At 69.9% G+C, this 56,151-nt stretch carries 46 protein-coding genes (1 of these 46 only partly in view); 16 read left to right on the top strand and 30 right to left on the bottom strand.

Annotated elements, in window-relative coordinates:
• On the bottom strand, positions 1 to 2,293 hold the 5' portion of the coding sequence (locus ACY0MJ_RS04725; protein WP_462637145.1) for a Tex family protein. 26 nt of this gene lie to the left of the window's left edge; only the first 2,293 of its 2,319 coding nucleotides appear in the window; the start codon lies at positions 2,291 to 2,293; its stop codon lies off the left edge, out of view.
• Between the two features lie 130 nt (positions 2,294 to 2,423).
• On the opposite strand from ACY0MJ_RS04725, the gene ACY0MJ_RS04720 reads away from it, so the two are divergent.
• Positions 2,424 to 3,062 carry a hypothetical protein gene (locus ACY0MJ_RS04720; protein WP_462637143.1) on the top strand — a complete coding sequence of 213 codons (639 nt, stop codon included), beginning with the start codon at positions 2,424 to 2,426 and terminating at the stop codon, positions 3,060 to 3,062.
• Positions 3,063 to 3,166: 104 nt separating this feature from the next.
• Here ACY0MJ_RS04720 and ACY0MJ_RS04715 read toward each other — a convergent pair whose 3' ends face one another.
• The 21 genes from ACY0MJ_RS04715 to ACY0MJ_RS04615 form a co-directional block, all read right to left on the bottom strand.
• Positions 3,167 to 3,709 (bottom strand): methylated-DNA--[protein]-cysteine S-methyltransferase, encoded by a 543-nt coding sequence (locus ACY0MJ_RS04715; RefSeq protein WP_462637142.1) that lies wholly within the window; start codon positions 3,707 to 3,709, stop codon positions 3,167 to 3,169.
• Positions 3,710 to 3,717: 8 nt separating this feature from the next.
• Entirely contained in the window at positions 3,718 to 4,662 is a 945-nt protein-coding gene (locus ACY0MJ_RS04710) for a glutathione S-transferase family protein (protein WP_462637141.1), read from the bottom strand.
• Between the two features lie 10 nt (positions 4,663 to 4,672).
• Positions 4,673 to 6,313 carry an isovaleryl-CoA dehydrogenase gene (locus tag ACY0MJ_RS04705; RefSeq protein ID WP_462637140.1) on the bottom strand — a complete coding sequence of 547 codons (1,641 nt, stop codon included), beginning with the start codon at positions 6,311 to 6,313 and terminating at the stop codon, positions 4,673 to 4,675.
• A complete protein-coding gene (locus ACY0MJ_RS04700; protein ID WP_462637139.1) occupies positions 6,310 to 7,326 on the bottom strand; it encodes an NADP-dependent oxidoreductase in 1,017 nt (338 codons plus the stop codon). The genes ACY0MJ_RS04705 and ACY0MJ_RS04700 overlap by 4 nt, the downstream gene beginning before the upstream one ends.
• Before the next feature lie 12 nt (positions 7,327 to 7,338).
• Positions 7,339 to 7,767, bottom strand: a complete 429-nt coding sequence (locus ACY0MJ_RS04695; RefSeq protein ID WP_462637138.1) for a PaaI family thioesterase — start codon at positions 7,765 to 7,767, stop codon at positions 7,339 to 7,341.
• On the bottom strand, positions 7,768 to 8,559 hold the full coding sequence (locus ACY0MJ_RS04690; RefSeq protein WP_462637137.1) for an SDR family oxidoreductase: 792 nt from the start codon (positions 8,557 to 8,559) through the stop codon (positions 7,768 to 7,770).
• 16 nt (positions 8,560 to 8,575) lie between these two features.
• Positions 8,576 to 8,800: a hypothetical protein gene (locus ACY0MJ_RS04685; protein WP_462637136.1), complete on the bottom strand. Its 225-nt coding sequence runs from the start codon at positions 8,798 to 8,800 to the stop codon at positions 8,576 to 8,578.
• Positions 8,800 to 10,626 carry an acyl-CoA dehydrogenase gene (locus ACY0MJ_RS04680; protein ID WP_462637135.1) on the bottom strand — a complete coding sequence of 609 codons (1,827 nt, stop codon included), beginning with the start codon at positions 10,624 to 10,626 and terminating at the stop codon, positions 8,800 to 8,802. The genes ACY0MJ_RS04685 and ACY0MJ_RS04680 overlap by 1 nt, the downstream gene beginning before the upstream one ends.
• A gap of 162 nt (positions 10,627 to 10,788) precedes the next feature.
• Entirely contained in the window at positions 10,789 to 11,964 is a 1,176-nt protein-coding gene (locus ACY0MJ_RS04675; protein ID WP_462637134.1) for an acetyl-CoA C-acyltransferase, read from the bottom strand.
• Between the two features lie 24 nt (positions 11,965 to 11,988).
• Positions 11,989 to 13,464, bottom strand: coding sequence for a M20 family peptidase (locus tag ACY0MJ_RS04670; protein ID WP_462637133.1), 1,476 nt, complete (start codon positions 13,462 to 13,464; stop codon positions 11,989 to 11,991).
• A gap of 58 nt (positions 13,465 to 13,522) precedes the next feature.
• Positions 13,523 to 15,622: a 3-hydroxyacyl-CoA dehydrogenase NAD-binding domain-containing protein gene (locus tag ACY0MJ_RS04665; RefSeq protein WP_462637132.1), complete on the bottom strand. Its 2,100-nt coding sequence runs from the start codon at positions 15,620 to 15,622 to the stop codon at positions 13,523 to 13,525.
• 196 nt (positions 15,623 to 15,818) lie between these two features.
• Positions 15,819 to 16,514, bottom strand: coding sequence for an ABC transporter ATP-binding protein (locus ACY0MJ_RS04660; protein WP_462637131.1), 696 nt, complete (start codon positions 16,512 to 16,514; stop codon positions 15,819 to 15,821).
• Positions 16,514 to 17,284: an ABC transporter ATP-binding protein gene (locus ACY0MJ_RS04655; protein ID WP_462637130.1), complete on the bottom strand. Its 771-nt coding sequence runs from the start codon at positions 17,282 to 17,284 to the stop codon at positions 16,514 to 16,516. Before ACY0MJ_RS04655 ends, ACY0MJ_RS04660 begins: the two co-directional genes overlap by 1 nt.
• Positions 17,281 to 18,591, bottom strand: coding sequence for a branched-chain amino acid ABC transporter permease (locus ACY0MJ_RS04650; RefSeq protein ID WP_462637129.1), 1,311 nt, complete (start codon positions 18,589 to 18,591; stop codon positions 17,281 to 17,283). Before ACY0MJ_RS04650 ends, ACY0MJ_RS04655 begins: the two co-directional genes overlap by 4 nt.
• Before the next feature lies 1 nt (position 18,592).
• Positions 18,593 to 19,540: a branched-chain amino acid ABC transporter permease gene (locus tag ACY0MJ_RS04645; protein WP_462637128.1), complete on the bottom strand. Its 948-nt coding sequence runs from the start codon at positions 19,538 to 19,540 to the stop codon at positions 18,593 to 18,595.
• Positions 19,541 to 19,645: 105 nt separating this feature from the next.
• The gene (locus tag ACY0MJ_RS04640; protein ID WP_462637127.1) at positions 19,646 to 20,875 is read right to left on the bottom strand and encodes a branched-chain amino acid ABC transporter substrate-binding protein; all 1,230 of its coding nucleotides are present in this window, start codon (positions 20,873 to 20,875) and stop codon (positions 19,646 to 19,648) included.
• Positions 20,876 to 20,990: 115 nt separating this feature from the next.
• Positions 20,991 to 22,619, bottom strand: a complete 1,629-nt coding sequence (locus ACY0MJ_RS04635) for a 3-(methylthio)propionyl-CoA ligase (RefSeq protein WP_462637126.1) — start codon at positions 22,617 to 22,619, stop codon at positions 20,991 to 20,993.
• A gap of 64 nt (positions 22,620 to 22,683) precedes the next feature.
• A complete protein-coding gene (locus tag ACY0MJ_RS04630) occupies positions 22,684 to 23,856 on the bottom strand; it encodes an ATP-binding protein (RefSeq protein WP_462637125.1) in 1,173 nt (390 codons plus the stop codon).
• Between the two features lie 4 nt (positions 23,857 to 23,860).
• On the bottom strand, positions 23,861 to 26,377 hold the full coding sequence (locus ACY0MJ_RS04625) for an ATP-binding response regulator (protein ID WP_462637124.1): 2,517 nt from the start codon (positions 26,375 to 26,377) through the stop codon (positions 23,861 to 23,863).
• Complete coding sequence (locus tag ACY0MJ_RS04620; RefSeq protein ID WP_462637123.1) at positions 26,374 to 26,814, bottom strand: N-acyl amino acid synthase FeeM domain-containing protein; 441 nt, start codon at positions 26,812 to 26,814, stop codon at positions 26,374 to 26,376. Before ACY0MJ_RS04620 ends, ACY0MJ_RS04625 begins: the two co-directional genes overlap by 4 nt.
• Complete coding sequence (locus ACY0MJ_RS04615; protein ID WP_462637122.1) at positions 26,778 to 27,083, bottom strand: hypothetical protein; 306 nt, start codon at positions 27,081 to 27,083, stop codon at positions 26,778 to 26,780. The genes ACY0MJ_RS04620 and ACY0MJ_RS04615 overlap by 37 nt, the downstream gene beginning before the upstream one ends.
• Positions 27,084 to 27,213: 130 nt before the next feature.
• Here ACY0MJ_RS04615 and ACY0MJ_RS04610 point away from each other — a divergent pair, with 130 nt between their 5' ends.
• The 5 genes from ACY0MJ_RS04610 to ACY0MJ_RS04590 are packed head-to-tail and all read left to right on the top strand — an operon-like array spanning position 27,214 to position 30,753.
• On the top strand, positions 27,214 to 28,692 hold the full coding sequence (locus ACY0MJ_RS04610) for a protein adenylyltransferase SelO (RefSeq protein WP_462637121.1): 1,479 nt from the start codon (positions 27,214 to 27,216) through the stop codon (positions 28,690 to 28,692).
• Positions 28,689 to 29,108 (top strand): peptide-methionine (R)-S-oxide reductase MsrB, encoded by a 420-nt coding sequence (gene msrB, locus ACY0MJ_RS04605; RefSeq protein ID WP_462637120.1) that lies wholly within the window; start codon positions 28,689 to 28,691, stop codon positions 29,106 to 29,108. The genes ACY0MJ_RS04610 and msrB overlap by 4 nt, the downstream gene beginning before the upstream one ends.
• A 1-nt stretch (position 29,109) precedes the next feature.
• Entirely contained in the window at positions 29,110 to 29,661 is a 552-nt protein-coding gene (locus ACY0MJ_RS04600; RefSeq protein ID WP_462637119.1) for a septation protein A, read from the top strand.
• The gene (locus ACY0MJ_RS04595) at positions 29,658 to 29,942 is read left to right on the top strand and encodes a BolA family protein (protein WP_462637118.1); all 285 of its coding nucleotides are present in this window, start codon (positions 29,658 to 29,660) and stop codon (positions 29,940 to 29,942) included. Before ACY0MJ_RS04600 ends, ACY0MJ_RS04595 begins: the two co-directional genes overlap by 4 nt.
• A 31-nt stretch (positions 29,943 to 29,973) precedes the next feature.
• On the top strand, positions 29,974 to 30,753 hold the full coding sequence (locus tag ACY0MJ_RS04590; RefSeq protein WP_462637117.1) for a foldase protein PrsA: 780 nt from the start codon (positions 29,974 to 29,976) through the stop codon (positions 30,751 to 30,753).
• Between the two features lie 89 nt (positions 30,754 to 30,842).
• Here ACY0MJ_RS04590 and ACY0MJ_RS04585 read toward each other — a convergent pair whose 3' ends face one another.
• A complete protein-coding gene (locus ACY0MJ_RS04585) occupies positions 30,843 to 31,529 on the bottom strand; it encodes a heparan-alpha-glucosaminide N-acetyltransferase (protein WP_462637467.1) in 687 nt (228 codons plus the stop codon).
• Between the two features lie 220 nt (positions 31,530 to 31,749).
• On the opposite strand from ACY0MJ_RS04585, the gene ACY0MJ_RS04580 reads away from it, so the two are divergent.
• From ACY0MJ_RS04580 to ACY0MJ_RS04570, 3 genes are all read left to right on the top strand, one after another.
• A complete protein-coding gene (locus tag ACY0MJ_RS04580; RefSeq protein WP_462637116.1) occupies positions 31,750 to 32,733 on the top strand; it encodes a Bug family tripartite tricarboxylate transporter substrate binding protein in 984 nt (327 codons plus the stop codon).
• 7 nt (positions 32,734 to 32,740) lie between these two features.
• Complete coding sequence (locus ACY0MJ_RS04575) at positions 32,741 to 34,345, top strand: gamma-glutamyltransferase family protein (protein ID WP_462637114.1); 1,605 nt, start codon at positions 32,741 to 32,743, stop codon at positions 34,343 to 34,345.
• 104 nt (positions 34,346 to 34,449) lie between these two features.
• On the top strand, positions 34,450 to 35,325 hold the full coding sequence (locus ACY0MJ_RS04570) for a metal-dependent hydrolase (protein ID WP_462637113.1): 876 nt from the start codon (positions 34,450 to 34,452) through the stop codon (positions 35,323 to 35,325).
• A 3-nt stretch (positions 35,326 to 35,328) separates the two neighbouring features.
• On the opposite strand, the gene ACY0MJ_RS04565 is transcribed toward ACY0MJ_RS04570, so the two are convergent.
• The 3 genes from ACY0MJ_RS04565 to purL are packed head-to-tail and all read right to left on the bottom strand — an operon-like array spanning position 35,329 to position 40,663.
• Complete coding sequence (locus ACY0MJ_RS04565; protein ID WP_462637112.1) at positions 35,329 to 36,315, bottom strand: Bug family tripartite tricarboxylate transporter substrate binding protein; 987 nt, start codon at positions 36,313 to 36,315, stop codon at positions 35,329 to 35,331.
• Entirely contained in the window at positions 36,312 to 36,713 is a 402-nt protein-coding gene (locus ACY0MJ_RS04560; RefSeq protein WP_462637111.1) for a chorismate mutase, read from the bottom strand. Before ACY0MJ_RS04560 ends, ACY0MJ_RS04565 begins: the two co-directional genes overlap by 4 nt.
• Positions 36,713 to 40,663 carry a phosphoribosylformylglycinamidine synthase gene (purL, locus tag ACY0MJ_RS04555; protein ID WP_462637110.1) on the bottom strand — a complete coding sequence of 1,317 codons (3,951 nt, stop codon included), beginning with the start codon at positions 40,661 to 40,663 and terminating at the stop codon, positions 36,713 to 36,715. Before purL ends, ACY0MJ_RS04560 begins: the two co-directional genes overlap by 1 nt.
• A gap of 104 nt (positions 40,664 to 40,767) precedes the next feature.
• Between purL and map the strand changes: the two genes are divergently transcribed.
• The 3 genes from map to ACY0MJ_RS04540 all read left to right on the top strand — a co-directional run bounded on the left by map (position 40,768) and on the right by ACY0MJ_RS04540 (position 45,270).
• Positions 40,768 to 41,571: a type I methionyl aminopeptidase gene (gene map / locus ACY0MJ_RS04550; protein ID WP_462637109.1), complete on the top strand. Its 804-nt coding sequence runs from the start codon at positions 40,768 to 40,770 to the stop codon at positions 41,569 to 41,571.
• Complete coding sequence (locus ACY0MJ_RS04545) at positions 41,568 to 44,171, top strand: [protein-PII] uridylyltransferase (protein ID WP_462637108.1); 2,604 nt, start codon at positions 41,568 to 41,570, stop codon at positions 44,169 to 44,171. The genes map and ACY0MJ_RS04545 overlap by 4 nt, the downstream gene beginning before the upstream one ends.
• Before the next feature lie 103 nt (positions 44,172 to 44,274).
• A complete protein-coding gene (locus ACY0MJ_RS04540) occupies positions 44,275 to 45,270 on the top strand; it encodes a Bug family tripartite tricarboxylate transporter substrate binding protein (RefSeq protein WP_462637107.1) in 996 nt (331 codons plus the stop codon).
• 15 nt (positions 45,271 to 45,285) lie between these two features.
• Here ACY0MJ_RS04540 and def read toward each other — a convergent pair whose 3' ends face one another.
• Positions 45,286 to 45,825 carry a peptide deformylase gene (gene def / locus ACY0MJ_RS04535; protein ID WP_462637106.1) on the bottom strand — a complete coding sequence of 180 codons (540 nt, stop codon included), beginning with the start codon at positions 45,823 to 45,825 and terminating at the stop codon, positions 45,286 to 45,288.
• Between the two features lie 47 nt (positions 45,826 to 45,872).
• On the opposite strand from def, the gene ACY0MJ_RS04530 reads away from it, so the two are divergent.
• The gene (locus tag ACY0MJ_RS04530) at positions 45,873 to 46,280 is read left to right on the top strand and encodes a YbaN family protein (RefSeq protein ID WP_462637105.1); all 408 of its coding nucleotides are present in this window, start codon (positions 45,873 to 45,875) and stop codon (positions 46,278 to 46,280) included.
• A gap of 119 nt (positions 46,281 to 46,399) precedes the next feature.
• Here the strand turns inward: ACY0MJ_RS04530 and ligA are convergent, their stop codons facing one another.
• From ligA to smc, 3 genes are read right to left on the bottom strand one after another with little or no spacing between them, the layout of a single operon-like run.
• Positions 46,400 to 48,439 (bottom strand): NAD-dependent DNA ligase LigA, encoded by a 2,040-nt coding sequence (gene ligA / locus ACY0MJ_RS04525; RefSeq protein ID WP_462637104.1) that lies wholly within the window; start codon positions 48,437 to 48,439, stop codon positions 46,400 to 46,402.
• Complete coding sequence (locus tag ACY0MJ_RS04520) at positions 48,436 to 49,464, bottom strand: cell division protein FtsZ (protein WP_462637103.1); 1,029 nt, start codon at positions 49,462 to 49,464, stop codon at positions 48,436 to 48,438. The genes ligA and ACY0MJ_RS04520 overlap by 4 nt, the downstream gene beginning before the upstream one ends.
• Positions 49,461 to 52,976 carry a chromosome segregation protein SMC gene (gene smc, locus ACY0MJ_RS04515; protein WP_462637102.1) on the bottom strand — a complete coding sequence of 1,172 codons (3,516 nt, stop codon included), beginning with the start codon at positions 52,974 to 52,976 and terminating at the stop codon, positions 49,461 to 49,463. The genes ACY0MJ_RS04520 and smc overlap by 4 nt, the downstream gene beginning before the upstream one ends.
• A gap of 134 nt (positions 52,977 to 53,110) precedes the next feature.
• Here smc and ACY0MJ_RS04510 point away from each other — a divergent pair, with 134 nt between their 5' ends.
• The 3 genes from ACY0MJ_RS04510 to dapD are packed head-to-tail and all read left to right on the top strand — an operon-like array spanning position 53,111 to position 56,049.
• On the top strand, positions 53,111 to 54,004 hold the full coding sequence (locus ACY0MJ_RS04510) for a DUF72 domain-containing protein (RefSeq protein ID WP_462637101.1): 894 nt from the start codon (positions 53,111 to 53,113) through the stop codon (positions 54,002 to 54,004).
• 7 nt (positions 54,005 to 54,011) lie between these two features.
• Entirely contained in the window at positions 54,012 to 55,217 is a 1,206-nt protein-coding gene (gene dapC / locus ACY0MJ_RS04505) for a succinyldiaminopimelate transaminase (protein ID WP_462637100.1), read from the top strand.
• Positions 55,218 to 55,224: 7 nt separating this feature from the next.
• The gene (gene dapD, locus ACY0MJ_RS04500; RefSeq protein ID WP_462637099.1) at positions 55,225 to 56,049 is read left to right on the top strand and encodes a 2,3,4,5-tetrahydropyridine-2,6-dicarboxylate N-succinyltransferase; all 825 of its coding nucleotides are present in this window, start codon (positions 55,225 to 55,227) and stop codon (positions 56,047 to 56,049) included.
• The last annotated feature ends 102 nt before the right edge of the window (positions 56,050 to 56,151 follow it).

Here is a 56,151-nt window from a genome sequence, read left to right as displayed (position 1 = left end):
CAAATGCGCCCTGCATCGCGCCGCCGATCACCGGGTTGGCCGGTGCGCGCTGCCCGCGGCCGGCCCCTTCGTAGCGGTTTTCGCGGGGCCCGCCCGCGCGCGGCGCCGGCGCGCCGAGCTTCATGGTGAGGCTGATGCGCTTGCGCGCGGTGTCCACTTCCAGCACCTTCACCTTGACGATGTCGCCGGTCTTCACGACCTCGCGCGCGTCGTTCACGAACTTGTGCGACAGCTGGCTCACGTGCACCAGGCCGTCCTGGTGCACCCCCAGGTCGACGAAGGCGCCGAAGGCGGCGACGTTGCTCACGGTGCCTTCCAGCTCCATGCCGGGCTGCAGGTCGGCGATGTCGTCCACGCCCTCGTTGAAGCGCGCCACCTTGAAGTCGGGGCGCGGATCGCGGCCCGGCTTCTCCAGCTCGCCCAGGATGTCCTTCACCGTGATGACGCCGAACTTCTCGTTGGCGAACAGTTCCGGCTTCAGCGTCTTGAGCATCTCGGCGCGGCCCATCAGCTCCTGCACCGGCTTGCCGGCGTGCGCCAGGATCTTCTCCACCACCGGATAGGTCTCCGGGTGCACACCCGTCATGTCCAGCGGGTTCTCGCCGTTGCGGATGCGCAGGAAGCCCGCGCTCTGCTCGAAGGTCTTGGGGCCGAGGCCGCCCACCTGCAGCAGCTGCTGGCGGCTGCGGAAGGCGCCGTTGGCCTCGCGCCATTGCACGACGGCCTTCGCGACCGAGGCGGACAGGCCCGACACGCGCGCCAGCAGCGGCGCGCTGGCGGTGTTGAGGTCCACGCCCACCCGGTTCACGCAGTCTTCCACCACGGCGTCCAGCGTGCGCGCGAGCTCGCTCTGGTTCACGTCATGCTGGTACTGGCCGACGCCGATCGACTTGGGATCGATCTTCACCAGTTCGGCCAGCGGGTCCTGCAGCCGGCGCGCGATGCTCGCGGCGCCGCGCAGGCTCACGTCCACGTCCGGCATCTCCTGCGACGCGTATTCGCTGGCGGAGTAGACCGAGGCGCCGGCCTCGCTCACCACGATGCGCTGCATGCCGTCGATGCGCTTCATCAGGTCGGCCGCCAGCTTGTCGGTCTCGCGGCTGGCGGTGCCGTTGCCGATGGCGATGAGGTTCACGCCGTGCTTGCGGCACAGCTGGCCCAGCGTGTGCAGCGCGCCTTCCCAGTCGCGGCGCGGCTCGTGCGGGTACACCGTGGCGGTGTCCACCAGCTTGCCGGTGGAGTCCACCACCGCGACCTTCACGCCGGTGCGGATGCCCGGGTCCAGGCCCATCACGACGCGCGGGCCGGCCGGTGCGGCCAGCAGCAGGTCGCGCAGGTTCTCGGCGAACACCTTGATCGCCACCTTCTCGGCCTCCTCGCGCAGGCGCGAGAACAGGTCGCGCTCGGTGGACAGCGACAGCTTCACGCGCCAGGTCCAGGCCACGCACTTGCGCAGCAGGTCGTCGGCCGCGCGCTTCTGGTGGCTCCAGCCCAGGTGCAGCGCGATGCGTCCCTCGGCCACGGAAGGCTGCCCGGGCTCCGGCTCCTGCGGCAGCGCGAGCTTCGCTTCCAGGATGTCCTGGGCGCGGCCGCGGAACACGGCGAGCGCGCGGTGCGATGGCACGCGGGCCATCGGCTCGTCGTAGTCGAAGTAGTCGCGGAACTTGGCGACGTCGGGATGGTTCTCGTCCTTGCCCGCCGCGAGCTTGGACTTCAGCAGGCCCTCGGACCACAGCCACTCGCGCAGCGACTGCACCAGCGCGGCGTCCTCGGCCCAGCGCTCGGACAGGATGTCGCGCACGCCGTCGAGGACGGCGGCCACGGTGGTGAAGTCCTCGCCGCCCTCGCCCTTCTCCGCCTTCACGAAGGCGGCGGCTTCGGCCGCGGGATCGCGCGTGGGATCGGCCCACAGCAGGTCGGCCAGCGGCTCGATGCCGGCCTCGCGGGCGATCTGGCCCTTGGTGCGCCGCCTGGGCTTGTACGGCAGGTAGAGGTCTTCCAGCTCCTGCTTGGTCGGCGCCGCCTCGATGGCGGCGCGCAGTTCGGCCGTGAGCTTGCCCTGCTCCTCGATGCTCTTGAGGACGGCCTCGCGCCGCTCCTCCAGCTCGCGCAGGTAGGCGAGGCGCGCTTCGAGTTCGCGCAGGTGGTTGTCGTCGAGGCCGCCGGTGGCCTCCTTGCGGTAACGGGCGATGAAGGGGACGGTGGCGCCGGAATCGAGGAGCTCGACGGCCGCGCGGACCTGGCTCTCCTGCACTTTGAGTTCGGCAGCGATCTGCCGCAGGATTTTTTGCATCGTGTTACTGCTTGCGGACGATGGGAGCGGTCGAGTTTGCCACACGCTGCGGACACCCAAACAGGGCACTGGCTGACAGTTGCGCGCGCCCCACTGACGAGAATCGGTTGACATCCCAAGGAGTTTCCTCATGCGCACACGCACCATCGCGCTGGTGGTGGCGATCCTGCTGGTCGCAGGCTTCGCCGCCCTGAACTGGGCGGAGATCATCCGCCCCACGCCCCTGCTGTTCGGCCCGGTCGTCGCGGACGCGCCGCTGGGCCTGATCCTCCTGGGCCTGCTGGCCCTCACGCTGGTCCTGTTCCTCGCGTCGTCGGCGGCCATCCGCACGCAGTCGCTGATGGACTACCGGCACCACCAGAAGACGCTGGAAGCGCAGCGCGAACTGGCCGACAAGGCCGAGGCCTCGCGCTTCACCGACCTGCGCCAGCACCTGGACACGCACCTGAAGGAAATGCGCGAGCGCGACGCGCACGCGGCGACCGAATTCGACAAGGCCATGGTGCAGAACCGGCGCGAGATGCAGGCGCACATGGAGCAGTTGAACCGCATGGTGTCGGCGCGCCTGAACGAGCTGGAGCACCGGCTGGAAAGCCGCTTGGAGCGGATCGGCGGCGCGCCAGTGGCGCGCACCGAAGTCGCGCGGCCGGACGTGCCGCTGCAGAGCGAGCCGCTGGCGCGCATGCAGGAGGAGGAGCGGCGGCTGGAAGGGGAGCGGCGGATGGAGGACAAGCCCGCCGAGACTTCCGGCTGGCGCAGGTGGTTCTGATGCGCTGATCGCTGGGGTTCGCTGCGCTCACCGCCAGCCTACGGGGCCGGTGAACGCGAGCTCCCATCGTAGGCTGGCGGTGAGCCGCAGGCGAACCCCAGCTTCTAGAACAACCCCGGCTGGTCCCCGAACCGCGCCTTCTCGATCTCCAGCATCCGCAGCTTCGTGTTCGCCCCGCCCTCGGCGGAGAAGCCACCCGACCTGCCGCCGGCCGCGAGCACGCGGTGGCAAGGGATCACCGGCGCGAACGGGTTGTGCCCCAGCGCCTGCCCCACCGCGCGCGCGGCGCCCGGCTCGCCGATCCGCCGCGCCACCTCGCCGTAGGTCAGCACCTCGCCCGGCGGGATCGCGCGCGTCACTTCATACACGCGCCGGTTGAATTCCGGCAGTTCCCCCCAGTCGAGCGGCAGGTCCGCGAGGTCGTCGTGCGCGCCCTGCAGCAGCGCCTGGATGCGCGCGATCGCGCCTTGCACGAAGACCGGCGGCTGCGCTTCCTCCGCTTCGCCGGTGTAGCGCAGCATCCGCCGGCGCGTGCCTTCGTCCGTCGCCTCCGGCAACTGCACCGCCGCGAGCGCGTCGGCGGTCCATGCGATGCCGCACGCGCCGATGGCCGTGTCGAACAGGCAGAAGCCGATCGCGCGGGCCATGCTTCGCTTCAGGCGGCGCGCAGCACGTAGCCGAGGCGCGGGAAATGCACGTGCACCAGGCCGGCGCGGGCGTCCTCGCGCCGCAGGCTGTAGTGCGTGCGGGTGGCGGCGATCAGCTCGCCTTCGGTCGCCTCGGTGCCGAAGCTCTCCGGCGTGACCGTCACGCGGCTGCCCAGCGCGATGCCGTGGTCGTCCTGGAAGGCGCTGTCGACCAGCAGGTTGGCGCCCGGCGGTTCGGGCTCCGCCGCCGCGGCGATGGCCACCGCGTCCGCGGACGTCAGCTTGGTCATCGGGCCGTGGCCGATCGCCTCCATCCGGTTGGCCCATTCGTTCACCGAGGGCGTCGCGTCGAGGATGTCGGCCAGCGGCGGGACCTGGTTGCGCGTGTACCAGATGCCGTGATAGGCCGCGAAGTCGGCGACGCACGGCGCGATGCCGAACAGGAAGTCGTGCTCGTCCGCCATGTTGGCGATGCGGCGCAGGTAGGAGCGGTACGCCGAGGTCGCATCGCCGGGCCGCAGCCGCACCATGTTCGTCGCCATCGCCTTGCGGTCCTCGCCGAAGGCCTTGGCCGCTTCCGGCGGCGCCTTCGCGAACACGTGCGCCATGCCGCGCGGCTGCAGGTTGTAGCCCATCGCCGCCCAGAACAGCGTGGAGTCGGCCCACTGCGCGAAGATGCGGCAGGCGCCCTTCAGGTGCGGCGGGTACAGCGTCGGCTCCGGCCGCACGTGCTCCAGCACGTCGCAGATCAGCGCCGTGTCGCAGTAGATGTCCGCCCCGACCTGCAGCACCGGCGTGCGCCGGTAGCCGCCGGTGAGCGCGACGACGTCGGGCTTGGGCAGGATGGGCGGGACCAGCACCGATTTCCACGGCAGCTTCTTGTGGCCCAGGACCAGGCGGATCTTTTCCGAGAAGGGCGAGCTGGCGTAGTGGTGCAGGATGAGGTCTTGCATGCGATGGTGTTCAGTGCGGCAGCGCGCGCCGCAGGATCGTGTCGAAATCGGTGCCGCCCGGCAGCGTGCCGAACACCTGGCCGCCTTCGCCGCCCAGGCGCGCGGCGCAGAAGGCCGCGGCCACCGGCCCCGGCGCGGTCTGCACGAGCAGCGCCGCCTGCACGGCGAGCGCGACGTCCTGCGCGAGGCGGCGCGCCTCGGCTTCCGTGGACAGTTCCTCCACCCGGGTCGGCAGCGCCGCGGCCATGCGGTCCAGCGCGGCATGCTGGCCCTTCGCCGGCGCCAGTTCCGCCGCGAGCGCCGCGGCGGCATCGGCCTTGCGCAGCGCGCGCAGCAGGTCCAGCGCCATGATGTTGCCGGCGCCTTCCCAGATGGAGTTGACCGGCATCTCGCGGTAGATGCGGGCCATGACGCCTTCGCCGCCCTCTTCCACGTAGCCGTTGCCGCCCAGGCATTCCATGGCTTCCTGGGCGAAGCCGCTGCCGCGCTTGCAGATCCAGAACTTGGCGATGGGCGTGAGCAGGCGCGCGATCGCGGCTTCCTGCGCGTCCTCGCGGCGCGCCAGCGCGCGGGCGAGGCGCATGGCCAGGGCCGTGGCCGCTTCGCTTTCCAGCGCGAGGTCGGCCAGCACGTTGCGCATCAGCGGCTGCTCGATCAGGCGCTTGCCGAACGCCATGCGCTGGCGCGTGTGGTCCAGCGCCAGCGCCAGCGCCTGGCGCATCAGCCCGCTGGTGCCCAGCGCGCAGTCCAGGCGCGTCATCGTGCCCATCTCGAGGATCTGCGGCACGCCCCGTCCTTCGTCGCCGACGAGCCAGGCCGTCGCGCCCTCGAACTCCACTTCCGAGCTGGCGTTGGCCTTGTTGCCCAGCTTGTCCTTCAGCCGCTGGATGCGGATGGCGTTGCGGCTGCCGTCCGGCAGCACGCGCGGCAGGAACAGGCAGCTGAGGCCCGAGGCGGTCTGCGCGAGCACCAGGAAGGCGTCGCACATGGGCGCGGAGAAGAACCACTTGTGGCCGGTGACCGCGTAGCGCGCGCCCCAGGCGTCGCTGCCCTGCGGCTCGGCGCGGGTCGTGTTCGCGCGCACGTCCGAGCCGCCCTGCTTCTCGGTCATGCCCATGCCCATGGTCACGCCGGCCTTGTCGCGCCAGGGCGCCAGGCGCGGGTCGTAGCTGCGGCTGGTGAGCTTGGGCGCCCAGTCGCCGTGGATCGCCGCATTCGCCCGCAGCGCCGGCGTGGCGGCGTAGGTCATGGAGATCGGGCACAGCACCGAGGGCTCCAGCCCGGTGAACAGCATGAAGCCGGCGGCGCGCAGGAGGTGGGCCTCCGGGCCCGCGGACCAGGCGCTGCCATGCAGGCCGGCTTCCACGGCCGCCGTCATGAGCGCGTGGTAGCTCGGATGGAACTCCACCTCGTCGATGCGGCGGCCGAAGCGGTCGTGCGTGTGCAGTTCGGGCAGGTGCGTGTTGGCCAGGCGCGCGTGCGCCTGCATCTGCGCGCTGCCGGCGAGCGCGCCCAGGCGCACCAGCGATTGCGTGTCGGCGCCGGGCGCGTTGAAGCGAAGCGCGTCCTGCAGGGGCCGGTTGGTCTCGAACAGGTTGACGTCGGCCAGCGGCTCGGGCTGGTTGAAGACCTCGTGCGTGGCCGCGCTCATGAGATCTTCACCAGCTGCTTGCCGAAGTTGCGGCCCTTGAGCATGCCCAGGAAGGCTTCCGGCGCGGACTCGAGGCCCTGCGCGACGGTCTCGCGCGGGCGCAGCTTGCCGCTGCCGACCAGCCCGCCCAGCTCCTTCAGCGCCTCCGGCCAGTCCTCCATGTGCTCGCTGACGATGAAGCCCTGCACCAGCAGCCGGTTGGTCAGGATCAGCTGCGGATAGGCCATGGGAATGGGCTTGCCGTCGTAGCCGGCGATCATCCCGCACAGCGCGATGCGGCCGAAGGCGTTCATGCGCAGCATCACGGCGTCCATCACCATGCCGCCGACGTTCTCGAAATAGCCGTCGATGCCGTCCGGGCAGGCTTCCTTCAGCGCGCGCGACAGCGACTGCGCGTCGGCGTGCTGCTTGTAGTCGATGCAGGCGTCGAAGCCGAGTTCGTCCGTCACGTAGCGGCACTTCTCCGGCCCGCCCGCGATGCCCACGGCACGGCAGCCGCGCACCTTGGCGAGGGCACCCAGCGCGCTGCCGACGGCGCCGCTGGCCGCGCTCACCACCACCGTCTGCCCCGCCTTCGGCTGGATGATGCGGTTGAGGCCGTACCAGGCCGTCACGCCGGGCATGCCCACGGCGCCCAGGTAGTGCGACAGCGGCACCTGCGTCGTGTCCACCTTGCGCAGGGCGCCGGGCTGGCTCGCGTCGACCACGCTGTACTCCTGCCAGCCGCCCATGCCCAGCACCTTGTCGCCCACGGCGAACTTCGGGCTGCGGCTTTCCACCACCTCGCCCGCCGTGCCGCCCTGCATCACCTGCCCGAGCGGCTGCGGCGCGGCATAGCTCTTGGCGTCGTTCATGCGCCCGCGCATGTAGGGGTCGAGGCTCAGGAACTCGTGGCGCACCAGCACCTGGCCTTCCTGCAGCGGCGGCGTGTCCGTCGTCACCATCCGGAAGTTGCCCGTGCTCGCCTCGGCCTGGGGCCGGTTGTCCAGCAGGATCTGTCTGTTCTTCGGCATGGTGCGCTCCTGTCAATCGGTGGAAATGGCGTCGCCCGGCGCGCCGGGCGGCCGCCGCTTGACGTACTTGAAGGTGCCGCTGGCGTGGGCGCAGGCGCGGCCCTGCGCGTCGAAGACGGTGCCCTCGGTGAAGGCCATGGACTTCGTGCGGTGCATCAGCCGCCCGCGGGCGGTGAGCAGGCCCTGGCAGGGCTGCATGAAGCTGGTCTTCATCTCGATGGTCACGACGCCGGTTTCCATGTCCACGCTGCGCGCGGCGGTCGCCATGGCCACGTCCAGCAGCGTCATGATGGCACCGCCGTGCGCGACCAGGAAGGAATTCATGTGTTCGTGCTTCGGTTCGAAGCGCAGTTCCGAGGCGCCGCCTTCCATCATCACCAGCTCTAAGCCGAGGTGGTGGACGAAGGGGATCTCGGCCCCGAAGAGTTTCGGGCTCGCCACTCAGCCTCCGGTGACGACCGACACGCCGCCGTCCACCGCGAGCCACTGGCCGGTGATGTGCTTGCCGGCGTCGGAGGCGAACAGCAGCGCGACGCCCTTCAGGTCCTCGTCGTCGCCCAGGCGGTTCAGCGGCGCGTTCTTCTTCAGGTTCTCGATGCCGATCTTCTCCAGCGTGCCGCGCGTCATCTTGCTCGGGAAGAAGCCGGGACAGATCGCGTTGACGTTGATGCCGTGCTCGCCCCACTCGCAGGCCAGCGCCTGGGTGAAGGTGATGACGGCGCCCTTGGACGTGTTGTAGGCGATGGTCTCGTGCCCGGCCGGGTTGCCGCCCAGCCCGGCGATCGAGGCGAGGTTGATGATGCGCCCCTGCTTGCGCGGGATCATGCTGCGCTTCGCGACCAGCTGGCTCAGCAGGAAATAGCCGCGGACGTTCAGGTTCATCACCTTGTCCCAGGCCTCCAGCGGATGGTCCTCGGCCGGCGCGCCCCAGGCGGCGCCCGCGTTGTTGACGAGGATGTCGACGTCGCCCATGCGCTCGAGCGTCTCGTCGACGAGCCGGCGGATGTCTTCCTCGCGGGCGCAGTCGGCCGCGATCCAGCGCGCGTCGATGCCGGCGGCCTGCAGCTCGGCGACGGCCTCCTCCAGTTCGTCGGACTTGCGCGCCGTGAGCATGATGCGCGCGCCGGCCTCGCCCAGCGCATGCGCCAGCTGCAGGCCCAGGCCGCGGGAGCCGCCGGTGACGAGGGCCGTGCGGCCTTTGAGGTCGAAGAGTTGGGCGATGGTGCGGGTCATGGACTTCTCCGTGGGTTCAGGTTTTCGTCGGCGGGCGGGGCGGCGTCTCGCCGAGGCGCGAGCGCACGAAGATCAGCACGATGCCGGCGACGGTGGCCACGCCGCCCAGCACGGACAGGCTCCAGCCGCCGATCACCGTCTCGTCGTGCGAGGCGATCCCCAGCACCAGGGCGAACAGGCCGCCGTAGATGAGGATCCAGGCCAGCGCATCGAGGCGGGCCAGGGTGCGCTGCGAAGGCATCAGAAGGCCTCCTCCGGCATCGTGGCGCAGGTCGCGTCGCGCGTTTCCACGACGCGCAGCCAGGCCGGGATCTTCGTCAGCTCGTAATGGAAGAAATAGCGGGCAGCGCGGCGGCGGCCTTCGTCTTCCGCGCGCGTGCTGTCCGGCGGGACGGCCAGCAGCACGTCCAGCCAGGCCCAGGCGATCACGAGGTGGCCGAAGGCCTGCATGTAGGGCACCGCATTGGCGAGCGCCTCGCCAGGGTTGCCGGTGGCCCAGGCCGCCTTGGTGGCGGCGCCGACCTTCTGCAGCGCCTGCCCCAGCGCATTGGCGTGTTCGGCGAGTGGCGGCTGCTGGATCGCGCGTTCGATCGTCGCGTTGATGCGGCCGGCCAGCAGCATGAGTCCCTTGCCGCCTTCCATCACGACCTTGCGTCCCAGCAGGTCGGCCGCCTGGATGCCGTGCGTGCCCTCGTGGATCATGTTCAGGCGGTTGTCGCGCCAGTACTGCTCCACGGGAAAGTCGCGGGTGTAGCCATAGCCGCCGTGCACCTGGATCGCGAGCGAATTGGCCTCCAGGCAGAACTCGCTGGGCCAGCTCTTGGCCACCGGCGTCAGGACTTCCAGCAGCAGGCGCGCCTCCTCGGCGGCTTCCGGCGTGCCGGTGTGCTGTTCGTCGACCAGCCGCGCGCAGTACAGCAGCAGCGCCAGCGCGCCCTCGCAATAGGACTTCTGCGCGAGCAGCATGCGCTTGATGTCGGCGTGCTCGATGATGCGGACCTGCGGCTGCGCGGCGTCCTTGCCCGCCGGTCCAACGGGGCGACCCTGCGGGCGGTTCTTCGCATATTCGAGGGAGGCGTAGTAACCCGCCAGCCCCAGCGAGGTCGCGGCCAGCCCGATGCCGATGCGCGCCTCGTTCATCATGTGGAACATGCAGCGCAGGCCCTCGCCCGGCTTGCCCACCAGGTAGCCGATCGCGCCGGCCCCGCCGCGCACCGGGTACTTCCCTTCGCCGAAATTGAGCAGCGTGTTGGTCGTGCCGCGCCAGCCCAGCTTGTGGTTCAGGCCGGCCAGGGCAATGTCGTTGCGCTCCCCGGTCAGCTGGCCATCGGTGCCGACGAGCTTCTTCGGCACGATGAAGAGCGAAATGCCGCGCGTGCCCGGCACCAGCTCGCCGTCCGGACCCGGGATCTTCGCGAGCACCAGGTGCACGATGTTCTCGGCCAGCTCGTGTTCGCCGGCGGAGATCCACATCTTGTTGCCCTTGAGGCGGTAGCGCGGGCCGAGGGGATCGCTCTCGAAATCGGCGCCGTCGGGCGTCGCCCGCGTGGCGATGTCGGAAAGCGAGGAGCCGGCCTGCGGCTCCGACAGCGCCATGGTCCCGGAGAAGCGGCCGCTGAACTCGTTGCGCGCGAAGACCTCCTTCTGCGCCTCGGTCCCGTGCACCATCAGCAGGTTGGCGTTGCCCTTGGTCAGCAGCCCGCCGCCGATGCTGACGGACGCGGTGGCGAAGAAGGTGCCCGCCGCCGCCTCGATCGTGTAGGGCAGCTGCATGCCGCCCTCCTCGTAGTCCTGCGCGGCGCCCAGCATGCCGGAGGCGACGTAGGCCTCGTGCGCCTCGTGCGTCGCGCGCGGCAGGATCACCTTCTCGCCATCGAACCGCGGCTCCTCGGTATCCACCAGCCGGTTGAACGGTGCGTACTTCTCCCGCGCGATCCGCTCGCACGTATCCAGCACCGCATCGAAAGTCTCGCGCGAATGCTCCGCGAACCGCGCGCGGCCGTTCAGGCGGTCCGCATGCAGCCAGTCGTACAGCAGGAAATCGAGCGTGGGGCGGAGGGAGGACATGCGCGCTTCGGACAAGGAGTTGGAAGGTGGAGAGGATGAACGCAGAGGACGCAGAGGTTTCGCAGAGAACGCAGAGAAGTCAAAAGACTAAAGACATGTCTTCCTGAATTCCTCTGCGTCCTCTGCGTAACCTTTGCGCCCTCTGCGTTCCTATCTAAGCGCTCAAAGGACCTCGAACACCCCCGCCGCCCCCATCCCGCCGCCGATGCACATCGTGACGACGACCTTCCTGGCGCCGCGGCGCTTGCCTTCGATGAGGGCGTGGCCCGTGAGGCGCTGGCCCGAGACGCCGTAGGGGTGGCCCACGGCGATGGCGCCGCCGTTGACGTTCAGGCGGTCGGCCGGGATGCCCAGCTTGTCGCGGCAGTACAGCACCTGCACGGCGAAGGCCTCGTTCAGCTCCCACAGGTCGATGTCCTCGACCTTCAGGCCCAGGCGCTTGAGCACCTTGGGCACGGCGAAGACCGGGCCGATGCCCATCTCGTCGGGCTCGCAGCCGGCGACGGCGAAGCCGAGGAAGCGGCCCATCGGCTTCAGGTTGTTGCGGCTCGCGTACTCCTCGCTCACCACCACGCAGGCGCCGGCGCCGTCGGAGAACTGGCTCGCGTTGCCGGCGGAGATCACGCCGCCGGGCAGCGCCGGGCGGATGCCGGCGATGCCTTCCTTGGTCGTGCCGGGGCGCAGGCCTTCGTCCTGCGACACCGTCACCTCCTTGGTGATCAGGCCCAGCACGGCGTCGGCGACGCCGGCCTTCACCGTGATCGGGGCGATCTCGTCCTTGAACTTGCCGGCTTCCTGGGCGGCGCAGGCCTTCTGCTGGCTGGCGGCGCCGTACTCGTCCATCTGCTCGCGGCTGATGTTGTAGCGCTTGGCCACTTGTTCCGCCGTCTGCAGCATGGACCAGTAGATCTCCGGCTTCTTCTTGTCCAGGGCCGGGTCGCGCAGCATGTGCTGGTTCATCTCCTGCTGCACGCAGGAGATGCTCTCGACGCCGCCGGCGACGTAGACCTCGCCCTCGCCGGCGATCACGCGCTGCGAGGCCATGGCGATGGTCTGCAGGCCCGAGGAGCAGAAGCGGTTGATGGTCATGCCCGACACGGTCACCGGCAGGTCGGCCATCAGCGCGATCTGGCGGGCGATGTTGGCGCCGGTGGCGCCTTCCGGGTTGGCGCATCCCATGAGCACGTCCTCCACGGCGTCCGGCGCGACGCCGGCGCGCTGCAGCGCGTGCTTGACGACGTGGCCGCCCAGCGTGGCGCCATGCGTCATGTTGAACGCGCCCTTCCAGCTCTTGGTGAGGGGCGTGCGGGCGGTGGAAACGATCACGGCGTTGGTCATGTCAGGCCTTTCTGGAGGAGTCGGTCAGGGTGCGGGCGCGTCGAGGTTGCGCAGCAGCTGGTGGTAGAAGCGCACGAGCTCGCCGAGGTTGGCGACGGAGATGCGTTCGTCGGTGCCGTGGAAGCGCGTCAGGTCCTCGGGCCGGGCGCGCATGGGCGAAAAGCGGAAGATGTGGTCCGCGACGGGCGCATAGTGGTGGGCGTCCGTGCCCGCCACCATGAGGCCCGGCGCGACCAGGGTATCGGGGAACAGCGATCGCATCGTGCGGTTGATCAACTGGTAGCCGGCGGACGCGGTGGGCGTCACCGGGCTCGGGTCGGCGGCGCCCGGCAGCACGCTCGCCTGCACGCCCTCGCCCACCGTGCGCCGCACGTGCGCCAGGACGCTCTGCTGCGTATCGCCCGGAAGCATGCGGAAGTTGACGGTGGCCTCCGCCTCGCCGGGCAGCACGTTGTCCTTGTTGCCGGCCTGCACGATGGTCAGCGCGGTGGTCGTGCGCACCATGGCGTTCGTGGTCGGGCTGCGTTCCAGCTGCCGCTGCACGAGCGGCGCGAACAGCCACAGGTTGGAGAGCACCACGCGCTGCGCGCCGCTCATCTCGGGCGCGAGGGTCTCGAACATCTCGCGCGGCACCCCGCGCAATTGCGCGGGGAACTGCTCGCGATCCAGCTTCACCAGGGCTTCGCTGATCGCCGCGATCGCGCTGGTGCCGGACGGCGGCGGCATGGAGGCGTGGCCGGGCGTGCCGGACGCCTTCAGCCGGACGGAGGCGTAGCCCTTCTCCGCCATGCCGACGAGCGCCACCGGCTGCGCGATGCCGGGCATGAGGCCCTGCGTGAGCAGGAGCCCTTCGTCGAGCACGAAGTCGAGGTGCACCTTGCGCTGCTGCAGCAGCTTCACGATCTCCAGCGCGCCGCGCAGGCCGTTGATCTCCTCGTCGGCGCCATAGGCCAGGTACACGGTCTGGCGCGGCTGGAAGCCCGCGGCCAGCAGCGTTTCCACGGCCTGGAGCTGCGCGACGATGTTGCCCTTGTCGTCCCAGGCGCCGCGGCCCCAGATGTAGCCGTCGCGCACCTCCCCGGCGAAGGGCGGCACCTGCCACTGGCCCTCGGTGCCCGGCGCGATGGGCACCACGTCCTGGTGCGCCAGAAGCGCGATCGGCCGCACCTGGGGGTCGCTCCCCTTCCAGGTGTAGAGCAGGCTGTACTTGCCGACCCGCTCGCGCTGCAGCGTCGCATGCACGCGCGGGAAGCGCTGCTGCAGCAGGGCATGCAGCTTCAGGAACTCCGCCGAATTCGCGTCCGGGTCCTCGCGCGAGGCGATCGTGCGCAGGCGGATGGTTTCGGCCAGCGTGCCGGCGACGGCCCGCTCGTCCACGGCGAGCGCCGGTGCCGGCGCGACCTGCAGCTGGCGCGAGCCCTGCCGCCAGGTGTTGACGGCCACGGCCGCGGCCAGCAGCAGGACGGCCGCGACGAGGGCGAGGAGAATGCGCTTGATCATGCGTTTGTGGCGCTCGGGGAGATCCCGGCCTGCGCCGGGATGGCCTCCTCGTCGACGTTCAATTGAACGTCTTCCCTTCGGAGGCCAGCTTCGCCAGCAGCGGCGCCGGTTCCCAGAACTTCGCGTCGTCGTGCGGGTTCTGCTGGAAGCGCTTCATCGCGTGCACCACGTTGAACAGGCCGACCTGGTCCGCGTAGAGCATCGGCCCGCCGCGGTGGATCGGGAAGCCGTAGCCGGTGATGTAGACCATGTCGATGTCGCTGGCGCGGGCGGCGATGCCCTCCTCCAGGATGCGGGCGCCCTCGTTCACCAGCGAGAAGACCAGGCGCTGCACGATCTCGTCGTCGGAGATCTTGCGCGGCGTGATGCCCAGCGACTTGCGGTGCTCGGCGACCATGTCCTCCACCAGCTTCGACGGGATCGCGTCGCGCTTGCCTTCCTGGTAGTCGTACCAGCCGGCGCCGGTCTTCTGGCCGAAGCGGCCCAGCTCGCACAGCTTGTCGGCCGTGCGGCTGTACAGCATGTTCGGCCGCTCCTGCGCGCGGCGCTTGCGGATCGCCCAGCCGATGTCGTTGCCGGCCAGGTCGCCCATGCGGAACGGGCCCATGGCGAAGCCGAACTTCTCGATCGCCTTGTCCACCTGCTGCGGCGTGCAGCCCTCGTCCAGCAGGAAGCCGGCCTGGCGGCTGTACTGCTCGATCATGCGGTTGCCGATGAAGCCGTCGCACACGCCCGAGACGACCGCCGTCTTGCGGATTTTCCTGGCCATCGACATGACCGTGGCCAGCACGTCCTTGGCCGTCTTGTCGCCGCGCACCACCTCCAGCAGCTTCATGACGTTGGCCGGGCTGAAGAAGTGCAGGCCGACGACGTCCTGCGGCCGCTTGGTGAAGGCGGCGATCTTGTTGACGTCCAGCGTGGAGGTGTTGGACGCGAGGATCGCGCCCTTCTTCGCCACCTCGTCGAGCTTCTCGAAGACCTTCTGCTTGACGCCCATCTCCTCGAACACCGCCTCGATCACCAGGTCGGCATCCCGGATGTCGTCGTAGGAGAGCGTGGTCTTGAGCAGCGCCATGCGCTCCTCGTACTTGTCCTGCTTGAGCTTGCCGCGCTTGACCTGCGACTCGTAGTTCTTGCGGATGGTGGCGATGCCGCGGTCCAGCGCTTCCTGCTTCATCTCCAGGATGGTCACCGGGATGCCGGCGTTCAGGAAGTTCATGGAGATGCCGCCGCCCATGGTGCCGGCGCCGATCACGGCGACCTTCTCGATCTTGCGCTGCGGCGTGTCGTCCGGCACGTCGGCGATCTTGGAGGCGGCCCGCTCGGCCATGAACAGGTGGCGCAGCGCGCGCGACTCGGGCGTGAACATCAGCGCGGTGAAGATCTCGCGCTCGTACACCATGCCGTCGGCGAACTTCTTCTTGGTCGACGCTTCCACCGCGTCGACGCACTTCGCCGGCGCCGGGAAGTTCTTCGCCATGCCCTTGACCATGTTGCGCGCGAACTGGAAGTAGGCGTCGCCCAGCGGGTGCTTGCTGGGCAGGTCGCGCACCAGCGGCAGCGGGCGCTTGTCGGCCACCGAGCGGGCGAAGGCGATCGCCTCCTCCAGCAGGGACTCGGGCGAGGCCGCCATCTTGTCGAACAGCTTCTGGCCGGGCAGCTGCGCCAGCATCTCGCTCTTGACCGGTTCGCCGCTGACGATCATGTTGAGCGCGACTTCCACGCCCAGCACGCGCGGCAGGCGCTGCGTGCCGCCGGCACCGGGAATGAGGCCCAGCTTCACTTCGGGCAGCGCGATGTTCGCGCCCGGCGCGGCGATGCGGTAGTGGCAGCCCAGGGACAGCTCGAGGCCGCCGCCCATGGCCACCGAGTGGATCGCCGCGACGACGGGCTTGGCCGAGTTCTCGCAGGCGAGGATCACCGACAGCAGGTTGGGTTCCGCCACCGCCTTGGGCGAGCCGAACTCCTTGATGTCGGCGCCGCCGGAGAAGGCCTTGCCCGCGCCCGTGAGCACGATCGCCTTGACGGCCGGGTCCGCGTTCGCCTGGTCCAGGCCTTGCGCGATGGCGGTGCGCGTGGCGTAGCCGAGGCCGTTGACCGGCGGGTTGTTCAGCGTGATGACGGCGACATCGCCGTGCACCTTGTATTCAGCCGTCATGCTGCTTCCTTTGCGAGATGGGGAAAAGAACGGTCGTTCTTTTTTCGGTCGATTGTAGGCGGGCGAGGCCACGAGACATTGTCTCGGCAGGGACAAACCACGAGCTTGTCATCCCGGGCCTGACCCGGGATCCATCGGTGCGTGGTGCCACGCCGCCGTGGATTGCGGGTCGAGCCCGCAATGACATGCTTCGTGTTTATACCTCCAGCCACTCCTTGCGGACATACGCGTCGCCGCGCAGCGTGTCCGGCGTGCCCTGGAAGACGATGCTGCCGTGGCCCATCACCAGCGCGCGGTCGGAGATCGCCAGCGCGATGGTGAGCTTCTGCTCGATCAGGAGCACGGAGACGCCGCGCGCCTTGAGCGTCTTCAGGTATTCGGCCACCAGCTCGACAATCTTGGGCGCGAGGCCCTCGGTCGGCTCGTCGATGATGATGAGCTCGGGATCGCCCATCAGCGTCCGGCACAGGGTCAGCATCTGCTGCTCGCCGCCCGACAGCACGCCGGCCTCGGTGTGCTGCCGCTCCTTCAGGCGCGGGAACATGCCGTACATGTCGTCGAAGGTCCAGCGGCCCTTCTGGCGGGCGCTCTTCTGGCCCAGCATCAGGTTCTGGTGCACCGTCAGGCGGGGGAAGATGTCGCGGCTCTCGGGCACGTAGCCGATCGCCAGGTGGGCGATCTCGTAGGGCTTGCGGCCGCGGATGTCACGGCCCTTCCATTCGACTTCGCCCGTGCATTCCACCATGCCCATGATGGCCTTGGCGGTGGTGGAGCGGCCCGAGCCGTTGCGTCCCAGCAGGGCGACGATCTCGCCCTCGCCCACCTCGAACTGCACGCCGTGCAGCACGTGGCTCTTGCCGTAGTAGGCATGCAGCTTGTCGACGCGCAGCATCAGTGGTTCCCCGCCTGCTGCTGGGCGATGACGGAGCCGAGGTAGGCCTCCTGCACCCTCTGGCTGGCCCGCACGCGCTCCGGGGTGTCGTAGGCGATGATCTCGCCGTAGACGACGACCGCGATCTTGTCGGCCAGGCCGAACACCACGCTCATGTCGTGCTCCACGGTCAGCAGGGTCTTGCCCACGGTCACTTCCTTGATCAGCTCGATGAAGCGGCGGGTTTCCTCGCGGCTCATGCCGGCGGTGGGTTCGTCCAGCAGGATCACGTTGGCCCCGCCGGCGATGGTGATGCCCACCTCCAGCGCCCGCTGCTCCGCATAGGTGAGGTTCATCGCCAGCACGTCCCGCTTCTTGTGCAGGCGGATGCGTTCCAGCAGCTGCTCGGCGCGTTCGTTGGCGTCGTCCAGGTCCGCCAGGAACCTGAAGAAGGTGTACTTGTAGCCCAGGCTCCAGAGCACGCCGCAGCGCAGGTTCTCGAACACCGACAGCTTGGGGAAGATGTTGGTGATCTGGAAGCTGCGCGACAGGCCCAGGCGGTTGATCTGGAAGGGCTTCTTGCCGTCGATGCGGTGGCCGTTGAGCAGCACCTGCCCGCTGGTGGGCTCGAAGCGCCCGCTGATCAGGTTGAACAGCGTGGACTTGCCGGCGCCGTTCGGGCCGATCACGGCCACGCGCTCGCCCTGCTCCACCTGCAGGCTGCAGCCGCGGATGATCTCGGTGCGCCCGAAGCTCTTGCGCAGGTCCTTCAGTTCCAACGCGAAGCTCACAGCGTCTCCCTCCGCTTCACTTCCTTCTCGATGAAGGCCTGGATCTCGCCCCACTGCCGCACGAACTGGCGGCGCACCAGCTCGAACAGCGCGATGCCGGTCACCATCACGAAGCCGGCGCCGAACCAGCTGTTGACGCTCTTGGCATCGAGGCTCGCGCCGAGGAAGGTGAGCTTGGGCCCGAGGGCGGCGTTCAGCTGCAGGTGGTACACCATCTCGATCATGGTCCCGGCCCCGAGCAGCGCCACCAGCGCGGTGACGGCCAGCGCGAGGTAGCTGACCCACAGCTCCTTCAGCCGGCCGAAGGAGGCGACGCGCAGGTTCATCATGATCAGGCTGGCGATGCCGCCGGGCGCGTACATCACCATGAACAGGAAGATCAGCCCGAGGTACAGCAGCCAGGCCTTGGTCAGCTCCGACAGCAGCACGCCGGCCAGCACCATCAGCACGCCGCCGATGATCGGCCCGAAGAAGAAGGTGGCGCCGCCCAGGAAGGTGAACAGCAGGTAGGCGCCCGAGCGCGGCCCGCTCACCACCTCGGAGGTCACGATCTCGAAGTTCAGGGCGGCCAGCCCGCCGGAGATGCCGGCGAAGAAGGCCGACAGGATGAAGACGATGTAGCGCACCTTGCGGGTGTCGTAGCCGACGAATTCCACCCGCTCCGGGTTGTCGCGCACCGCGTTGATCATGCGTCCGAGCGGCGTGCGCGTGAAGGCGAACATCGCCGCCGTGCAGATGAACGTGTAGATCGCGATCAGGTAGTACAGCTGGATCTGTGGCCCGAAGGTGATGCCCAGCGCGTTGGCGAGGCCGCCCGCCTTCGCGCCCGTGACGCGGTTGCCCGAGATGCCGCCCTCGCCGCCGAAGAACTCCGGGAACATGAGCGAGGAGGCCCAGACCAGCTCGCCGATGCCCAGCGTGATCATGGCGAAAGGCGTCGCCGACATCTTGGTGCTGACGTAGCCGAACAGCACGGCGACCAGCGCCGAGCCGAGGCCGGCGGCGATGGGGATCAGGCTCACGGGAACCGGCCAGACGCCGTTCGACACGAGGTTGAGCGTGTGGATCGCGAGGAAGGAGCCCATGCCGGAGTACACGGCATGCCCGAAGCTGAGCATGCCGCCCTGGCCCAGGAGCATGTTGTACGAGAGGCAGACGATGATCGCGATGCCCATCTGCGACAGCATGGTGTGCGCGAGGCTGCTGGTGAAGACCAGCGGCGCCAGCAGCAGCACCAGCCCATAGGCGCTCCAGACCACCCAGCGGCCGACGTTGTACGGCTTGAATTCGTAGTGGTTCTTCGCCATGTCAGCCCTCCCGCGTCCCGAGCAGGCCCTTGGGCCGGAAGATCAGGATCAGCACGAGGAACAGGTAGGGCAGGATGGGCGCGACCTGCGAGATCTTCAGCTTCCACACCGGGTAGCCGAAGGTCTGGGCGGTGATGTTCCACCCGAGCACCTGCGCGGCGCCGAGCAGCGAGGCGTCGATGCCGACGGCGAAGGTCTGGATCACGCCGATCAGCAGCGAGGCGACGAAGGCGCCCGCGAGCGAGCCCATGCCGCCGACGACCACGACGACGAAGATCACCGAGCCCACGGTCGCCGCCATGCCCGGCTCGGTGACGAAGGCGTTGCCGCCGATCACGCCGGCCAGCCCCGCCAGCGCCGCGCCGCCGCCGAACACGAGCATGAACACGCGCGGCACGTTGTGGCCCAGCGCCTCCACCGTGTGCGGGTGCGTCAGCGCCGCCTGGATCACCAGGCCGATGCGGGTGCGCGTGAGCAGCAGCCAGATCGCCACCAGCATCAGCAGGGCCACCAGCATCATGAAGCCGCGGTACATGGGGAACTGGGTCCCGTAGATCGTGAACAGCGGGCCGTCGAGGATCTCCGGCACGCGGTAGTCCACCGAACTGGTGCCCCACACCAGCTGCACCATCTCCAGCACGATGAAGGACAGGCCGAACGTGATCAGCAGTTCGGCCACGTGCCCGTACCTGTGCACGCGGCGCAGCGCGTACACCTCGAACAGCGCGCCCAGCACGCCCACCAGCAGCGGCGCGATCACCAGCGCCGGGAAGAACCCGAGCAGCCGCGTGGTGCTGTAGGCGAAGTAGGCCCCCAGCATGTAGAAGCTCGCATGGGCGAAGTTGAGGACGCCCATCATGCTGAAGATCAGCGTCAGGCCGGAGCTGAGCATGAACAGCAGCAGTCCGTAGCTGATGCCGTTCAGCAGCGATATGGTGAAGAACTCCATCCGCGTCGTTTCTTTTCGGTCGTTCCCTGCTGCGCGCATTCTGCCCGCCGCGGCAGCCAAAAAAAAGCCGGGACGCGCGTCCCGGCTCGGGGCGTCACCCGCGCATCAGCCGGGGCGCTTCATCTGGCAGCTGGTGGGCGTGCTGGAGACGTACGGGTCCATCTGCTTGACCGGCACGAAGGTGTAGCCCGTGTTCTCGACGCTGTACTCGCCCTTCTTGGCCTTCTGCCACTTGGTGATGAACATCGTCTGCTGCAGCTGGTGGTCGGACGCGCGCATCGTCACCTCGCCGGCGAAGCTCTTGACGGACAGGCCTTCCAGCGCCTTGGCCACGGCCACCGGGTTGGTGCTCTTGGCCTTGGCCATCGCCGCGCCCAGCAGGTTGATGCCGTTGTACGTGGCGTAGGTGTAGTAGTCGTCGTTGAACTTCTTGTGGAACTCGGTGGCGATCTCGCCGAGTTCGCCCGTGTGGTTGGCGTGGCCGTAGGCCACCACGTACACCTCGCTGTCGCCGCCGGCGGCCAGCGCCGTGGGCGTGCCGGTCACGCCGGCGTAGTAGGTGTACATCGGGATCTTCAGGCCGGCGTCGTTCATGGCCTTGACGAGCAGCGTGAGGTCCTGGCCCCAGTTGCCGGTGAGCACGGAGTCGGCGCCCGACTGCTTGATCTTGGCGACGTAGGGGGAGAAGTCCTTCACCTGCCCGATCGGGTGGAGGTCCTCGCCGACGACCTGCACGTCGGGGCGCTTGCGGTGGATCGCCTCCTTGAAGAACTTCGCGACCTGCTGGCCGTGCGAGTAGTTCTGGCCGATCACGTAGACCTTCTTGATCTTCGGCTGGTCCTTCATGAAGGAGGTCAGCGCCTCCATCTTCATGGAGGTGTCGGCGTCCAGGCGGAAGTGCCAGTAGTCGCACTTCTCGTTGGTCATCGCCGGGTCGACCGCCGCGTAGTTGAGGTAGATGACTTCCTTGCCGGGATTGCGCGCGTTGTGCTTCTCCACGGCGTCGAGGATGGCCATGCCGGCGCCCGAGCCGTTGCCCTGCGTGACGTAGCGGAAGCCCTGGTCGATGGCGGCCTTGAGCGTGTTGAGGCTTTCCTGCGGGGAGCCCTTGTTGTCGAAGCCCACGACCTCGAACTTGACCCCGGCGGGGTTCTTCATGGACAGCTTTTCCGCGGCGAACTGCCAGCTCTTCAGCTGGTTCTGGCCCACGTTGGCGAAGGGACCCGACAGGGGGTCCATGAACGCGATGCGGACGGTCTCGCCCTTCTGCGCGAAAGCGCCCCCGGCAGCGAGGACCATGACCGAGGCGGCGACGATCTTGAACGCGTACTTCATTGGCTGTCTCCAGTTTGGATGCGACGACAGCGCGCAGGGTACAAGGGATCGCGTGCGCGACGGTCAGGGATTGCCCCTAAGCATTCCCCGGCGTATCACGCAGGTGACAGGGCCCTCAGGCCGTCGGCAGCCTGTAGTCCTTCAGCTGCTCGCGCAGCTTCGTCTTGAGCATCTTGCCGGTGGCGCCGAGCGGGATGCTGTCGACGAAGACCACGTCGTCCGGGATCTGCCACTTGGCCGTCTTGCCCTCGTAGAACTTGAGCAGTTCCTCGCGGGTGACCTCGGCGCCGGGCTTCTTCACCACGGCGAGCACCGGGCGCTCGTCCCACTTCGGGTGCTTCATGCCGACGCAGGCCGCCATCTGCACCGCCGGGTGCGCCATGGCGATGTTCTCGATGTCGATGGAGCTGATCCACTCGCCGCCGGACTTGATGACGTCCTTGCTGCGGTCCGTGATCTGCATGTAGCCGTCGGCGTCGATGGTCGCGACGTCGCCGGTGGGGAACCAGCCGTCCACCAGCGGGTCGCCGCCCTCGCCCTTGAAGTACTCGCGCACGACCCAGGGGCCGCGCACGTACAGGTCGCCGAAGGTCTTGCCGTCCCAGGGCAGCTCCTGGCCCTGGTCGCCGACGATCTTCATGTCCACCCCGTAGATCGCCCGGCCCTGCTTCAGGCGGATCTTCATCTGTTCCGCCGGCGGCATCGCGAGGTGCTTGTTCTTGAGCGTGCAGAGCGTCCCCAGCGGGCTCATCTCGGTCATGCCCCAGGCATGCAGCACGTCCACGCCGTAGTCCTCGCGGAAGGCGTCGATCATGGCCGGCGGGCAGGCGGAGCCGCCGATCACCGTGCGCTGCAGCGTGGAGAAGCGCAGGCCGTTGGCCTTCATGTGGCCCAGCAGCATCTGCCACACCGTCGGCACGCCGGCGGCGAAGGTCACCTTCTCCTGCTCGATCAGGTCGTAGACCGACTTGCCGTCCATGGCGGCGCCGGGGAACACCAGCTTGCAGCCGGTGAGCGCCGCCGAATACGGGATGCCCCAGGCGTTGACGTGGAACATGGGCACGACCGGCAGCACGGCATCGCGCGCCGACAGCGCCATCACGTCGGGCAGCGCCGCGGCGTAGGCGTGCAGGATGGTCGAGCGGTGGCTGTAGAGCGCCGCCTTCGGGTTGCCCGTGGTGCCGCTCGTGTAGCACATGCTCGAGGCCGAGTTCTCGTCGAACGAGGGCCATTCGTAGGTGGTGGGCTGGCCGCCGATCCAGGACTCGTAGCTCACCAGGTTGGGGATGCCGCTGTCCTTGGGCAGCTTGTCCGCGTCGCACAGCGCCACGTACTGCCTGATGGTGGGGCACTTCGCATGCACCGCCTGGACGAGGGGCAGGAAGGTCAGGTCGAAGCACAGGACCTGGTCCTCGGCGTGGCAGGCGATCCAGGCGATCTGGTCCGGGTGCAGGCGCGGGTTGATCGTGTGGAGCACGCGGCCGGAGCCGCTGACGCCGAAATAGATCTCCAGGTGGCGGTAGCCGTTCCAGGCCAGCGTGGCGACCCGGTCGGAGAGCAGCAGCTGCATGCCGTCCAGCGCATGGGCGACCTGGCGGGCGCGGCGGGCGACGTCGCGCCACTGGTAGCGGTGGATGTCGCCCTCGACCCGGCGGGACACGATCTCGCCGTCGCCGTGGTGGCGCTCGGCGTGCTCGATCAGCGACGAAATCAGCAGGGGTTGGCTCTGCATCAGGCCCAGCATCGTTGTGTTCTCCTCGGAAATGGAACGGATCCGAGGCCCGATGCTAATCCCCCGGCGCCGATTGTCAGCCGGGTGTTGCCACTAGGGGCTGGAAGTAGAGCGTCACCATGGCCCCCTCGCCCAGGGTGGAATGCACCTCGATCGCCCCGCCGATCGCCTGCATCACGCGCTGGCAGAACATCAGGCCCATGCCACTGCCGCCGCTGCCGGCGCGCGTGGTCACCGGCTCCTTCGTGAGCTTCGCCAGCACCTCGGGCGGGATGCCGGGGCCGTTGTCGCGCACGCGGATCCAGGCGTGCCGGCTGGCCGGGGCCTGCGGGTCGGCGTCGACCTCCAGCCACAGGCGCGGCTGCGGGCGCCCGCGCAGCGCCAGCAGCGCGTTCTTCGCCAGCGTGCACAGCACGAGGTACAGCAGGTCGCGCCGCCCCGGCAGGCGGAAGTCGTGGCGCACGTCCAGCGTGACGCAGGAACGCTCGCTCTCCTCGAAGGGGAATTCGTCCAGCAGCGCCTCCACCAGGCTGCTGGCGGTGATCGACTGCGGCACGGCGTCCGGGTAGGCGTCGCGCGCGGACTGCACGAAGGTGGAGACCAGCGACTGGCAGTACAGCGCCCGCCGCTCGGCCCGTTCCAGGGCTGTCAGCAGTTCGCCGGGATGGTCCTCGCGGAACTGGGCGATGCCCGCGGGCGTGTCGGGGCCGGGCGGGATGTGGCGGGCGGCGACCGACCCGACGTAGCCCCGCACGGTGGCGAGCGGCGTGTTCAGCTCGTGCGCCAGGAAGCCGAGCGCCTCGCGCAGGGCCGCCACCCGGCCTTCGTTGACCACCCGCTCCAGCGCCTGGGCCCGGTACAGCGCCAGCGCCTCGCGCAGGGCCTCGCGGGTCGCCTCGCCGTCCAGCGGCTTTTCCAGGATGCGCAGCACTTTGCCCTGGTTGACGGCCGCGATGGCGACGTCCTTCTCGGCATAGGCGGTCGCCAGCAGCCGGATCACGTGGCGGAAGTCGCGCTGCACGGCCCGCAGCAGCTTCATGCCGTCGCGCTCGGGCATGCGGTAGTCGGTGACCAGCACGCCGAACTCGGCGCTGCGCTCGCCGAGGAGGGCCAGTGCCTCGTCGGCGCCGCCGGCGGTCACGACACGGAACTCGTCGCCGAATTCGAGCGCGAACCACTTGCGGGAGGTCGGCTCGTCATCCACGAAGAGGATCGAGGGCGCCTCGCCCGAGAGATCCTGGAACTGCATCGAGCTAGATCGTACTCGAGCGTGCCTGCGCGGCACAGTAGGCCTTCAGGGCTTCCTCGGTGCGCACGGCCAGCTCCTGCAGCTGCGGCAGCCAGGTGCTGCCGCTGGGCCACTCGCCCTCCTCCAGCAGCGGGACGTAGAGCTTGCGGACCTGCTGGTACAGCGCCTGCGCGCCGGCCTCGCCGCTCATGCCGAGCAGCGAATGCAGCGCGTCGATGCTGCCCTGCACGTCCGAGCCCTCCACGGCCTGCTGCAGCGTGCCGACCAGGCGCGCCATCTCGGGCACGTAGTCGTTCAGCAGCTCGTCGAGCATGCCCAGGCGCCGGTAGCTTTCCAGCCGCTGCAGGTTCAGCAGGCCGTCGTGGCGCATGGCCGCCTGGGGCTCGCGCGAGCGGGCCGGTTCGGCGACCGTCTGCATGCCCAGCCCGCCGGAGATCAGGCGCGAGAGCGTGTCGTACAGCACCAGCGCGTCGACCGGCTTGACCAGGAAGCCGTTCATGCCGGCGGCCGTAGCGGCGGCCACGGCGGGCTCGTCGGAGCGCGCCGTCATGGCGACGATGGGCACGGTGGACCAGGGCTCGTGCGCCGCGCGGATGGCGCGGGCGGTCTCCAGGCCGTCCATGCCGGGCATGTGCAGGTCGACGATCACCGCGTGGATGCCGTCCTGCGCCTGCAGCTGGTCCAGCACGGCGCCGCCGTGCTCCACCTCGATCACGATGGCGGCCGCGTTGCGCAGGTAGGCGGCGATGGCCTTGCGGTTGAAGGCGCTGTCGTCGGCCACCAGGATGCGGCGGCCGGCCAGCCGGCCCGCCACCACGCCGCCGGACGGCGTCGGCTTCTGCACCACGTGCTGCAGCGCCGCCAGCAGCGGAAGCTGGGCGCAGGGCTTGCTCACGAAGTGGTCCATGCCGCAGCGCAGCGCCTTGGCCCGCGCCAGGTGCGCCGGCTCGCTCGTGTAGGCCACGATGTGCACGTCGCGGTTGGGCCCGGGGTTGGCGCGGATCCGTTCCGCCACCGCGTAGCCGTCCAGGCCGGGCATGTGCAGGTCCAGCAGCAGGATGTCGTACTTGCGCGCGTCCAGCAGGCGCAGCGCCGTCTGGCCGTCGCCCGCTTCCTCCAGCTCGGTCGTAAGGGCCAGGGGGCCCAGCTTCTGGCGGGTGGCGATGCGCTGCACCGGGTCGTCCTCGACGATCAGCATGCGCTTGCCGGCCAGCACCGTGCGCGCCTGGGCCACCGCCTCCAGGCGGTGCTTCTCGCGCTCCTCCTCGCTGATGGGCGGGAAGCGCATGGTGAATTCGGTGAACTCGCCCGGCACCGAGGCGCAGGTGATCTCGCCGCCGAAGGCGCGCATCACGCGCTGGCAGTAGGCCAGGCCCAGGCCCGTGCCGCCCGACTTGGCGACCGAGCGGAAAGGCTCGAACAGGCCGGCCAGCACGTCCGGCGCGATGCCGGGGCCGGTGTCGCGCACCTGCACCTGCTGGCCGCCGACGGTGATGGTCACGCGGGTGTTCGGGTAGGCCGCGACGTAGTACAGCGCGTTCTTGATCAGGTTGAACAGGACGAACAGGTAGGCCGTCTCGTCGCCGCGGAAGGTGAAGTCGTCCTTGACGGCCACGCTGACGCGGTCGCGGGCCTCGTCGGTGTCGTAGCTGTACTCCTCCACCGCCTGCTGCACGACTTCCGCCGCGGAGAGGTAGCGGAAAGCGGATGCGTCGATCGGGCGCGCGCTCACCTCGTCCAGCGTCATCGAGATGACCTGCAGGCCCCGCTGCACCGCCTGCTCGCCGCGCGCGAGGTGGCGGTAGAGGGACTGGACCTGCTGCGGGTCGAGCTTCGCCGACTCGCGCGCCGCGCCCGGCGGCGGCAGCACGCCCTGCATGCCTTCCAGGCTGTGCTTCAGCTGCGCCAGCGGGTGGCGCATCTCGTGGGCAATGGAGCCGGCCAGCGCCTGGGTGGCGCGCAGCTTGCGCTCGGCGTCGATCTTGTCCGTGTTGGACTTGAACAGGTTGCCGCCGATCACCACCAGCGCGAAGGCGGGCAGCTGCGCGATCAGGTCCATGGGCACGCGGGGCTGCGCCGTCGTCACCCAGTAGATCAGGCTCGCCAGGCCGGTGCCGCCCACCAGCATCACCAGGGTGTTGCGCCAGTCGGTCAGCAGCACCAGGAAGCACAGGATGATGAAGGCGTTGGAGATCGAGGCGACGCCGCCGCCGCGGGCCAGCGCGATCAGCACGGTGAAGCACGGCAGGCAGTACAGCAGCACCGCGTACGAGTAGCGGATGTAGTAGGGCTTCAGCCGTTCCGGCCAGTGGTCCCGCAGTCCCATGAGCAGGAACATCAGCACCGCCACGCCGCGGTAGCCGACGTCGTCCCACACGTCCGGGTTCGGCCGCGTGAAGCGCAGGAAGTAGAAGGCGACGTAGGTGATGGCGCCCACGTAGCCCATCGTCTTCAGCCGCGAGGGGCCGTAGGCGTGGTAGTCCTCGTAGTGCTGGAACAGGCGGCGCAGCGTGGCGGTCATGCCAACACCCCTTCGCGCAGGACCAGGATGTCCTCCGCCAGTTCGCGCTCCTCCTCGTTGCCGGCCAGCGCGCGCAGCACGTCCGGCACGGTGCCGTGGATCAGGTGGTAGGTGCCCTGCTCGTCGCAGCTGGCGTCCTTCACCAGCACGCTGAAGCCGAAGCGGCGGTAGAGCCGGCTCAGCAGCGGCGTGCAGGAGGCGAACAGGTTTTCCACGTCCGTGTTTTCGATCAGGTGAAGCAGCGTCAGGAACAGGCAGCGCTTGAGCGAGTCGGGGCCGCTGCGATAGCGGGGGGCCAGCACGAGCCGGCCGACTTCCCAGCTTTCCCGCCGCAGTTCAGGGGCGACGGCATGGCGGTCCAGCAATTTCTCGCAGGGCGCCAGGCCCTCGTTCATGGGGATCAGGCGGATGGTGCCGATCGTTTCGCCGAAGCGCAAGAACGCGCCGACGAGACCGATCTCGTCTCTTTTTTTTCGCGCGCGGCAAAGCTGGCGTCCGCCAGGGCGGCGGCGGGCAGCGCGATTTCGCTGCGGAGGTGGAGGATGCGCGAGATTTCCTGGGCGCCGCGCAGCCGCTGGAAGCTCACCTCGTGCGGCTGGACGTCGTCCGAAACGGGCGGCGGGGCGTAGGCAAAGTCGTCCAGCAGGGCCAGCGGGGCCGCCGACGAAAGCGCGAAGGACTGCTCCAGTCCCGAGAAATCGCTCATTGTTTTCCTCCCTCGGCCGGTTTCTTGTCGGTGCTCGGCCGGGAAGGATATTTAACCGGCGCGGGCAACCGGGACAATAAGCCTTTCCCCTAAGCAGGACGGGTGCAGGGCGCCGGACCGACAATGGGCCATGGATCAAGCGATTGCGGCGCCTCCCGCCGCGCTGGAACTCGGACTGCCCTGGCGCAACGCGTTCGCCGAACTCGGGCCGGCCTTCTTCACGGAACTGCAGCCCACGCCGCTGGCCGACCCCTCGCTCGTGTCGCTGAACGCGCGGCTCGCGTCGGAGCTCGGGCTCGACGCGGACCTGCTGGCGAGCGAGGCCGGCGTCGAGGCCTTCACCGGCAACCGGCCCCTCGCGGGCAGCCAGCCGCTGGCGAGCGTGTACAGCGGCCACCAGTTCGGCGTGTGGGCCGGGCAGCTCGGCGACGGGCGCGCCCTCCTGCTGGGCGGCATCGCCACGCCCCGGGGCGTGCAGGAGCTGCAGATCAAGGGCGCCGGCCGCACGCCCTACTCCCGCATGGGCGACGGCCGCGCCGTCCTGCGTTCCAGCATCCGCGAGTACCTCTGCTCCGAAGCGATGCACGGCCTGGGCGTGCCGACCACGCGGGCGCTGCTGGTCACGGGCTCCCCGCAGCCGGTGCGGCGCGAGGAGGTCGAGACGGCGGCGGTGGTCACGCGCGTCGCCCCGAGCTTCGTGCGCTTCGGCCACTTCGAGCACTTCGCCGCCCGTGACCAGCTGGACGAACTGCGCACGCTGGCCGACTACGTGATAGCCGGCTTCTACCCGGCCTGCCGGGCGGAGCCGAACCCGTACGCCGCGCTGCTGCGGGAGGTGACGCTGCGCACCGCGGAGCTCCTGGCGCACTGGCAGGCGGTGGGCTTCTGCCACGGCGTGATGAACACGGACAACATGAGCATCCTGGGCCTGACCATCGACTACGGGCCGTTCCAGTTCCTCGACGCCTTCATCCCGAACCACATCTGCAACCACAGCGACGAGACGGGCCGCTACGCCTACAACCGCCAACCCAACGTCGCCTACTGGAACCTGTTCTGCCTGGGCCAGGCGCTGCTGCCCCTGATCGGGGACCAGGAGCAGGCCCTCGCCGCGCTGGAGCCCTACAAGGAAGCGTTCCCGCGCGCCCTGCAGGCGCGCATGGCGGACAAGCTGGGCCTGCAGGGCGAACAGCCGGAGGACCGGACGCTGGTGGAGGACGTGCTGAAGCTGCTGGCGGCGGAACGCACCGACTACCCCATCTTCTGGCGCCGGCTGTCCCGCTTCGTGGCCGGGGACGAACTGGCGCCCGTGCGCGACCTGTTCCTGGACCGGCCGGCCTTCGACGGCTGGGTCTCACGCTACCTTGCGCGCCTGCCCGACGACCGGGCCGGGGCCGGCGCGCGCATGCTGCGGACCAACCCGAAATACGTGCTGCGCAACCATTTGTGCGAGCTGGCGATCCGGCAGGCGAAACTCGGCGACCATTCCGGAGTCGAAACCCTGCTGAGCCTGGTCCAGGCGCCGTTCGACGAACACCCGGCGCACGAGGACCTCGCCGGCTTCCCGCCCGACTGGGCTGCCCACATCGAGATCAGCTGCTCTTCATGACCTATCCGATCCAGAAAACCGAGGCCGAGTGGAAGGCGCTCCTGGCCGAGAAAGGCGCCGAACCCGGCGCCTTCCAGGTCACGCGCCACGCCGCCACCGAGCGTCCCTTCACCGGCAAGTACGAACGCGTCTGGGCCGACGGCAGCTATCACTGCATCTGCTGCGGCGCCAAGCTGTTCGACTCCGGCACCAAGTTCGACGCCGGCTGCGGCTGGCCCAGCTTCTCGCAGGCGGTGCCGGGCGCCATCAAGGAGATCCGCGACACCAGCCACGGCATGGTCCGCACGGAGACGGTTTGTGCACAATGCGGCGCGCACCTGGGCCACGTGTTCCCCGACGGCCCCACCGAGACCGGCCTGCGCTACTGCATGAACTCCGCCTCGCTGGAATTCCAGCCCGGCGCCAAGAAAGCCTGAATTGAAGCTGCTCCTCGACTTCTTCCCCATCGCCCTGTTCTTCGTGGCGTTCAAGATCTGGGGCATCTACGTGGCGACGGCCGTCGCCATCGTCGCCACCATCGCCCAGATCGCCTGGCTGCGCTGGTCCACCGGCAAGGTCGAGCCGATGCAATGGCTCAGCCTGGGCATCATCGTCCTCTTCGGCGGCGCGACCATCCTGGCGCACGACGAGACCTTCATCAAGTGGAAGCCGACGGTGCTCTACTGGCTGATGGGCGGGGCGCTGGCGGGCGGCCTGCTGTTCTTCCGCAAGAACCTGCTGAAGTCGCTCATGGGGGCGCAGCTGGAACTGCCCGACGCCGCCTGGCGCACCATGAACTGGAGCTGGGTCGGCTTCTTCGCCCTGATGGGCGTGCTGAACCTCTGGGTGGCCTTCCACTTCGACACCAACACCTGGGTGAACTTCAAGCTGTTCGGCGGCCTGGGCCTGATGGCGCTGTTCGTCGTGGCGCAGGCCCTGTACCTGAGCCGCTACATGAAGGACGCCAAGGCCGGGGCGCGCGACTCGTGAGCGCGCCCGCCGGCACCGGCATCACCGCCGAAGCCCTGCGCCTGCGCCTGCAGGAACGGCTCGCGCCGACCCTGCTGGAAGTGCTGGACGAAAGCGCCGCCCACCTGGGCCACGCCGGCCAGGACGGCACGGGCGTCGGCACCCATTTCCGCGTGCGCATCGCCTCGCCGCTCTTCGACGGCAAGACCAAGGTGGCGCGCCACCGCCTTGTGTATGATGCCCTGCGCGACTATATCGAGCGCGACCGTGGCGTGCACGCCCTGGCGATCGAAACGCCCTGAAACCCATTCCGTTTTCCCAAGGGAAATCCCCATGAAGAAAGTCCTCCTGACCGCGGTCACCGCGGCCATCCTCGGCATCGCCGTGCCCGCCCTTGCGCAGAACGTCGCGATCGTCAACGGCAAGCCGGTGCCCAAGGCCCGCGTGGAAATGCTGCAGCAGCAGCTGGCCAAGGCCGGCCGCCCGGTCACCCCCGAGCTGCTGGGGCAGCTGAAGGACGAGGTGATCGCGCGCGAGATCTTCATGCAGGAAGCGCAGAAGCGCGGCCTCGACGCCAGCGACGACTTCAAGGCACAGATGGAACTGGCCCGCCAGACCATCCTGATCCGCGAGCTGTTCGCCGACTACCAGGCCAAGAACCCGGTGACCGACGCCGAGGTCAAGGCCGAATACGACAAGTTCGTGGCGGCCAACGGCGGCAAGGAATACAAGGCCCGCCACATCCTGGTGGAGACCGAGGACCAGGCGAAGAAGATCATCGCCGACCTGAAGAAGGGCGCGAAGTTCGAGGAGATCGCCAAGAAGCAGTCCAAGGACCCGGGCTCGGGCGCCAACGGCGGCGACCTCGACTGGGCCACGGCCGCGAGCTACGTGCCGGAATTCGCCGAGGCCATGGTCAAGCTGAAGAAGGGCGAGATGACCCAGGCGCCCGTCAAGTCGCAGTTCGGCTGGCACGTGATCCGCGTCGACGACATCCGCGATGCGCAGCTGCCCAAGCTGGAGGAGGTCAAGCCGCAGATCGCCCAGCAGCTGCAGCAGCAGAAGCTGCAGCAGTTCCAGGAGAACCTGCGGAAATCTGCCAAAGTCGAATAAGAAATCCCCCGGTCTTGTCAGCCCGGCCTCGAGCCGGGATCCACGAAGCGGCCGCGAGGCCGCTTTTTCATGCGCGCATGGATCCCGGGTCAAGCCCGGGATGACAACCACATCATTGCCGCGAGGGCGCCGATCATCACCGGCTGGTGCACCATGTACCAGCTCAGGCTCCACCGCCCCATCCACGCGAGCGGCGCCGCCGCGCGCGGGATCGCGCCCTGCACCCAATCCAGCCGTTCGCGCAGCAGCCACTGCCCCGCCGCCATGCCCCACCACATCACCCCCAGCCAGGGCAGCAGCGGCACGTAGTCCTCGGTCACCGGCTTGCGCGAGATCCAGCCCAGCCAGTTGAACAGCGGCGCGTTCAGGAAGCCGATCTCCGGCCACGCGGCGTGCGACGCGCGGGCCGCCCACGGCGCGGCGATCGCCAGCGCGCCCGCGAGCCAGAGCCAGCGGCGCCAGCCTGCCGTCAGCCGCACGATCACGAGCATCACCGCGATCCCGTGCAGCACGCCGAAGTAGATGAAGCTGCGCGGGAACATCCACCAGGAGCCGATCGTCACCAGCAGCGCGCAGCCCGCGATCTGCGCCCAGCGCCGCCAGAAGCGCGGCAAGCCCTGCCCCTGCGCGACCGCCACGGCCTGCCCCAGCCCGGCGCAGAACAGGAACAGGCTGACGATCGCCGTGCGCTGCATCGTCCAGAACGGGTCGCGGTAGAAGTCCTCGCGGATGAAGCGGAAGTGATCGAGGTCGAAAGCAAGGTGAAAGGCTGTCATCCAGGCGATGGCGAGCCCGCGCAATGCGTCGATGCGGTCGTAGCGGCGGCTGGCAGGAGGATTCGGCACCGCGCGCGAGTGTAGTGGCAGACCCGGTTGACGCCGGCGGCAGCCGGCGTTCCAATGCGCGCAGCCCGTCGCCAGTGTTGGCATGCCAACACGCCGGCGGCGCCGGCCCGGCCGCGCGCCCGGCCCTTTCCCCCACCCAACCGAGATGCCCATGACCCCACCGCGATCCCTTTCCCGGCTGCGCACCGTTGCGGCTTCCTTCGTCCTCGGCGCCGCCAGCCTGGCCGCCCACGCGGACTACCCCGACCGTGCCGTGCAGATGGTCCTCTCCTTCCCGCCCGCCGGCGCCACGGACATCCTGGCGCGCGCCGTGGGCCAGAAGATGGCCGAGTCGCTGGGCCAGAGCGTGGTCGTGGAGAACAAGCCCGGCGCCGGCGGCAACATCGGCATCGCCTACGCCGGCAAGGCCACGCCCGACGGCTACACGATCTACATGGCCGCCGTGACCAGCGCGGCCATCGCGGCGGCGGCCTACCCGCCCCAGCCCGTGCACCTGCTGAAGGACTTCGTGCCGGTCGCCGGCGTGGCGATCGTCCCGCACATGCTGGTGGTGCCCTCGTCGCTGCCGGTGCACAACGTCAAGGAGCTCGTGTCCCTGATCCGCAGCCAGCCCGGCAAGCACAACTTCGCCTCGCAGGGCCCGGGCACGCTGTCGCACCTGGAGTCCGAGCTGTTCAAGAGGGCGAGCAACCTCGACATCGTGCACGTGCCCTACAAGGGCAGCTCGCAGGCGCTGCCGGACCTGATGGCCGGCTCCTCCAGCATGATGTTCGACAGCATCCCCGCCTCCATGCCGCACGTGAAGGCCGGCAAGCTGCGCGTGCTGGCCGTCGCGTCCAGCAAGCGCGTCGGCCTGATGCCCGACGTGCCGACCGTCGCCGAGAGCGGCATCCCCGGCTTCTCCGCCGACAACGTGTTCGGCATCCTGGCGCCCAAGGGCACCCCGCCGGCGGCGATCGCCGTGCTGGGCAAGGCGGTGCGCGAAGCGGTGGAGAATCCGGAACTGCGCCAGCGCCTGCAGCAGCAGGGCGTCGAGCTGCGCTTCACGCCCGCACCCGAGTTCGGCAAGCTGGTCGAATCCGAGTTCCGCACCTGGGGCAAGGCCGTCGAGGACGCAAAGGTCAAGCTGCAATAGGAACCCCATGCCCGTGGAACACAAGGACTTCTGGAACTTCCCCTACCCCTCGCAGCGGATGCCGCTGCTGGCCCGCAACGTGGTCAGCACCTCGCAGCCGCTGGCCTCGGCCGCCGGCGCGCTGATGCTGGCGCGCGGCGGCAACGCGGTGGATGCCGCGCTGGCCACCGCCATCACGCTGACGGTGGTCGAGCCCTGCATGAACGGCATCGGCGGCGACGCCTTCGCCATCCTGTGGGACGGCAAGCGCCTGCACGGGCTGAACGCGTCGGGCCGCGCGCCGCGCCGCTGGACGCCCGAGCACTTCGCCCGCTACGAGGCGATGCCCTACCGCGGCTGGGATTCCGTGACGGTCCCCGGCACCGTGTCGGCCTGGCGCATGCTGTCGGAGCGCTTCGGCACCGTGCCTTTCGCCGAACTGTTCGAGCCGGCCCTGCGCCACGCGCGCGAGGGCTTCCTGGTGTCGCCCACGGTGCGCCGCCAGTGGCAGGCGCAGGTCGAGGAGCTGCTGCCGCAGCCCGGCTTCCGCGAGGCTTTCGCGCCGCGCGGCGAGGCGCCGCGGATCGGCGAGCTGTTCACCTGCCCCGGCCAGGCCGAGACGCTCGAGACCATCGCGCGCAGCAAGGGCGAGGAGTTCTACCGCGGCAGCCTCGCGCGGAAGATCGCCGACCACGCCCGCGCCACCGGCGGCCTGCTCGACGAGGAAGACCTGGCCGCCCATGTCTCCGACTGGGTGGAACCCATTTCCGTGGCCTACCACGGCGTGGAACTGCACGAGATCGGCCCGAGCGGCCAGGGCATCGCGGCGCTCATGGCGCTGGGCATGCTGTCGCATCTCGACCTGCAGGCGGCGCCGGCGGACAGCGCCCTGTGGCACCACCTGCAGATCGAGGCGATGAAGCTTGCCTTCGCCGACCTGCACGCCTGGGTGGCGGACCCGAAGGCGATGCGCGAGGTGGACGCGGCCGACCTGCTGGCGCCCGCCTACCTGGCGCGCCGCGCCGGCCTGATCGACCCGGACCGCGCCGCGCCGGCCAGCGCCGGCGCGCCGCACAAGGGCGGCACCGTGTACCTGACCGCCGCCGACCAGAACGGGATGATGGTCTCCTTCATCCAGTCCAACTTCAAGGGCTTCGGCTCGGGCGTCGTGGTGCCCGGCACCGGCATCGCGCTGCACAACCGCGGCTGGGGCTTCAACCTGACGCCCGGCCACCCGAACCAGGTCGGCCCCGGCAAGCGTCCCCTGCACACCATCATCCCCGGCTTCCTGATGCAGGAAGGCGGACCGCTGATGGCCTTCGGCGTGATGGGCGGCTCCATGCAGGCGCAGGGGCACCTGCAGGTGACGGTGCGCGTCGCGGACCAGGGCATGAACCCGCAGGCCGCCAGCGACGCGCCGCGCTGGCGCGTGATGGACGACAACGCGACGGTCGCGGTGGAGTGGAACTTCCCGCCGGAGGCGATCGCGGGACTGCGCGCGCGCGGCCACGAGGTGCGCATCGCGGAACGCTTCGACACGGAATTCGGCTCCGCCCAGCTGGCGCTGAAGACGCAGCACGGCTACATCGCCGCGTCCGACCACCGCAAGGACGGCTACCCCGTGGGCTTCTGAACGCGCCGCCTCATGGCGGGCCCGATTGACGGCGGCGTGGCGCTTCGTTCCAATCGCGCGACGCCGCCAGCCGGCTGGCGTGCCCCCGACGACCAGGAGATGCCATGAGAAGACTCGGTTCCCTGCTGTTCACAGCCGCCGCGTTCGCGCTGGCCGGTTGCTCCACGCCGATGATGACGAAGCCCGCGCCGATGGTGCAGGTGATGCCCGGCAACGCCATGCACACGGCCGGAAAGACCGAGGTGCTGTGGCTCGGCCAGGCCGCCACGCGCATCACCACGCCAGGCGGCAAGGTGATCATGATCGACCCGTGGCTCACGTCCAATCCCAAGACGCCTGCCGCGTGGAAGAACCTGGAAGCGCTGGGCAAGGTGGACCTGATCCTGGTCACGCACGCGCACTTCGACCACTTCGCCGACGCGCCGGCGCTCGCGCGCATGCACAACGCGCCCATGTACGGCCCGGCGGGCATGAACGACACGATCGCGAAGATGGGGATCCTGCCGGCGCAGCTGGCGCCGCGCTTCGGCAAGGGCGGCACGATCCTGCCCTTCGGGCCCGGCGGCCCGAAGATCACCGCCGTGCACGCGGAGCACTCGTCCGAGCTGACCTGGAAGGACGCCAACGGCAAGGACACCGTGTACGTCGGCGGCGAGCCGGTCGGCTACATCATCGAGATGGAGAACGGCTTCAAGGTCTGGCACATGGGCGATACCGGCGTGTTCGGCGACATGCGCCTGATCGGCGAGATGTACCACCCGGACCTCGTGCTGGCCCCCATCGGCAACCACTTCGTCATGAGCCCGCAGGACGCCGCCATGGCCGTGCGCGACATGATCCGTCCGCGCTACGTGATCCCGATCCACTACGGCACGACGCCGCAGCTGCGCGGCACCCCGGCGGAGATGATCTCCGCCATGGGCGGCGCCGCGTCCCCGGTCATCCTCGTGCCGGAGCCGGGGCAGAAGTACGACTTCTGAACGCTAGCGCGCCTTGATCCCGGCGCGCTTGATCACCGGGCCCCACTTGGCCAGCTCGCCGCGCAGGTAGGCGGCGAACTGCTCGGGGGTGCCCGGGTCCGGCTCCATGAACTGCGCGCGCAGCTTGGCGGCGATCGCCGGGTCGCGCATCGCGCCCACGAAGGCCTGGTTCAGGCGGCCCAGCACGGTGGGCGGCAGGCCGGCGGGGCCGACGATGCCGATCCAGGCGCTGCCGTCCAGCGGCACGCCCGACTCGCGGAAGGTCGGCACGTCCGGCAGCTGCGGCAGCCGGCGGGCGGTGGACACGGCCAGCACCTTCATCTTGCCGGCCTGCACCTGCGGCATCACCGCCAGCGGCGCCAGGCTCACCATCTGCGTGTCGCCCTGCAGCACGCTCATCACGGCGGCCGGCGAGGAGGCATAGGGCACCTGCACGACGAAGCTGTGGGTCAGCGCCTTGAGCGCTTCCATGCTCAGCTGCGACAGCGTGCCGACGCCGACCGAGGCGTAGTTGTACTTGCCGGGGTTCTTGCGCAGCAGCGCCATCAGCTGCGGCAGCGTGTCCACGCCCAGCGAGGAGCTCACGGCCAGCACGTTGCCCTGGTGCACGCCGAAGGTGATCGGCTGCAGGTCCTTGAAGGGGTCGTACGGCAGGTCGTCGTAGATCAGCGTGTTGTTCACCAGCGGTCCGGTGATCGACACGCCGATGGTGTAGCCGTCCGGCGCCGCCTTGGCCATCATGTTGGTGGCGATGTTGCCGCCGGCGCCGGGCCGGTTCTCGATCACGATCGGCTGGCCCAGCGTCTTGGAGGCCGGTTCGCTCACGAGGCGCGCGAACACGTCCGGCGTGGAGCCGGGGCCGAAGGGCACCAGCATCCTGATCGGCTTGCTCGGGTAGTCACCCTGCGCCAGCGCGGCGGTCCAGGGGGCGGCCAGCGCGGCAGCGGAGGTGGCGGCGAGGGCCTGGAGGACTTTTCTTCTTGCGGTCATGGCTGTTCTTCCTTGGGAGGGAGCGGCTCGGTGCGGCCGAAATAGTTTTGTTCACATGCAATATAACCTGCCACGAGGGCGCGGTAGGCGGACTCGACCACGTCCTCCAGCCCCTCGAAGCCGCCGTTGAAGCCGGGCTGGTGGCGCCGGGCCAGGTCGCGCACGTGCGCGAACACCTGCGCCTGGCGCGCCGGCGCGCTCACCTGGAAGGCGTCGCGCTTGAAGCGCGCGGCGTCCTTCACGTACATGGCGCGCTCGGCGAGCAGGCGCACCACCTGCTCGTCGATGCGGTCGATCTCGCGCCGCACGCCGGCGAGGTCCCCGGCCAGCGGCCGGTAGTCCGCGTCGGTGAAGCGGCGCACCGGGGCGCCCCGCGGATCGGGTTCGCGGCCGGCCATCAGCCCACCCAGCGGCGCGCGTTGCGCCAGATCTGCATCCAGGGGCTGAAGGCCGACGGGTCGCCGGAGGTCCAGGACATCTGGATGTTGCGGAAGACGCGCTCGGGGTGCGGCATGAGCGCGGTGAAGCGGCCGTCGGCGGTCGTCACGGCCGTGAGGCCGCCGGCGCCGCCGTTCGGGTTGAAGGGGTAGCGCTCGGTCGGCTGGCCTTGGTGGTCCACGAAACGCATGGCGGCGATCACGCGGGCGGCGTCGCCGCGCTGCGAGAAATCGGGATAGCCCTCGCCGTGCGCCACGGCGATCGGCAGCCGCGCGCCCGCCATGCCCTGGAAAAACAGGCTGGGCGAGTCGAGCACCTCCACCTGCGCGAGGCGCGCCTCGAAGCGCTCGCTGCGGTTGGTGGTGAAGCGCGGCCAGGCCTCGGCGCCGGGGATGATGCCGGCGAGCTCGGCGAACATCTGGCAGCCGTTGCACACGCCCAGCGCGAAGGTGTCGGCGCGGCCGAAGAAGCCCTGGAACTGCTCGGCGAGCACCGGGTTGAAGGTGATGCTGCGCGCCCAGCCGATGCCGGCGCCCAGCGTGTCGCCGTAGCTGAAGCCGCCGCAGGCGACCACGCCGATGAAGTCGGCCAGCTGGTGCCGGCCGGCCTGCAGGTCGGTCATGTGCACGTCCACCGCGTCGAAGCCGGCCTCGGTGAAGGCATAGGCCATCTCGAGGTGCGAGTTGACGCCTTGTTCGCGGAGGATGGCGACGCGGGGGCGGGTGAGGAGGACGGCCGGGGCATCGGCGAGGGGCTGCGGCAGGAACACGTGCAGCCCCGGATCCTCCGGCTCCCCCGCCGCCGCATGCTCGCTGTCGGCGCAGGCGGGGTTGTCGCGCTGCTGGCAGATCTTCCAGCTGACGCTGTCCCACACCTGGTGCAGGTCGGCGAGCTTGCCGCTGAAGACCGCCTTGGTGTCGCGCCACACCTGCACCTCGCCCTTGCCGGCGTCGATGGGCGAGTCGGCCGGCCGGGTCTTGCCGACGAAGTGGCTGTGGCGGGACAGGCCGTGGGCGCGCAGCACCTGCATGACCTCGTTGCGCTCGGCGGTGCGCACCTGCAGCAGCACGCCCAGCTCCTCGTTGAACAAGGCCTTGAGCGTCAGCTCCTCGCGCCGCGCGCCCACCTGCGCCGCCCAGTTCTTGGCGTCGCCGTATTCCGCGCGGCTGTCGGCGATGCCGTCGCCCTCGGTGACCAGCAGGTCCACGTTGAGCGCCACGCCCACGTGGCCGGCGAAGGCCATCTCGCAGGCGGCGGCGAACAGGCCGCCGTCGCTGCGGTCGTGGTAGGCCAGGATGCGGCCCCGGGCGCGCAGCGCATTCACGGCCGCCACCAGGTTCACCAGGTCCTGCGGGTCGTCCAGGTCCGGGACCTCGCCACCCGGCTGGTCGAGCACCTGCGCCAGGATGCTGCCGCCCATGCGCATGCGCCCGCGCCCCAGGTCGACCAGCACGAGCGTCGTGTCGCCCTCGGCCTGCAGCTGCGGCGTGAGCGTGCCCCGCACGTCCGGCAGGCTGGCGAAGGCGGTGACCACCAGGCTCACGGGGGAGGTGACCCTCCTCGTCGCGCCGCCTTCGCTCCATTGCGTGCGCATGGACAGGCTGTCCTTGCCGACGGGAATGGCCACGCCCAGCTGCGGGCACAGCTCCATGCCGACCGCGCGCACGGTGTCGTACAGCGCGGCGTCCTCGCCCGGTTCGCCGCAGGCGGCCATCCAGTTGGCGGAGAGCTTCACGCGCGGGAGTTCGACCGGCGCGGCGAGCAGGTTCGTGATCGCCTCGGCGACGGCCATGCGGCCCGATGCGGGCGCATCGATGGCGGCGAGCGGCGTGCGCTCGCCCATGCTCATCGCCTCGCCGGCGAAGCCGCGGTAGTCGGCCAGCGTCACGGCGCAGTCGGCCACCGGCACCTGCCAGGGCCCGACCATCTGGTCGCGGTGCGTGAGCCCGCCGACGGTGCGGTCGCCGATCGTGACGAGGAAGCGCTTGGAGGCGACGGTGGGATGGCTGAGGACCTGCAGCACGGCTTCCTGCAAGGCCACGCCGGTGAGGTCCAGCGGCGGGACCTCGCGGGGGACGCGCGTGACGTCGCGGTGCATCTTGGGCGGCTTGCCGAGGAGGACGTCCATCGGCATGTCCACCGCCAGGTCCTCGGCAGCCTCGACCACCAGCTGCCGCTCCTCCGTTGCCACGCCCACCACCGCGAACGGGCAGCGCTCGCGCTCGCAGAAGCCGCGGAACAGCTCCAGCGACTCCGGGGCGATGGCGAGCACGTAGCGCTCCTGGCTTTCGTTGCTCCAGATCTCGCGCGGCGCCAGGCCGGATTCCTCCAGCGGCACCTTGCGCAGGTCGAAGCGGGCGCCGCGTCCCGCGTCGTGCGTCAGTTCGGGGAACGCGTTCGACAGGCCGCCCGCGCCGACGTCGTGGATCGCCAGCACCGGGTTGTGCTCGCCCAGCGCCCAGCACCGGTTGATCACCTCCTGCGCCCGCCGCTGGATTTCCGGATTGCCGCGCTGCACGGAGTCGAAGTCCAGCTCCGCCGTGTTGGTGCCGGTCGCCATCGAGGACGCCGCGCCGCCGCCCATGCCGATGCGCATGCCGGGCCCGCCCAGCTGCACCAGCAAGGTGCCCGCGGGGAACGGGATCTTGTGCGTGAGGCCGGCGTCGATCGCGCCGACGCCCCCGGCGATCATGATGGGCTTGTGGTAGCCGCGGGCGACGCCCGCCACCTCCTGCTCGTAGGCCCGGAAGTAGCCCAGCAGGTTGGGCCGGCCGAATTCGTTGTTGAAGGCGGCTCCGCCCAGCGGCCCCTCGGTCATGATCTGCAGCGGGCTGGCGATGTGCTCCGGCTTGCCGAAGCGGCCTTCCCACAGGTTCGAGACGGTGAAGCCCGTCAGGCCCGCCTTGGGCCGCGCGCCACGCCCGGTGGCGCCCTCGTCGCGGATCTCGCCGCCCGCGCCGGTGGCCGCGCCCGGGAAGGGCGAGATCGCGGTCGGGTGGTTGTGCGTCTCCACCTTCATCAGCACGTGCTGCACGGCCTCGCCCCTGGCGTAGCGGCCGCCCTCGCCCGGCAGGAAGCGCTCGACGGCGTGGCCTTCCATCACGGCGGCGTTGTCCGCGTAGGCGACGATCGTGTGCTGCGGGTTGGCCTGGTGCGTGTTGCGGATCATGCCGAACAGGCTCTTCTCCTGCGGCACGCCGTCGATCGCGAACGAGGCGTTGAAGATCTTGTGGCGGCAGTGCTCGCTGTTCGCCTGCGCGAACATCATCAGCTCCACGTCCGTCGGGTTGCGGCCCAGCGCCGTGAAGGCCTGGACGAGGTAGTCGATCTCGTCGTCCGCGAGCGCCAGCCCGAAGCGGGCGTTGGCCTGCTCCAGCGCGCCGCGGCCGCCGGCCAGCACGTCGACGTGCTCCATGGGCGGGGACTGCAGCTCGCTGAACAGGCGCGCCGCCTGGGCGCGTTCGGCCACGACGCTCTCGGTCATGCGGTCGTGCAGCAGGCCGGCGATGGCCTGCCACTGCGCCGGCTCGAGCTTCGCCTTCGCCAGCCAGCCCGAAGCCATCTGCAGGCGGATCTCGACGATGCGCTCGATCCGTCGCACCGCCAGGCCGCAGTTGTGGGCGATGTCGGTCGCCTTGGAAGCCCAGGGGGAGACCGTGCCCAGGCGGGGCGTGACCACCAGCAGGGGCCCGTCCGTGCCGCCGCGGAACGGCTCGCCGTAGGTCAGCAGCGCCGCCAGCCGCTCGCGCTCGTCCGCGGCCGGCGGGTGGTCGGTGGCGACGAGGTGGACGTGGCGCGCCGAGAGGCCGGCAACCATGGGATGCACCGCTTGGAGGCGCGGCAGGAGTTGCTGGATCCGGAAGTCGCTGAGGGCCTGTCCGCCCTCGAACTCGGTGATGTGCAGGGACACTGTGCGAAGCCTGTCGGGAGTGGGCTTTGCGACCGCTGACTGGGGTCGCCGGGAACCCGGCATTCTACCCGCGAGGGATTGCACGCTCTGGGATAATCGGGCCCATGGGCATCACCATCAAAGACGAACAAGGCATCCAGGGGATGCGCACCGCCGGCCGGCTCGCGGCGGAAGTCCTCGACTACCTCACGCCCCACATCAAGCCCGGGATCACCACCCGCGAGATCGACCGCCTGGCCTCCGAGTGCATGCAGAAGCAGGGCAGCATCTCCGCGACCCTGGGCTACCAGCCGTCCGGCTACCCGCCCTATCCCGCGTCGCTGTGCACCTCGGTCAACAACGTGGTGTGCCACGGCATCCCGAACGACAAGCCGCTGAAGAAGGGCGACATCGTCAACGTCGACGTCACCGTCATCAAGGACGGCTGGTACGGCGACACCAGCCGCATGTTCTTCGTGGGCGAGCCCTCGATCGCCGCGAAGCGCCTGGTGCAGGTCACCTACGAGGCCATGTGGCACGGCATCGTGCAGGTGAAGCCGGGCGTGCGCCTGGGCGACATCGGCTGGACCATCCAGAAGTTCGCCGAGAGCAACGGCTTCTCGGTCGTGCGCGAGTTCTGCGGCCACGGCATCGGCCGCAACTTCCACGAGGAGCCGCAGGTGCTGCACTACGGCAAGCCGGGCACGCTCGAGGAACTGGTGCCGGGCATGACCTTCACCATCGAGCCCATGATCAACGCCGGCCGCCGCGACGTGAAGGAATTCGGCAACGACGGGTGGACCATCGTCACCAAGGACCACTCGCTGTCGGCGCAGTGGGAGCACACCGTGCTGGTCACCGAGACCGGCTACGAGGTGATGACGCTGTCCGAAGGCAGCCCGCCGCCGCCGGCCTTCGTGAAGGGATGAGCCCACCCCCTGCAGCGGGGGTGCGCGACGCGTACAAGCGCCGCAAGGCCGAACTGCTCGCCTCGCTGCAGTCCGGCAGCGGAACGCCGCGCAACATCAAGTCCCTGCTGCAGGCGCTCGCGGCCGCCGCCGACGAGGCGCTGCGCAGCCTCTGGCAGGCCGCGGGCCTGCCGGCCGGCATCGCGCTGGTGGCCGTGGGCGGCTTCGGGCGCGGCGAGCTCTTCCCGCACTCCGACGTCGACGTGCTGCTGCTGGTGCCCGACGGCGTCTCGCCCGAGCAGGACCCGCTGCAGCGGCAGATCGAGGCGTTCATCGGCAGCTGCTGGGACGCCGGGCTGGAGATCGGCTCCAGCGTGCGCACCGTCGACGAGTGCCTGGCCCGCGCGGCCGGCGACGTGACGGTGCAGACCTCGCAGCTCGAGTCGCGCCTGGTGACGGGCTCGCGCAAGCTGTTCGCGGAGTTCCAGCAGCGCTTCCGCGCCCGGCTCGACCCGCTGGCCTTCTTCACGGCCAAGACGCTGGAGATGCGCCAGCGCCACAACAAGTTCGAGAACACGCCCTACGCTCTGGAGCCCAACTGCAAGGAGTCGCCGGGCGGCCTGCGCGACCTGCAGGTGATCCTGTGGGTGGCCAACGCCGCCGGCTTCGGCCGCAGCTGGGACGAGCTGGCCCGCCGCGGGCTGGCCACCGCCTTCGAGGCGCAGCAGATCAAGCGCAACGAGGCCCTGCTGTCCAGCATCCGCGCCCGGCTGCACGTGGTGGCGGGCCGGCGCGAGGACCGGCTGGTGTTCGACCTGCAGAACGCCGTGGCCGATTCCTTCGGCTACCAGGCGCAGGTGCGCCCGGACGGCCGCGTGCTGGCGCGCGCCGGCGAGCGGCTGATGAAGCGCTACTACTGGGCCGCGAAGGCCGTGGCCCAGCTGAACCAGATCCTGCTGCTCAACATCGAGGAGCGGCTCAACCCCGCGGCGGCGGAAGCGCGGCCCATCAACGAGCGCTTCAGCGAGAAGGCCGGGATGATCGAGGTCGCGAGCGACGACCTGTACCTCAGGCAGCCGCGGGCCATCCTCGAGACCTTCCTGCTGTACCAGACCACGCCCGGCATCAAGGGCCTGTCCGCCCGCACGCTGCGCGCGCTCTACAACGCGCGCAAGGTGATGGACGCGGACTTCCGCAACGACCCGGCCAACCACGCGACCTTCCGCGCCATGCTGATGCAGCCGCGCGGCATCACCCACGCGCTGCGCCTGATGAACCAGACCTCGGTGCTGGGGCGCTACCTGTGGGTGTTCCGCCGCATCGTCGGCCAGATGCAGCACGACCTGTTCCACGTCTACACGGTGGACCAGCACATCCTGATGGTCCTGCGCAACGTGCGGCGCTTCTTCATGGCCGAGCACGCGCACGAGTACCCGTTCTGCTCGCAGCTGGCGGCCGGCTGGGACAAGCCCTGGATCCTGGTCACGGCGGCCCTGTTCCACGACATCGCCAAGGGTCGCGGCGGCGACCACTCCGAGCTCGGCGCACGGGAGGTGCGGCGCTTCTGCCGCGACCACGCCATCGCGCCCGACGACTGCGCGCTGATCGAGTTCCTGGTGCGCGAGCACCTGGCCATGAGCCGCGTCGCGCAGAAGGAGGACCTGGGCGATCCCGCCGTCATCCAGGCCTTCGCCGCGCGCGTGGGCAACGAGCGCCGGCTGACGGCGCTGTACCTGCTGACCGTCGCCGACATCCGCGGCACCAGCCCGAAGGTCTGGAACGCCTGGAAGGGCAAGCTGCTGGAGGACCTGTACCGCTACACGCTGCGGGCGCTGGGCGGCGGCGCGCCGGACCCGAAGGCCGAGATCGAGGCGCGCAAGCGCGAGGCGCTGGTGCAGCTGCAGCTGCACGCCCTGCCCTTCGAGGCGCACAGGAAGCTGTGGGACACGCTGGACGTCGGCTACTTCATGCGCCACGACGCCGGCGACATCGCGTGGCACACGCGCCACGTGTCGCGCCACGTCGGCACCGCCAAGGTGATCGTGCGCGCGCGCATCTCGCCCGTGGGCGAAGGCCTGCAGGTGCTGGTCTACACGAAGGACCAGCCGGACCTGTTCGCGCGCATCTGCGGCTACTTCGACCAGGCGGGCTTCAGCATCCTCGACGCCAAGATCCACACGGCCACCAACGGCTACGCGCTGGACACCTTCCAGGTCGTGACGGCCATGCTGCCGGACCACTACCGCGAGCTGTGCAACATGGTCGAGTCCGACCTCGCCGGCACCATCGCGGCGGCCGGCCCCTTGCCGCCGCCCAGCCGCGGCCGCGTCTCGCGCCGGGTCAAGAGCTTCCCCATCCCGCCGCGCGTGGACCTGCGGCCGGACGAGCGCGCGCAGCACTGGCTGCTGTCGGTCTCGGCCAGCGACCGCGTCGGCCTGCTGTACTCGATCGCGCGCGTGCTGGCGCGCCACAAGCTGAACCTGCAGCTCGCCAAGGTGAGCACGCTGGGCGAGCGGGTCGAAGACACCTTCCTGATCGACGGGCCCGAGCTGCAGCAGAACAGGCAGCAGATCGAGATCGAGACCGAGCTGCTCGAAGCGATCTCGGCCGGGCACGTTTAGGCGATTCCCTTAACCGCTGAGAACTGGCGGCGGGCTCCTGTCCAGCTAGCATCGGCACTGGCCTGCATGGCCGCCGTTGTATGTCGTTGGAGGAGATCCCCGCATGTTGAAGACCGCCGCGCGCCGCAGCCTGGTGCTGCTCGCGCTCGCCGCCGCCACCGGCGCGGCATTCGCCCAGAAGTCCCCCGCCGCCGCGCCGCTGAACTGGCCCACGAAGCCGCTGAAGCTGATCGTCGGCTTCCCGCCCGGCTCCACGCCCGACCTGGTCGCGCGCACGATCGCCGAGCCGCTGTCGAAGGAACTGGGGCAGCCCGTCATCGTCGAGAACAAGCCGGGCGCCGGCGGCAACATCGGCGCCGACGCGGTCGCCAAGGCCACCGACAACCACACCATCGGCGTGCTGATCAACGGCAACATGACGATCGCCAAGCTGCTGAACCCGAAGACGCCCTTCGATCCGCTGAAGGCCTTCCAGCCGCTCAGCCTGATCGGCACGGCGCCGCTGCTGCTGGCCGCGCCCGCCAGCGCGCCCTTCCACAACGCGCAGGAGTTCTTCCTGGCCGCGCGCAACGGCGGCAACAAGTGGAGCTACGGCTCGCCCGGCGTCGGCACCGTGGGCCACATCGGCATGGAGCTGCTGAAGACCAAGACCAACATGGACCCGGTGCACATCCCGCACCAGGGCAACCCGGCCGTGGTGCAGGCGCTGATCACCAACCAGATCCAGCTCGCGCTGCTGCCCCCGGGCCTGGCCGCGCCGCAGATCAAGGCCGGCAAGCTGAAGGCCGTGGGCGTGACCTCGCTCTCGCGCAGCCCGCTGGTGCCGGAGTACCCGAGCCTGCAGGAACAGGGCGTGCTGGGCTTCCAGCTGGAGATCTGGACGGCCGCCGCGGCGCCGCGTTCCATGCCCAAGCCGATCGCGGACAAGCTCTCGGGCCTGATCTCGCAGATCGCCCGCACGCCGGACGTGCGCGCCAAGCTGTTCCAGCAAGGCTGGCGGACCGCCGGCACCTCGGCCGAAGGCCTGGCCAACCGCATCAAGCAGGACACCGCCATCCTGGGCGGCGTGATCATGATGCGCGGCATCACCGCGCAATAAGGCGGTGAATGACTTCTAGTCGTCCTCTCCGGCTTGCAGCCCCGGGAAGAGAACTTCCGTGAAGCCGAAGCGGCTGAAGTCGCGCACGCGCATCGGGTAGAGCTTGCCCGCCAGGTGGTCGCACTCGTGCTGGACCACGCGGGCGTGGAAGCCCTCGGCTTCGCGCTCGATCGGCCGGCCCTGCTCGTCGAAGCCGCTGTAGCGGATGCGCCGCCAGCGCGGCACCACGCCGCGCATGCCGGGCACCGAGAGGCAGCCTTCCCAGTCTTCCTCTTCCTCGTCGCCCAGCGGCGTGATCGTCGGATTGAGCAGCACGGTCCGCGGCACCGGCGGTGCGTCCGGGTAGCGCGGGCTGGGCTGGTCGCTGCCGAAGATCACCAGCTGCAGGTCCACCCCGATCTGCGGAGCCGCCAGGCCGGCGCCGTTGGCCGCGGCCATCGTGTCGCGCATGTCTGCGACGAGCTGTTGCAGCTCGCGCGTGCCGAATTCACGCACCGGCTGGGCCACGCGCAGCAGCCGGGGGTCGCCCATCTTGAGGATTTCACGCACCGTCATCCAAAGAGCATAGCCCGAGCCGGGACGGAACTGCTATCTTTGGCCGCATGACCTCCGAAGCCCGCGCCAGCACCCTCTCCGCTCCCGCCCGCTGGCTCCTGCAGGCGCTCGCGGGCGTGTGCGTGCTGCTGGGGGTGATCGGGATCTTCGTGCCGGTGATGCCCACCGTGCCCTTCCTCGTGGTGGCCGGCTGGGCCGCCTCGCGCAGCTCGCCGCGGCTGCACCGCTGGCTGATGGCCCATCCGCGCTTCGGGCACCTGCTGCGCGACTGGTACGAAGCCGGCGTGGTTCCGCGCCGCGCGAAGTGGATCACCACGGTGATGGTGAGCGGCAGCGCCGCGATGATGATCGTGATCACGCCGGCGGCATGGCTGCCCGCGGCGGTCGCGCTGATCGTGTGCATGGTGGCGGTGGTGTGGTGGCTCTGGCGGCGGCCGGAGCGGCGGCCCGGGTAAGACGCTGGGGTTCGGCTTCGCCTCACCGCCAGCCTACGAAGACCACGGACCGTCGCCGCCCCTCGTAGGCTGGCGGCGTCCGCCGGACGCCGGACGGTGAGCGCAGCGAACCCCAGCATTCACCCGAGCAGCCGGCGCAACCCCTCTTCGTCCAGCACCTCCACTCCGAGCTCCCGCGCCTTGTCCAGCTTGCTCCCCGCTTCCGCTCCCGCGACCACGTAGGTCGTCTTCTTGCTGACCGACCCGGCCACCTTCGCCCCGGCCGCCTCCAGCAACTCCTTCGCTTCCTCGCGCGACAGCGTCGGCAGCGTCCCGGTGAGCACCACCGTCATGCCGGCGAGCGGCTGCGGCGCGCGGGCCGCGGGCGCGCCCTCTTCCCAGTGCACGCCGCAGGCGCGCAGCTGCTCGATCACCTCGCGGTTGTGCGGCTGCTGGAAGAACGCATGGATGCTCTCGGCCACGATCGGGCCGACATCCGGCACCTCCAGCAGCTGTTCGACGCTCGCGTCCATGATCGCGTCCAGCTGGCCGAAGTGCCGCGCCAGGTCGCGGGCCGTCGATTCGCCCACGTGGCGGATGCCCAGGCCGTACAGGAAGCGCGGCAGCGTCGTCGCCTTCGACTTCTCCAGCGCCGCCAGCACGTTCTGCGCCGACTTGTCGCCCATGCGCTCCAGTGCGACGAGGTTCGCGAGGCCCAGCCGGTACAGGTCCGGCAGCGTGCGGATCACGCCCGCATCGACCATCTGGTCCACCAGCTTCTCGCCCAGGCCCTCGATGTCCATGGCGCGCCGCTGCGCGAAGTGCAGGATGGCGTGCTTGCGCTGCGCGCTGCAGAAGAGGCCGCCGGTGCAGCGGTAGTCGGCCTCGCCCTCCTCGCGCACGGCGGCGGAGCCGCACACGGGGCAGGTGGCCGGCATGGTGAACTGCGGCGCGCCGGGCACGCGCTTGTCCGGGATCACCGCCACCACTTCCGGGATCACGTCGCCGGCGCGGCGCACGATCACCGTGTCGCCGACGCGCACGTCCTTGCGCCGGGCCTCGTCCTCGTTGTGCAGCGTGGCGTTGGTCACCGTGACGCCGCCGACGAACACGGGCGCGAGCCGCGCCACGGGCGTCAGCTTGCCGGTGCGGCCGACGTACACGTCGATGGATTCCACCGTCGTCAGCTGCTCCTGCGCCGGGAACTTGTGCGCGACCGCCCAGCGCGGTTCGCGCGTGACGAAACCGAGCTGCCTTTGCAGGGCCAGGCTGTTGACCTTGTAGACGACGCCGTCGATGTCGAACGGGAGGCTGTCGCGGTCGCGCCCCACCGCCTGGTGGTAGGCGATCAGGTCCTCGGCGCCGCGGCACACCGTCACGCGGTCGGAGACGGGGAAGCCGCAGGCCTTCAGCGCCTGCAGCACCTCGTGGTGCGTCGCGAAGGCCGGCCCGCCCTCGATCTCGCCCCAGCCGTAGGCATAGAAGCTGAGGGGCCGCCGGCGGGCGATCGCGGGATCGAGCTGGCGCACGGCGCCGGCGGCGGCATTGCGCGGATTGACGAAGGTCTTCTCGTTCTTCGCCCCCGCGGCGATCCGCTCGCGCTGCAGCTCGTTCAGCCGCTCGAAGTCGTCGCGGCGCATGTAGACCTCGCCGCGGACTTCGAGGACCGGAGGAGCGCCGCGCAGGCGAAGCGGAATCTGCCCGATCGTGCGGATGTTCTGCGTCACGTCCTCGCCGATCTCGCCGTCGCCGCGCGTCGCGGCCTGCACCAGCACGCCGTTCTCGTAGCGCAGGCTGATCGCCAGGCCGTCGAACTTCAGTTCGGCGACGTACTCCACCGGCGGGTCGCCTTCCGCGAGGCCCAGCTCGCGCCGCACGCGCGCGTCGAAGCTGCGGGCGCCGCTCGCCTCGATGTCGGTCTCCGTGCGGATCGACAGCATCGGCACCTTGTGGCGCACCTTGGCGAAGCCGTCCAGCGCCTGCCCGCCCACGCGCTGCGTCGGCGAGTCGGGCGTGCGCAGCGCCGGGTACTGCTCCTCCAGCTGCTGCAGTTCGCGGAACAGCTTGTCGTACTCCGCGTCGGGGATCTCCGGCGCGTCGAGCACGTAGTAGCGGTGCGCGTGGTGGTGCAGCAGCTCGCGCAGGGCGTCGGCGCGTTCCTGGATCTTGGCGGGAATCATGAAAAGAGGCGCCGCGCCTGGGCCGAGCCGGCGGACAGGTCGCGCGCGTCGAGGGTGTCGTACAGGTGCTCGAGGTCGGCGCCGATCGCGTCCAGCGCCTCCGGCGGGATCACGCGGCCGTCGTCGTCGGTGATCAGGCCGTCCATGGAGGCGGCGAGCGCGATCGCCGCGTCGCGCATCCGGACGAAGGGCTGCTCGCTGCGCGGCACGTGCGTGACGTCCAGGCTCAGGTTCACCTCGCGGATCGCGGAGTGCGCCGGGTCCTCGGACAGCGCGGCCTGCGTGGAGAACGCGAGGCCCAGCACCGGCGGCACGCCGGGAGCGCCGGCCGGCAGCACCAGCCGGCCCGGCATGGACCCGGGCACGAAGCCCAGGCGCGCGGCGTTCTGCTGCACGTAGCCCGGGCTCCAGGCCGCGTTGCGGGCGCGCAGGGTGAAGCTCAGCTGCGCGTCATGGCTGCCGGCGAACTGGTCGAGCTCGCGCGCGCGGGCCACCGCATCGCGCATGTCCGGGAATTCGGGCGCGCCGTTGATGGCGTCGGCGAAGGCCTGCGTCTTCATCACGAACTCGGAGTACTCGATCTCGTTGAGCGCGCCGCTGCGGTTGGCCAGCTGCACGCCGGCCTGGAAGGCGGTGTAGCGCTGGCCGGCGCGCGGCATCTCCCATTCCTGCGTCGCCTCGTTGCGGCCTTCGATCGCGAAGGGCTTGCTGCCCGCGCGCCGGGTGGGCGGAAAGGCGGCGAGCGCGGCCTCGCCCGTGACGGGAGCGTCCACGGCGATCTGCGCCAGGCCGTCGATCAGGCCGTCGAGCCCGGGCTTGCGCTCGGGCAGGGGCAGCGGGGCGAGCGGGGCGTCGTCGAAGACGGGCTCGCTGCGCTCGGGGATCGTGTCGGCCACCGGTGCGGTCGCCACCGCGAGCTCCGGCTGGCGCGGCGTGTTGCGCCGCGTCGTCCACGCGTTCCAGGCGACGATGGCGGCGAGCAGCAGGCCGCCGAGGATGACGAGGCCGAGCGTGAATCCGCTCATGCGGCTTCGGCCATCGACACCGCGGATTCCATGTCCACCGCCACGATCCGCGACACGCCCTGCTCCTGCATGGTCACGCCGATCAGCTGTTCGGCCATTTCCATCGCGATCTTGTTGTGGCTGATGAAGAGGAACTGGGTTTCCTTGCTCATGCTGCTCACCAGCTTGGCGTAGCGCTCGGTGTTGGCGTCGTCCAGCGGCGCGTCCACCTCGTCCAGCAGGCAGAAGGGCGCGGGGTTCAGCTGGAAGATCGCGAACACCAGCGCGATGGCCGTGAGCGCCTTCTCGCCGCCCGACAGCAGGTGGATGGTCTGGTTCTTCTTGCCGGGCGGCTGTGCCATCACCTGCACGCCCGAATCGAGGATCTCCTCGCCCGTCATCACCAGCTTCGCGTTGCCGCCGCCGAACAGCTCCGGGAACATGCGGCCGAAGTGCTCGTTGACGGTCTGGAACGTGTTGCCCAGGAGGTCGCGCGTCTCGGCATCGATCTTCCTGATCGCGTCCTCCAGCGTCGTCATGGCCTCGGTCAGGTCCTTCGATTGCGCGTCGAGGAAGGACTTGCGCTCGCGCGCCGTCGACAGCTCCTCCAGCGCCGCCAGGTTCACCGCGCCCAGTGCCGCGATCTCGCGGTGCAGGCGGTCGATTTCCGACTGCATGCCGGAAAGGCGCACGTTGCCCTCCTCGATCGACTTCGCCACGGCCTCCAGGTCGGCTTGCGCCTCGACGAGCATCTGCGTGTACTGCTCCAGGCCCAGGCGCGCCGCCTGTTCCTTCAGCTGCAGGTCGGTGATGCGCTGGCGCATGGGGTCGAGCTCGCGTTCCAGCTGCAGCCGGCGCTCGTCGCTGGCGCGCAGCTTGGCCGTGAGGTCGTCGTATTCGCTGCGCTTGGCGCCCAGCACCTGCTCGCGCTCGGACTTCAGCTGCAGCGCGCTCTGCAGGCCCGCCTGCGCGGCGGCGTCGGTGAGGCGCGCCAGCTCGCTCTGCGCGCGCTCTTCCTCGCCGGCGATGGAACCGGCCTGCTGCGTCGCCGTGGCGATCGCGCGCTCCAGTTCGCCGCGCCGCGCCTGCAGCGCGCGCTGCGCGAACTGCGCCTCCTGCGCCTGGCGCTCCAGGCTGCGGTGCTGCTCGCGCGCTTCCGACAGCTTGCGCTCGGCCTCGATCACCCGCTCGTCCAGCTGGGCGTGCCGCTCCTGGCTGTCCGCCAGCTGCATGTCCAGTTCCTCGAAGCGGCCCTCGGCGGCGACGCGCTTTTCCTGCAGTTCCTCCAGCAGCGCATCGACTTCGCCGAGGTCGCCGGCGATCTGCTCGCTGCGCGCGCGCGTCTGCTCCGCCAGCTGCGTGAGGCGCAGCGTCTCGACCTGCAGCTCGTGGGCCCGGCTCTGCGTTTCCGCCGCTTCGCGCCGCGCCGTCATCAAGCGCTGCGAGGCGTCGCTGTACGCCGCTTCGGCGCGCACGAGGGCCGTGCGCGACTCCTCGGTGATCAGCGCCTGCGCGCGCAGCTGCTTCTCCAGGTTCTCGATTTCCTGCTGGCGCGCCAGCAGGCCCGCCTGCTCGGAATCCTGCGCATAGAAGCTCACGCTGTGGGCCGTGACCGCGTGGCCGGACTGGACGTAGATCGCCTCGCCGGGACGCAGGCGCTCGCGCGCGGCCAGCGCCTCCTCCAGGCTCGCGGCCGTGTAGCAGCCGTGCAGCCAGTCGGCCAGCAGCGCCTTCTGGCCCGCGTCGTTCAGGCGCAGCAGGTCCGCCAGCCGCGGCAGCGCGCCCTGGCCTTCCGGCGCGGCGGCCGCGGGCGGGTGGTAGAAGGCCAGCTTGGCCGGCGGCGCGTCGGACGCGAAGGCGCGCACCATGTCCAGGCGCGAGACCTCCAGCGCGTTCAGGCGCTCGCGCAGCGCCGCTTCCAGCGCGTTCTCCCAGCCCTGCTCCACGTGGATGCGGCTCCACAGGCCCTGCAGGCCGCCCAGGCCGTGCTTGGCCAGCCAGGGCTGCAGCTTGCCGTCCGTGCGGACCTTCTCCTGCAGCGCCTTCAGCGCCTCCATGCGCGCCGACAGGTCGGCCTGGCGGGCGCTCTGGCTGTTGACGTCCTGCTGGCGGGCCCGCCGCTCCTCGTCGAGCTGCGGCACCTGTTCCTGCAGTTCGTGCAGGCGCGCATCGGCGGTCTCGGCGGCCTCCTGGGCCGCGGTGAGCTGCGACTGCAGGTTGGTGAGGCGCGCTTCGTCCGGCGCCGCCAGCGCGTTGCGGTCGGCGACGAGGCGTTCGCGCCGCTGGTTCAGCTGGCGCGACTGCTCCTCGATGTTGCGCTGGTCGGCCGCCAGCACCTGGATCTGCTGCTGCACCTGGGCGACGGCCCCGCGCTGCTCGGAGGAGCGCGACTGCGCCTGGCGCAGCGCTTCCTCCAGGTCGGGCAGCTGCATCGCCTGTTCCTCCACCTGGGCGGCCAGCAGCGTCGCCTTCTCCTCGGCTTCGACGGTCTGCGCTTCCAGGTTCTCGGTCTCGGCCTCGGCCTCCTGCTTGCGCGCGGCCCATTGGGCCGTCTGTTCCTTCAGCTGCACCAGCCGCTGCTCGACGCGCTGGCGGCCTTCCACCACGAAGCGGATCTCGGCCTCCAGCCGGCCGACCTCGGCGCTCGCCTCGTACAGCGCGCCCTGCGCCTGGTTCACCTGGTCGCCGGCGGCGTAGTGCGCCTGGCGGATGGTCTCCAGCTCGCTCTCGATGCGCCGCAGGTCGGCGACGCGCGCCTCCAGGTCGTTGACCGCCTTGTCGGCATCGGCCTTGATGCGGACCTGGTCGGCCTCGCTCTCGCCGCGCTTGAGGTACCACAGCTGGTGCTGCTTGAGCGTGACGTCCGCCTGCAGCGCGTTGTAGCGCGCCGCCACCTCGGCCTGCTTCTCCAGCTTCTCGAGGTTGCTGTTCAACTCGCGCAGGATGTCTTCCACCCGCGTGAGGTTCTCGCGCGTGTCGTGCAGCCGGTTCTCGGTCTCGCGGCGGCGCTCCTTGTACTTGGAGACGCCCGCGGCCTCTTCCAGGAACAGGCGCAGCTCCTCGGGCTTGGACTCGATGATGCGGCTGATCGTGCCCTGCCCGATGATGGCGTAGGCGCGCGGGCCCAGGCCCGTGCCCAGGAACACGTCCTGCACGTCGCGCCGGCGCACCGGCTGGTTGTTGATGTAGTAGCTGGAGGTGCCGTCGCGCGTGAGCACGCGCTTGACGGCGATCTCGGCGAACTGGCTCCACTGGCCGCCGGCGCGGTGGTCGGCGTTGTCGAAGATCAGTTCGACGGAGGAGCGCGAGGCGGGCTTGCGGCTGGTGGTGCCGTTGAAGATCACGTCCTGCATGGACTCGCCGCGCAGCTCGCTCGCCTTGCTCTCGCCCAGCACCCAGCGCACGGCATCCATGATGTTGGACTTGCCGCAGCCGTTGGGGCCGACGACGCCGACCAGCTGGCCGGGCAGCATGAAGTTGGTGGGCTCGGCGAAGGACTTGAACCCGGATAGCTTGATCGATGTGAGACGCACGGCCCCTCGTCCTCTTGGCTGCGAAACTGGCTGGGATGATAACGTGCGCCCCCCGGCGGCCCGCGGCGGAAACCGCCTGTCACACCCGGCGGCGGCCGACACCGGCGCGCCCGCTTTTCTGGCACAAGGGCGCCATGGCGGGCCAGGTCTTCATCGGCGTCTCCGGCTGGCGCTACACCCCGTGGCGCGGCCACTTCTATCCGCGCGGGCTGGCGCAGTGGCGCGAGCTGGAGCACGCCTCGCGCGTGTTTCCCTCCCTGGAGCTCAATGGGTCCTTCTACTCGCTGCAGCGCCCATCCAGCTACGCGCTCTGGGCGCGGCAGACGCCGCCCGGCTTCGTCTTCGCCGTCAAGGGCAGCCGCTACATCACGCACATGCTGAAGCTGCGCAACGTGGAGGCGGCCCTGGCCAACTTCCTCGCCTCGGGCCTGTTCGAGCTGGGGAACAAGCTGGGGCCGATCCTGTGGCAGTTCCCGCCCATGATGCGCTTCCATCCGGAGGTGTTCGAGGCCTTCTTCCAGCTGCTGCCCTTCACCACCCACGACGCGGCGCGGATCGCCTGCCGGCACGACCAGCGCCTGGAGGGCCGCGCCTGCCTGGAGCCGGGGCGCAACCGGCGCATCCGCCACGCCGTGGAAGTGCGGCACGAGAGCTTCGTCACGCCGGATTTCATCCGCCTGCTGCGCAAGTACCGGATCGCCTGGGTGGTGGCCGACACGCCGGAGCCCTGGCCGCTGTACGAGGACGTCACGGCGGATTTCGTCTACATGCGCCTGCACGGCTCCACGGAGTTGTACAACAGCCGCTACAGCGAAGCGGAGCTGGAACGCTGGGCCCGCTTCATCGCCGCCTGGCGCGAAGGCGGCGAGCCGGAGGACGCGCGCCTGGTCTGCCCCACGCGCGCCCGCCGGCGCGGCGGCCGGGACGTGTACTGCTACTTCGACAACACCGACAAGCGCCACGCCCCGGAAAACGCCCGGGAGCTGATGCGGCTCCTGGGCGAGGAATGGAGCCCGCCCCGGGGATAATCCGGGGATGAACCCCCTCCTGTCGCGCCTGCAGCCCTACCCCTTCGAGCGGCTGCGGCAGCTGTTCGCCGGCGTCACCCCGAACCCGGCGTACCGGCCCATCAGCCTGGGCATCGGCGAGCCCAAGCACCCCACGCCCGCCTTCATCAAGCAGGCGCTGGCCGCCGCCATGGACACCCCCGGCACCGACCTGGCCGGCTACCCGCCCACGGCCGGTTCGCCGCAGCTGCGCGAGGCCTGCGCCGGCTGGCTGCAGCGCCGCTACGGCCTCACCGTGGATGCCGCGACGCAGGTGCTGCCCGTCAACGGCTCGCGCGAGGCCTTGTTCGCCTTCGCCCAGACGGTGATCGACCCCACCCGCCCCGCCGTGGTGGTCTGCCCCAATCCCTTCTACCAGATCTACGAGGGCGCGGCCCTGCTGGCGGGCGCCGAGCCGTACTACGCGCCGAGCGACCCCGCGCGCAACTTCGCGGTCGACTGGGACAGCGTGCCCGAGTCCACCTGGGCGCGCACGCAGCTGGTGTTCGTGTGCTCGCCGGGCAACCCCACCGGGGCCGTGATGCCGCTGACGGAGTGGCAGAAGCTCTTCGCCCTGCAGGACCGCCACGGCTTCGTGATCGCCTCGGACGAGTGCTACAGCGAGATCTGGTTCCGCGACGAGCCGCCACTGGGCGGGCTGGAGGCCGCGGCCCGCCTGGGCCGGCCGGACTTCCGCAAGCTGGTGGCCTTCACCAGCCTGTCCAAGCGCAGCAACGTGCCGGGGATGCGCAGCGGCTTCGTGGCCGGCGACGCCGCCCTGCTGAAGCAGTTCCTGCTGTATCGCACCTACCACGGCAGCGCCATGAGCCCGATCGTGCAGGCGGCCAGCATCGCCGCCTGGAACGACGAGGCGCACGTGGTCGACAACCGCGAGCAGTACCGCCGCAAGTTCGCCGAGGTCACGCCGCTGCTGGAAAAGGTGCTCGACGTGCGCCTGCCGGACGCCTCGTTCTACCTCTGGGCGGGGGTGCGCGGAAGCGACACCGCGTTCGCCCGCGAGCTGCTGGCTCAATACAATGTGACCGTGCTGCCGGGAAGCTATCTGGCCCGTGAAAGCGGCGGCGTCAACCCCGGTGCCGGCCGCGTGCGCATGGCGCTGGTGGCGGACACCGCCGAGTGCCTCGAGGCCGCCCGGCGCATCGTCCAGTTCGTCCAAGAAAACCATTCGAAGTAGATCCTCCATGACCCAGCAGCTCCAGCAGATCATCGACACCGCGTGGGACAACCGCGCCAGCCTCTCGCCCCAGGGCGCGCCCAAGGAGGTGAGCGAGGCGGTGGAGCACGTGATCGCCGAACTCAACGTCGGCAAGCTGCGCGTCGCCACCCGCCAGGGCGTGGGCCAGTGGACGGTGAACCAGTGGATCAAGAAGGCGGTGCTGCTGTCCTTCCGCCTGAACGACAACGTGGTGATGAAGGCCGGCGAGCTGGCCTTCTTCGACAAGGTGCCGACCAAGTTCTCGCACCTCTCGCCCGAGGAGATGGCGGCCACCGGCGTGCGCGTGGTGCCGCCCGCCGTCGCCCGGCGCGGCAGCTTCGTCGCCAAGGGCGCGATCCTGATGCCCAGCTACGTGAATATCGGCGCCTACGTCGACGAGGGCACCATGGTCGACACCTGGGCCACGGTCGGCTCCTGCGCGCAGGTCGGCAAGAACGTGCACCTGTCCGGCGGCGTGGGCCTCGGCGGCGTGCTGGAACCGCTGCAGGCCAACCCGACCATCATCGAGGACAACTGCTTCATCGGCGCCCGCTCGGAGATCGTCGAGGGCGTGATCGTCGAGGAGAACTCGGTCGTGTCCATGGGCGTGTACATCGGCCAGAGCACGCCGATCTACGACCGCACGACCGGCGAGACGCTGTACGGCCGCGTGCCGGCCGGCTCGGTGGTGATCTCGGGCAGCCTGCCGCGCGACGGCGGCAAGTACAACCTGTACGCCGCGATCATCGTGAAGAAGGTCGACGCCAAGACGCGATCCACCACGAGCCTGAACGACTTGCTGAGGGACTGAACGTCATCCCCGCGGAGGGGGGGGGGGGGGGGGGGGGGGGGGGGGGGGGGGGGGGGGGGGGGGGGGGGGGGGGGGGGGGAGAGGGGGGGGGGGGGGAGGGGG

It is taken from the genome of Ramlibacter sp. bp-362 (genome assembly GCF_054956735.1).
Note: the sequence above shows the minus strand (reverse complement) of the source record. Positions and strands in the feature narration are given on the sequence as shown.

What these genes read in the sequence shown, in the direction of transcription:
- ACY0MJ_RS04675 (WP_462637134.1), bottom strand. Translation starts at nt 11,964, where the DNA reads ATGACCAACGCCGTGATCGTTTCCACCGCCCGCACGCCCCTCACCAAG.
- ACY0MJ_RS04700 (WP_462637139.1), bottom strand. Translation starts at nt 7,326, where the DNA reads ATGCCGAAGAACAGACAGATCCTGCTGGACAACCGGCCCCAGGCCGAG.
- ACY0MJ_RS04705 (WP_462637140.1), bottom strand. Translation starts at nt 6,313, where the DNA reads ATGAGCGCGGCCACGCACGAGGTCTTCAACCAGCCCGAGCCGCTGGCC.
- ACY0MJ_RS04645 (WP_462637128.1), bottom strand. Translation starts at nt 19,540, where the DNA reads ATGGAGTTCTTCACCATATCGCTGCTGAACGGCATCAGCTACGGACTG.
- ACY0MJ_RS04575 (WP_462637114.1), top strand. Translation starts at nt 32,741, where the DNA reads ATGCCCGTGGAACACAAGGACTTCTGGAACTTCCCCTACCCCTCGCAG.
- ACY0MJ_RS04610 (WP_462637121.1), top strand. Translation starts at nt 27,214, where the DNA reads ATGGATCAAGCGATTGCGGCGCCTCCCGCCGCGCTGGAACTCGGACTG.
- msrB (WP_462637120.1), top strand. Translation starts at nt 28,689, where the DNA reads ATGACCTATCCGATCCAGAAAACCGAGGCCGAGTGGAAGGCGCTCCTG.
- ACY0MJ_RS04680 (WP_462637135.1), bottom strand. Translation starts at nt 10,626, where the DNA reads ATGTCCTCCCTCCGCCCCACGCTCGATTTCCTGCTGTACGACTGGCTG.
- ACY0MJ_RS04510 (WP_462637101.1), top strand. Translation starts at nt 53,111, where the DNA reads ATGGCGGGCCAGGTCTTCATCGGCGTCTCCGGCTGGCGCTACACCCCG.
- def (WP_462637106.1), bottom strand. Translation starts at nt 45,825, where the DNA reads ATGACGGTGCGTGAAATCCTCAAGATGGGCGACCCCCGGCTGCTGCGC.
- ACY0MJ_RS04660 (WP_462637131.1), bottom strand. Translation starts at nt 16,514, where the DNA reads ATGCTGCGCGTCGACAAGCTGCATGCCTACTACGGCAAGAGCCACGTG.
- ACY0MJ_RS04670 (WP_462637133.1), bottom strand. Translation starts at nt 13,464, where the DNA reads ATGATCAAGCGCATTCTCCTCGCCCTCGTCGCGGCCGTCCTGCTGCTG.
- ACY0MJ_RS04545 (WP_462637108.1), top strand. Translation starts at nt 41,568, where the DNA reads ATGAGCCCACCCCCTGCAGCGGGGGTGCGCGACGCGTACAAGCGCCGC.
- ACY0MJ_RS04530 (WP_462637105.1), top strand. Translation starts at nt 45,873, where the DNA reads ATGACCTCCGAAGCCCGCGCCAGCACCCTCTCCGCTCCCGCCCGCTGG.
- ACY0MJ_RS04665 (WP_462637132.1), bottom strand. Translation starts at nt 15,622, where the DNA reads ATGACGGCTGAATACAAGGTGCACGGCGATGTCGCCGTCATCACGCTG.
- ACY0MJ_RS04710 (WP_462637141.1), bottom strand. Translation starts at nt 4,662, where the DNA reads ATGCAAGACCTCATCCTGCACCACTACGCCAGCTCGCCCTTCTCGGAA.
- ACY0MJ_RS04650 (WP_462637129.1), bottom strand. Translation starts at nt 18,591, where the DNA reads ATGGCGAAGAACCACTACGAATTCAAGCCGTACAACGTCGGCCGCTGG.
- map (WP_462637109.1), top strand. Translation starts at nt 40,768, where the DNA reads ATGGGCATCACCATCAAAGACGAACAAGGCATCCAGGGGATGCGCACC.
- ACY0MJ_RS04640 (WP_462637127.1), bottom strand. Translation starts at nt 20,875, where the DNA reads ATGAAGTACGCGTTCAAGATCGTCGCCGCCTCGGTCATGGTCCTCGCT.
- ACY0MJ_RS04690 (WP_462637137.1), bottom strand. Translation starts at nt 8,559, where the DNA reads ATGACCCGCACCATCGCCCAACTCTTCGACCTCAAAGGCCGCACGGCC.
- ACY0MJ_RS04625 (WP_462637124.1), bottom strand. Translation starts at nt 26,377, where the DNA reads ATGACCGCCACGCTGCGCCGCCTGTTCCAGCACTACGAGGACTACCAC.
- ACY0MJ_RS04630 (WP_462637125.1), bottom strand. Translation starts at nt 23,856, where the DNA reads ATGCAGTTCCAGGATCTCTCGGGCGAGGCGCCCTCGATCCTCTTCGTG.
- ACY0MJ_RS04615 (WP_462637122.1), bottom strand. Translation starts at nt 27,083, where the DNA reads ATGAGCGATTTCTCGGGACTGGAGCAGTCCTTCGCGCTTTCGTCGGCG.
- ACY0MJ_RS04720 (WP_462637143.1), top strand. Translation starts at nt 2,424, where the DNA reads ATGCGCACACGCACCATCGCGCTGGTGGTGGCGATCCTGCTGGTCGCA.
- ACY0MJ_RS04520 (WP_462637103.1), bottom strand. Translation starts at nt 49,464, where the DNA reads ATGAGCGGATTCACGCTCGGCCTCGTCATCCTCGGCGGCCTGCTGCTC.
- ligA (WP_462637104.1), bottom strand. Translation starts at nt 48,439, where the DNA reads ATGATTCCCGCCAAGATCCAGGAACGCGCCGACGCCCTGCGCGAGCTG.
- ACY0MJ_RS04590 (WP_462637117.1), top strand. Translation starts at nt 29,974, where the DNA reads ATGAAGAAAGTCCTCCTGACCGCGGTCACCGCGGCCATCCTCGGCATC.
- ACY0MJ_RS04540 (WP_462637107.1), top strand. Translation starts at nt 44,275, where the DNA reads ATGTTGAAGACCGCCGCGCGCCGCAGCCTGGTGCTGCTCGCGCTCGCC.
- ACY0MJ_RS04685 (WP_462637136.1), bottom strand. Translation starts at nt 8,800, where the DNA reads ATGCCTTCGCAGCGCACCCTGGCCCGCCTCGATGCGCTGGCCTGGATC.
- ACY0MJ_RS04560 (WP_462637111.1), bottom strand. Translation starts at nt 36,713, where the DNA reads ATGGCCGGCCGCGAACCCGATCCGCGGGGCGCCCCGGTGCGCCGCTTC.
- ACY0MJ_RS04565 (WP_462637112.1), bottom strand. Translation starts at nt 36,315, where the DNA reads ATGACCGCAAGAAGAAAAGTCCTCCAGGCCCTCGCCGCCACCTCCGCT.
- ACY0MJ_RS04635 (WP_462637126.1), bottom strand. Translation starts at nt 22,619, where the DNA reads ATGCTGGGCCTGATGCAGAGCCAACCCCTGCTGATTTCGTCGCTGATC.
- dapD (WP_462637099.1), top strand. Translation starts at nt 55,225, where the DNA reads ATGACCCAGCAGCTCCAGCAGATCATCGACACCGCGTGGGACAACCGC.
- dapC (WP_462637100.1), top strand. Translation starts at nt 54,012, where the DNA reads ATGAACCCCCTCCTGTCGCGCCTGCAGCCCTACCCCTTCGAGCGGCTG.
- ACY0MJ_RS04585 (WP_462637467.1), bottom strand. Translation starts at nt 31,529, where the DNA reads ATGACAGCCTTTCACCTTGCTTTCGACCTCGATCACTTCCGCTTCATC.
- ACY0MJ_RS04580 (WP_462637116.1), top strand. Translation starts at nt 31,750, where the DNA reads ATGACCCCACCGCGATCCCTTTCCCGGCTGCGCACCGTTGCGGCTTCC.
- ACY0MJ_RS04715 (WP_462637142.1), bottom strand. Translation starts at nt 3,709, where the DNA reads ATGGCCCGCGCGATCGGCTTCTGCCTGTTCGACACGGCCATCGGCGCG.
- ACY0MJ_RS04570 (WP_462637113.1), top strand. Translation starts at nt 34,450, where the DNA reads ATGAGAAGACTCGGTTCCCTGCTGTTCACAGCCGCCGCGTTCGCGCTG.